The organism is Streptomyces sp. NRRL S-378, assembly GCF_000720645.1.
In the GTDB taxonomy this organism is placed as follows: Bacteria; Actinomycetota; Actinomycetes; order Streptomycetales; family Streptomycetaceae; genus Streptomyces.
Genome location: NZ_JOBX01000004.1, coordinates 57,672 through 114,488, shown reverse-complemented (window position 1 = coordinate 114,488; position 56,817 = coordinate 57,672). Strand labels below are relative to the sequence as shown.

The window sequence follows — 56,817 nt, the reverse complement described above, 5'->3', positions numbered from 1 at the left end:
GCGGGCCGCTCGGCGGTCGCTTCCCGGTGGCTGTCGACACGGGCCTCGAACCGGCCGAGCTGCCAGGACCCCATGAACAGGCAGAAGGGGACCGCGAGCGCGACGAAGACGTTGATCCCCCACCAGCGCGGGGTAAGGAGAAACCGGTGCACCCCACCACGGTACGGGGGGTGCACCGGCCACCGGTCCTCAGGGTCGGGCGGGCAGGTGCTTCAGCGCGAACTCCAGCTCCATCCGGACCTGCTTGATCCGCTCCTCCACGACCAGCGAGCCGTGCCCCGCGTCGTACCGGTACACCTCGTGCACCGCTCCGCGCGCCGCGAGCCGGTCCACGTAGTTGTCGATCTGCCGGATCGGGCAGCGGGGGTCGTTGACGCCCGCCGCGATGTGCACGGGGGCCTTCACCGCGTCCACGTACGTCAGCGGCGAGGAGGCCGCGAACCGGTCCGGGACCTCCTCCGGCGTCCCCCCGAAGAGGGTGCGGTCCAGCGCCTTCAGCGCCTCCATCTCGTCGTGGTAGGCCGTCACGTAGTCCGCGACCGGTACGGCGGCCAGGCCCACCGCCCACGCGTCGGGCCGGGTGCCCAGGCCCAGCAGCGTGAGGTACCCGCCCCAGGAGCCGCCGGACAGGACCAGGCGTGCCGGGTCGGCGAGGCCGGACGATACCGCCCACTCCCGGACCGCCTCGATGTCCTCCAGCTCGATCAGGCCGACCCGGTGCTTGAGGGCGTCCGTCCACTCCCGGCCGTAGCCCGTCGAGCCCCGGTAGTTGACCCGGACCACCGCGAAGCCGTGGTCCAGCCAGGCCGCCGGGGCCGCGGCGAACGAGTCGCTGTCGTGCCAGGTGGGCCCGCCGTGGACCTCGAAGACCGTCGGGAAGGGGCCGTCGCCGTACCCCGCCGGACGCTGCACGAGCGCGTGGATGCGGCCGCCCGGACCCTCCACCCAGGCGTCCTCCACCGGTAGCGAGCCCGGCGGCCGGAAGCCCGGCGGGTCCAGGACGACACCGCCCGCGGTGGACCGCACCGACGAGGGCTCGGCGGCCGAGGACCACAGGTACTCCACCGTCCCGTCGGGCCGGGCGGTGGCCCCGGACACCGATCCCGGCGGCGTGTCCACGCGTACGAGCTCCCCGGCGGCCAGGTCGTAGCGCCACAGCTCGCTGCGCGCCTCGAAGCTGTGCGCGACCAGCAGCGCGGAACCGTCCGGATACCACTCGGCGCTGACGTCGCCCGGAAGGTCGATCGCGAGTTCCTGCTCGGCGCCGGTGGCCACGTCCCACACCAGCGGCTCCCAGCGGCCGCGCCGCTGGTGGCCGATGAGCAGCCGGGTGTCGCCCGCGACCGGGGCGAAGCCGAGCACCTCCAGGCCGAGCTCCACCGTCCCGCCGCGGGAGTCGTCCAGCTCGGCGACGGTGGCCCCGTCGAGGGTGAGGACGCGCAGCGCCGAGTGCATCGCGTCGCCGTGCTCGGTGTGCTCGACGGCCAGCAGGGTCCCGTCGTACGACAGGTCGCCGACGCCCGCGGACTCCCGGTGCCGGTAGATCACCGTGGGCTCGGAGCCGTCCGGGCGGACCACGTGGATGGTCGAGCCGTCCTCGTCCGTGGAGCGCCCGACGACCGTGGTGCCGTCCCGCCCGATGGCCAGGCCCGCGGGGTACGAGGGCTCCAGGCCGGGGGTGGCCGGTTCGTCGGGGCCGCCCGCGAAGGGCTGGCGCACCCATGTGCCGAACTCGTCGCCGTCGGTGTCGGAGAACCACCAGATCCACTCGCCGTCGGGGGAGAGGGTGCCGTCGGTGGTGCCGTTGGGGCGGTCGGTGGCCTGCCGCTGCCGGCCGGTGGCGCGGTCCCAGGCGTAGATCTCGAAGGTGCCGGTCGCGTTGGAGACGAAGAGCGAACGGTCCGGGGCGTCCTCGGCCCACTCGGGCAGCCCGATGCGCGGCGCACGGAACCGCTTCTCCCAGTCGGGCATCTCGGGGGTGATCTCGCTGTCGCTGGTCATGCGCCCATTGTGGCCGCAGCGGCTCCCGGGATGCCGACTGCTCCGAACGGGCGCACAGTGGACCCGTACGCCAAGGAGGAACGATCATGGCCAAGAAGGCCCGCACCGGCCACCACCTGCACCAGGACTCCGAACGCGCGCTGGCGAAGAACACCGCCGCCGAGGCCCGTGCGAAGGCCGCGTTCAAGGACGCCCACTCCACCGCCGCGAAGACGCGCGGCATGCAGCAGAAGGCCCAGGCCAAGCGCGGCTGAGGGCCGTCGTCCGTACGCTGGCGCCATGCGGATGATCGTCCGGGGTGCCCGGCTGCTCCACACATCAGGCCTGTCCGACACATCAGGCCGGTCCGACTCATCAGGCCTGTCCGACTCATCGGGCCTGTCCGACGTCGAGGTCGGGGAGGACGGCCGCATCGCGCGGGTGGTCCCGTACGACGACCAGAAGGAACCGCCGGCCACCGGCACCCTCATCGAGGCGCACGGCGCCCTGCTCACCGCGCCCTTCGTCGAACCGCACATCCACCTCGACACGGCGCTGACCGCCGGCGAGCCGCGCCCCAACACCTCCGGCACCCTGTGGGAGGGCATCGCCTGCTGGAGCGAGCGCAAACGGACCCTGACCCGCGAGGACGTGATCGCGCGGGCCACCGAGGTGCTGCGCTGGCAGGCCGCCCACGGCGTGCTCCACGTCCGTACCCACTGCGACGTCACCGACGCGTCCCTCACCGCCCTCGACGCGCTGCTGGAGGTGCGCGACCGGGTGCGGGACGTCATGGACCTGCAGATCGTCGCCTTCCCGCAGGAGGGCATCGTCTCCTTCCCGGACGGCGAGGCGCTGCTGCGCGAGGCCGTCGCCCGCGGGGTGGACGTCGTCGGCGCGATCCCGCACTTCGAGGACACCCGCGAGGACGGCGTCGCCTCGCTGCGGACCGCCTTCGCGCTGGCCGAGGCACACGGCCTGCGCGTGGACGCCCACTGCGACGAGATCGACGACGAACAGTCCCGCTTCGTCGAGGTGCTGGCCACCCTCGCCCTGCGCTCGGGCCTGCGCGAACGCGCCACCGCCTCGCACACCACGGCCATGGGCTCCTACAACGGCGCCTACAGCTTCAAACTCCAGCGGCTCCTGTCCCGTTCGGGCATCAACCTGGTCGCCAACCCCTTCGCCAACCTCAACCTCCAGGGCCGCTTCGACGCCTACCCCAAGCGGCGCGGCCTCACCCAGGTCCGGGAGATGCTGGCCGCCGGGGTCAACGTGGCCTTCGGCCACGACGACGTCATGGACCCGTGGAACGCCCTCGGCACCGCCAACCCGCTCCAGACCGCCCTGGTCGGCCTGTACGCCGCCCAGCTCACCGGGGCCGACGACATCCCGGTCGCCTTCTCGATGGTGACGGACCGTGCGGCGCGCGTCCTCGGCCTCGGCGCCGACGAGTACGGCATCACCGCGGGCGCCCCGGCCTCCTTCGTCCTCCTGCCCGCGCCCTCGCCCGAGGAGGCGATCCGCCGCCAGGTGCGCCCCCGTTACGTGGTCTCCCGCGGCTCCGTCCTCGCCGAGACGCCGCCCGCCCCGACCCGGCTCAGCTGGCCGGGTGAGCCCCCGTCGGACGTCGACTTCACCCGCCGCCTACGCTGACGTGCCATGACGTGGACGCTCGACACCAACTCAGCCCGGGCCGCCCTGGAGATCGCGTCGGAGTACGCCGACGCGGCGCTCCTGAACCACTCCGTGCGCTCCTATGCCTTCGGCGCGCGCTACGCGGCCGACCACGGCCTGGAGTACGACCGGGAGCTCTTCTACGTGGCGGCCCTCCTGCACGACCTGGGCCTGACCGCGCCGTTCGACAGCCACACCCTGCCCTTCGAGGAGGCCGGCGGCCACGTGGCGCGCGTCCTGACGGCGGGGCTGGGCTGGCCGGCGGACCGGCGGGCCCGCGCCGAGGAGATCATCGTCCTGCACATGCGGGACGACGTGAGCGCGGCCGAGGACGTGGAGAGCCACCTCCTCCAGGTGGGCACCAGCGCCGACGTCTCCGGCCTGCGCCTCGCCGAGTTCGACCCGTCCTTCACCGCCGGCCTCCTCGCCGCCCACCCGCGGGCCGGCTTCGGCCCCGTCTTCACCGCTCTGGTCGAGGACCAGGCGAGGCGCAAGCCCGCCTGCGCGGCCGCCGCCTACGTCGCTTCCGGCGCGGCCGCCCGTATCGCGGCCAACCCCCTGGACGCGTGACGGGGACGCCCGCGGCGCAGGTCACGAGGATCGGGCACCCGGTCGGATAGCGTGCGCGCATGTCGTGGGACGAGGACGGAACACCGCACCCGCTCGCACAGCGCCGCACCGGCCGCAGCGAACTGGAGGCGGACCGGCTGCCCGAGGTGCGGGAGCTGGAGGCGCTCGGCTGGGAGCCGGCCCCCGAGGACCTGCGCTGGGTCTTCCTCCCGTACGTCTGGCCTGCGGCGGCCCGCACCTGGATCCCCGACCGCTCCACCCACTGGGCCGTCGACACCGCCCTCGACGGCCACGGCCACATCACCGGCGTGGAGTGCGCCCCGCTCCCCGAGCCGGACCTGCAGGGCCTCGACCGCGAGGCGGACGAGGCCCTCGCCGCCCTCGGCCTCCCGCCCCGCCCCCGGGGCCGCCTCTGGCTGCTCCGCCCGGTGGGCCCCTTTCCCACCGTCGCGGAGGTCCTCGCCCACCTCGACGCCCTGACCGAGGCGGCCCCCACCGCCGACCTCCCCACCCTGGCCCGCACGGAACTGGCCGCGCTCCACGGGAGCTCCTAGGCGGTCTTGGCTACCCTGGACGTGGGGGCAGCGGCGGGAGGCGGTCTCATGCGACGGCGGCATCACTTCCACATCGAGCACGCGGGCCACTCGGTCAGTGCCACGGTCCAGACCGGCCGCACCGCGGTCGTCGAGGTCCTGGTCGACGGCAAGGAGACGGGCCACGCGACGACGCACCACGACCACCCCGTGACCGTCCGCATCGAGCTTCCTACGGACCCCCCGACGAGGGTCTCCGTCCGCGCCACCCCCGGCCCGGGCATCCCCCGCTGCGTCTTCGAGGCCCCGGCCACAGAGCCCCACATCATGTCGCCCCGCCCCTACTGACGCCCCGGCAACCGCAGGAAGGGCCTGATCCGCTCTCGCGAACCAGGCCCTGTCGTCGATCACGGCGTAGGGGCTTTTCGCGCTGATGCTTACCGTGCCGGGGAAGGCGGCGTGCTCCACATGTTCGTATGGGGGTCCGGCGGGGGCCGTATATGTCCTGACCTGCGGCGGAGCGTTCGTGGTGGCCCCCTCCGGACATCGCTGGACGGGGCCGAATGAGACCAGAACTGAGACCGGGCGGGGCGCTGCTGAACGGAGCCCAGGCCCTCTCACCCGGGATGGGATGCCTTCCCCGGACCGCTCACCCGGGAGGCCTCTGCTGCTCAGCCCTCCACTGGCTGACAAGCTGCTTCCGCCACCCCTTCGGCGGGGGCCAAGGGATGCCCCAAGCGGAGAGCTGGTCCCTGGTCCAGCCACCTGCAGGTGTGCGCATGGCTTCGATCTCGTCCGGAGAAGGGATGGCAATGCTTGCAGCGGATGTGGCGGCGACATCTGGAAGGGAATCCAGCAGAACGCTCCGAGAGCCAGGCCCGTCCGGCTCCAGAGGAGCATGAGGGGCGGCAGGCTCGCGCATCCGAAGGCGATACGGGCGGATGGACCACGACCAGCTTCGCTTCAAGATCAGGGCAGACATGGTCAGAGAGTCCACCTCCAGGTCGCCCAGTGCTGCGCGCACCTGGGGCCATGTCAGCTCGCCGTGTGTCTCCAGTGCTGCCGTGAGCGCGGTGTCTACGCGTGGGTCGACGGATCGGTTCTCAAGGAGGCTGAGTGTGCGGTTCCCGTCGGTGGCGATGAGTCCCCAGCCCCGGTTGCGGCAGAACGCTTCGACCGCACGGTACTTGGCGACGTTGACGGCCATCGCCATCTCGTAGACGGGCTTTACCTCGATGAGGATGCACTGGCCGTCGACCGTGGCCATGAGTAGGTCGGGGTAATAGGTGCGCTGCCGCCCGGCGAACCAGTAGCTGATCGCAAGAGGTTGTTCTTGGTAGTACGCGACCTGAGGGGCGAAGCTGAGCAGCTGAATCACCCGGAGTTCCGTGTCTGACTCGTACGCCACCTCCCGGCCTAGCTTCGGACAGTGCCACATCCCGAAGACGCCTCTGCCGCCCTTCTCCCTGAGCACGTCCAGCTCTTCCCGCGCCGGCGCCGGCTCAGCCTTCCCGAACCAGTTCACGTCCGCGGACAGCGCCTCCCAGCGCCGGGCAGCACGGTCGACGCGCACCTGCCGTGCTGTTTCGCGGCGAGCGGCATCGTGGCGCAGCATGCGCACCGTGGCGGCCTCGGCGGCAAGGTTCTCCGCCCGCACCCTGTCCGCGCCGGCCAGACGGGCCAGCAGCGGCACCGCTTGTCGCGGCGCCATTGAGGGAAGCAGCGCGTCGGCCAGGTCGAGCAGACGTTCCGCCGTCGGCGGCTCTGCGCCCGGTGGCACACGGTCCACGCAGCTCAGCTCAGCCAGCACTGCGTGGACCTTTCGGGACGCCGGGCCGCCGGTGGTGCGGCGCATGCTGCGGATGGCTCGTGTCTGCAGCTGCCTGACTCGCTCCCGGGATATTCCGAAGGCTTCGGCGATCTTCTCCAGCGTGTGAGCCGACTGGTCGTACAGACCGAGGCGCCGGGAAAGGACCTCCCGGTCCCGTTCCTTGACGATCTCTCCCACGGCGGCTGCGAGCAGCTCACGCAAGACCAGCAGAGTGTCTGGATCCCGCTCGGCAATGCGGTTCCAGGCGGGCGTCAACCCCACGGCACCTGGGCACACGCACTCCAGCAGCCAATCGTCCAGCAGCAGTCGTGTGCCGGCCTGCCACAGCCGCCGGGCAGCCGCTCGCCGCACCTCGGAGGTCACAGCTGCCAGATCGTGGACCACGGTGCGAGCGAGGAAGACTTCGCGGCGTTCGGGACGAAGAACGTGGCCGGTCGCCTGCTCCCAATCAGCCAGAACCTCGTCAGCTTCCGCCGTCCTCCGCTGTTGGGCAGGGGTGGGGTCGCGGTCGTTACGTTCTTGACGCTCGCGCCGCTCGTGGAGTCGACGCGCGTCCAACATGCTCTGCCACGAGTACGCCGGGTCGGCGGCCAGTCGAGCCCTTAACCACCCCAGCGGCTCATCGGCGGCCGGTTCGGGAACCATCCGAGCCAAGCGTGCACGGATGGCTCCTGCCGTACGGCCGTGCCGCTCGGCCAGCCCTTGTAGAGAGACTCCCTCCCGCACGCTGTCGACAAGCCGGGCGTCCTCTGCCTCATTCCATGCTTGACCGCGCCTTGATTCGGCTGCCTGTTCCTGCACAGCTCCCCCCGATTCTGCGACTGTGGCCAGTATGCCCATCCGCACCAACGACCCGAATGGGGAACAGGGAAGCGTGGCTGATCATGGTGTGCCGAGCTTCACGCTGAGGCAGTCGCCGGAGTCCATCGCCATCCCGGTGGGGCTGTAGGCGATGACACCGTGTCGGGCCCGGCCAGGGCCCTCATAGCGGTGCAGTGTTGCCCGGCGTCGCCGCTGGTGAACTCGATCACGACTGAGTCCCTGCGGTCTTCCATTGGTGCCTGCATGCCCGGGACGCTCGCCGGCCCTATCCATAAGACGCGGGTCGGGCGCTGGCCCGTCTCGCTGCTCTCCGACAAGGGGATCCCGCCCGAAGAGACTCCCGGCTCGTCGGGCACTCCGGTACGGCTGTGACCGAGGCCGTCTACCGGAAGCAGATCCGGCCCGTGATCCAGACCGGAGCGACGGCCATGGACGAGATCTTCAAGGACGCTCGGAAGCCGTAGTCACTCAGTTAGTCACCCAGACGCAGAGAGAGCCGGTGCAGATTGCTCTGCACCGGCTCTCACCTGGTGTTTCTCTGTCGGGGTGGCGGGATTTGAACCCACGACCTCTTCGTCCCGAATGAGGTCCACCCAAGATCCCCACCTGGGCAAACGATGTTTCCCCTGGTCAGAGCCTTGGTCTCGAACGGTCTGGGGCAGTCTCAAGGGGCCCCGGGGAGCACATCGGCTCCCAGCTGGCTCCCAGCCGCCGACGCCGTCTGCCCGTGCTCACTCGTGATCCACCCGGATGACACGGACGTAGGCGAAGAGTCGGTAGCTTCCCGCCCTCCTCCCTTCAGGGGAAGCGAGCGTAATCTCCATCGCGGGCCGGGGCAGAGACAGTAGAACTACACCGGGATGCCCGCTGAACGAGCGGACAGCGCTGGGCCGTCGAGCTTGCTGGCTGACGCTTCTGCACTGTCGTCCCCAAGCGCGCCGAGCCTGGCTATGATGATCTTGCCGGCTTCGACGACGGGCAAGCCGAGCGCCCGGGTCGACGCCTGGCGGATCCGGATAGGCGTGGCAATGCTCTCGCAAGCCCGCTGGGCGGGCCTCCGGCACGCACGGGTGGTCCCCAGAGATTTCGCCACGGTGGCCGTGCCCTTCGGTCAGGCCCGCAGAGTCCAGGGCCTCAGCGGATCGGCCGGGACGAGGTCCCACCCGTCGAAGCGGTGGCGAACGCTGCCCCGATCGGTAGAGAACGAGCACGTTGAGACCGCTTGTGCACGCCTCCCCAACGGTCAACTCGATCGCGTCACCGCCTGCGCTCCACAAGGGCAAGTCCGCCCCAGCCGGCAGTTCAGTCGCATGCACCAGCGAGAGCGGAGTCCACGGCCCCCGCGCCCCGAACCGTCGCGTTCGCACCCATCACAGAATCCCCCTGCAAGCGAACCTTATCTGGAGAGCCACCCTCGATGCTGCTGGCTAAGGAAGTCAGCGCCGTTACGCTCAGCGGGAGTTCGCTGCTCTCAGTCCCATCGTGACTACGCAGTGAGGCGAAGCGCTTGACGTGCAGGCTCTTAGGCAAGCAACCTAAATCGCTGATGAGGCGTGGACATACCCCTCGCCACCGTCCCAGCACGGCCGCCAGCCGCCGACAGGAGCACAGTGACCGCCCTGCACGCCCAGCAGCTCGAACACGCCCTCGATGAGCAATTCACTGGGATCGTCGCCATTGACGATCTGTCTCGGTTTGAGCAGAGAATCCAGCGCAGCTCTTTTCTCTCCCGATCCCTGGCTGCCCTGGCGGTACGCGAGTTCACTGGCTATGCGCTGCAGCGCTGCGCCGACTTCGTCATCGACTCGTTCAGCGACCAGGGCATCGACGCTGTGGCCGTGGATCTCGCCTCGGAGGAGCCCCAGGTCTGGGTGGTGCAGGCGAAGTGGAGTAGCGACGGCACAGCTACCTTCTCCAAGAGTGCTGCCCTCGACCTGAAGAACGGTCTGGAACTTCTGATCGCACGGGATTACCAGTGCTTCAACGCTAAGTTGACGCCACACGTCCCCGATCTGGAACGGGCACTCAGCAATCCACGGGTACAGATCACCCTGCTGCCGGCCTGGGCGGGGACCCAGCCGATGGGGGCCGAAGCCAAGGAGGTGCTCGACCGGTTTTGCACGGAGTACGAAGACTCCGTGCGCCTGCGCGCCCTTCGGCTGCCGGACTTCATCCGCATCCTGCGCTCCGGAATCGCCGAACCTCAGATCAAGCTGAAGGCCTCAGCCTCGGCCGTCGATGTCAGTCCGATCAAGGAGCCCATCCTGGCATACCACGGCACGATCGGAGGCGCGGAGGTAGCCCGCTGGTACGAGGACAACCACCACCGGCTCTTTCAGCGAAACATCCGCAATCCTCTCGGCGTCACCGCGGTCAATCGCACCCTTGTGGAAACCCTTCGTAGAAAGCCTGAGCACTTCTGGTACTTCAACAACGGGATCACGGTTCTGTGCGACAAAGTGATCATGGGCCCTCGAGGAGACCTAGAAATGGAGGGAGCGAGCATTGTCAACGGTGCCCAGACGGTCGCCTCCGTCCATGAGGCGCACCAACAAACCCCGGATGTCGTCACACGCGCACGGATCGGCGTCCGCATCATCTCCTTGACGGACTGCCCGGAGGGCTTCGACCACGACGTCACCAGAACGACCAACACCCAGAACAGGGTGGAGCCCCAGGACTTCATCGCCTTGGAAAAGGTGCAGCAGCAGCTCCGCGATGACTTCCTACTTCGTCTGCGGAAGACCTACGTCCTACGCCGTGGCGAGGAGCCACCACAGTCCAAGGACGACGGTTGCACCCTCAGGGAGGCCGCAACCGCGCTCGCCTGCGCTCACGCCTCTCCGGAACTGTCCTTCCAAGCCAACGTGGACGTCGACCTTCTTTGGGATCCGAAGCAGCACCACCGGCTATTCCCGCTGCACCGTACCAACGCGGTGAAGACCTGGCGCACCATCCTCGTGCTTCGTGAGGTCGAGCGGCAGATCGATGAACAACGCCCGCAGTGGGAGGGGCGCGCCGGCACACTCGCCGATCTTGGGCGACTACTCATCGCTCACGTGGCCTTCCAGCGCCTGCCTCAAGGCTGGCAGGAGATTCCGGAGTCCGATTGGCCAACCGTACCGGCGTGCGTCGCCCCACTTGTTGACGCCTCCGTAGCCACCTTGATCCACTGGATCGACACGGGATACGGCTCCAAGAGCCAGGTGAGCAGCATCTTCCGCAATGCGGAGCGATATTCCAACGTTGCCGGTTCAGCGCTGGCGACCCTACAGGGCGATAACCAGCCTCCGCCCCTCTCAGCGGAGTACCGCGCGTCCGAGCGTGAAGGGCACGCACGGAAAGCCAAGGCAGTCACCGTGATCTTCGAGAACAACGCGTTGGAGGAAGGGACGCCCCTGGAGTTCCGCCCAGTCCCCGGCCGTGAACAGCAACAGCTCACTCCCTGGCTCACGGCGGATCCACGCCGGGCGCGTGCAACCTGGACCCGGAACCGCCGTGACTGCCTGGTGTGGGCAGTGGACGGTATTGCCTACTCACCGACCGGCCTGGCCCAGAAGATGCTCGTGGAGGCCGGTTACCAGAGCAAACCGCTTCAGGGCACGCGGCGCTGGTTCGTTCCGCAGCGCGGCTCCCTAGTGGACATCGCCGACCGGTTGCGCCAGGAAGCAGACGAAGAAGAAGAATGATCTCGTTGTCTAACCTCGCAGGACACGACGCCAGCTGAGCGCGTCTGATCTGTCAGCCGAGACCACGAAGACCCGGGCCGCTCAGGGCGGCCCGGGCCTGCCCGTATTCGTCAATCAACGAGGTAGTGGGCCTCGATATAGGCGACGGTGGCGTCGTACGGTTCTCCCACCGGCTTCAGTGCGTAACGGCGGAAGACCGCGGCGGTGGCGCGGCGGGCGCCTCGGTTGCGGGCGTCGGCGTTGTCCCATGCCCGAGCAAGGGTGCGGGTGACTACCTGGTCGATTTCCTCGGCCAGGTACCTCTCCGTGATCGTGAGGCCGGCAGGTGCGTGGTCGTGGATTATCCGCGACAGGACTCCGATGTGGTCGTCGTCCAGCACTACGACGGCTTCGTCGGGGTGCTTCTCGGCGTTGACGATGGCCCGGGCCACCCGAAGCGCTTCGGAGAGGAAGTCCAGTGCGTCCTGGGCATTCTGGATGATCCGGTCTCGCAGCTGCTTGATCCGCTCCGCGAGGGCGGTGTACTTCGCGGACCCGGGCTCAATGCCCTTGTCGAGGGCAGCCTTGATGTGGTCCAGAATCTCCGACGCTGACGGCGGAGACGGGTCCTTTCCGCCATCTTTGTCGGCCTTGGGACGGACGAGCGCCAGCAGCTCCTTGAGGATGGTGATGCCCTGGGCGTCCAGGACGAGGGCTTCCTCCTGAGAGGCGACCACGGAGAAGGAGTGGACGTGGGCATTGATGATCTCCAGGACCATCGGCCCCAGTTCGGTCAGCCGTTCCTTCCTCTCGTCGTCAGAGGACTTCTTGAACAGGGTCGTGTACACGGACCCGAACAGTCCGAAGCCGTCGCTGTACTTGGCGACCCGCTTGTCAGTGTTGATGAACGGGTACAGGCGGGCCAGGAGCCGGTAGTCCTTACTGAACACCTCGGCGGCGTCGGGGTTGGCGTCCAGGAAGATGTTGATAGCTCGGACGGACTGGTATCCGTGGACCGTCAGGTCGACGCCGTCCACGTCCGCGAGGAGGTCTTCGATGCGGGCGAAGGTGGTGCGGAATTCGGCGACCAGTTCGGACAAATCGGTGACGAACCCGCCTCCCTTGCTGGGCCCAGCTGCGGTGGGGTCGACGACGGCCCGCTGGACTTCTTCGGCCAGGCCGATGTAGTCCACGACCACGCCGGAGGTCTTCACGAACCCGGTCGGTGACACCCAGGTGCGGTTCGGGCGAGTGATCGTCTGGAACAGATTGTGGGCCTTCAGTGGCTTGTCCAGGTAGAGGACTCCCTCGTTGGGAGCGTCGAACCCGGTCATCAGCTTCGCGGTCACCACCAGGAAGCACAGAGGGTCGTCCGGGCTGAGGAACCGCCGCTTTTGCTCCTCTTCCTCGGTCTCCGAGAGCTGGTACGCCTTCATGTCGACGTCTTCGGTCTTGGAGTCCGAGACGGAGATGTTCACCTCTGCAGTGATCCGCTGATGCTTCCCGACGTCGCCGAGCACCTGGGATGCCTCGAAGCCAGCCAGCAGCTCGTTGATCTTGTCCGTGTACGCCACAGCCAGCTCACGGTTGTAAGCGACGACCTGCGCCTTGAGGCCGTTGCGGTAGGCGCCGGCCAGGTAGTGGTCCACGATGTGCTGGCAGACCGTGTGGATGCGGTCGGGGTTGGCAAACACCGAAGTCAGGCGTCCGAACTTTCGGGACAGGGCCTCACGGTCGGGGTCGTCAAGGTCGAAGTCGTCAGCGAACTCGTCGAACTCGGCCTGCAACGCCTGGTCGTTCATGTCGAAGGACACCGGGTGCGGATGCAGGACGACCGGGACGGTCGCCTCGTCCAACAGAGAGCGGGATACCGAATACCGGTGCATCACCCTCCCCGGGTCGCCTTCCTCCCCGAAAAGGTCGAAGGTGTCGGTGGCGAGGTTCCTGATAGGGGTACCCGTCATGCCGAAGAACCTTGCGTTGGGCAACGCTGCGCGCATCTGCCCGGCCAGGGACTCCTCGTCGGAGGACTGCGTGCGGTGCGCCTCGTCAACGAGCACGATGATGTTGCTCCGGACCGACAGGTTCTTGCCGGCCTCCGCGAACTTGTGGACAGTCGTGGAGATGACGCCACGTACGTCGTCGGCCAGCAGGGTACGCAGCTTCTGGCTGTTCGAAGGCTTGTGGAAGTACGCGTCGCCCATCGCCGAGGTGAACACCCCGGAGGTCTGCCGGACGAGGTGAGTCCGGTCCGAGAGCAGGATGATCGTGGGCGACTCGGTGCGAGTATCGGCCAGTAGCAGCGCGGCGGCGAAAACCATCAGCAGGGTCTTCCCGGACCCCTGGTGGTGCCAGACCAGCCCCTTCGAGCCGCCTTGCAAGACGCGCTCGTGGATCAGGTGCGCAGCTTCCATCTGCGGGTAGCGGGGGAGGTACTTCTTGTCGGCCCCTCCCCCGGCGGTGTCGAAAAGGACGAAGTTGGCGAGCATGTCCAGCACCGTGGTCGGGTTCATCAACAACTCGACGGAGCGCTTCACGTCGGCGTGGCCGGACAGGTTCTCGTCATCGTCGGTGGATCGGAAAGGCTGCCACAGGTTCGTGGGCGCGCCTGCGGGACCGAACCGCAGCTTCAGTCCGTCCGTGGCGACGGCGAAGACGTTGGGTGTGAAGAACCACGGGTACTCAGTGGCGTACACGTCGTTGATATCGCGTGCGGCGTCCGCCCAGGCGGACTTCGCGGTCGGGGACTTCACCTCGACCACGACCAGGGGAAGGCCGTTGACCCAGTAGACGAGGTCGAACCGGCGGGAGGTCTTGCCCGGCACGCTGATGGTTACCTCGTCCGAGACGACCATTGTGTTGGCGGTCAGCGTTTCGAAGTCGACCAACTTCAGCGTGTGCCACACGCCGTCGATATCCCGAAACTCCTTCCGTCCTCGCAACAGACGCAGCACCTGCTCGTTGGCGCGGACTAGTCCGCCCTCGACGGCGGTGACCGTGGCCACGATTTCATCGACCACCACGTCCAGGTTGAACCCCTCGATCACCCCAGGGTTCAACCTGACGATGGCCTCCCGCAAGTGGGAAATGACTACCGTCTGTATGGTCTCCCGTGGCAGCGCCCGCCCTGCGCTGTACTCCCAGCCCATCGGCAAGGACCACTGGATCATTTGGTTCTGGAACTCGCGCTCCCGAATGCCCTTCGCCACGCCTCAGACCCCCCTGGTCGGACTAAACGTCAACGGTGATGCTCTGATCCAGCAGCCCCGACACCAGGCTTGCGCGGACTCCGCGCAGGCGGTGAACCTCAGCGCGAGTTGCCGCGACGACCTCGCTCATTGTGTCCAGTTCTGCTGCGATGCGTTCCTGGTCGGTGACGGACGGGAGACGTACTCCCATGCGAGCCGCCCGCTTGGATCCGATGTGCTTGATGTTGGTTCCGCCGGCGATCTCACGGAATTGCCCGGACTCGTATGCCCACAGACACCAATGCTTGACGAACGGCGGAATGCTGACACTCTCGACGGCGCGATACCGAAGCAGCGTGTTCTGGAAGCAGACAGGAGCAGGAATCTCATCCCGCCACATGGCTGGCATTCCCACTGCCTTCTCGCTGGCGCTTCCCTCGGAAACTAGAACGTCCCCGTACCGCAGTCCGAAATTCTCGCGCTCGGTCGGGTTGAAATCCATCTCGAGTACGTCCGAGAGGTTGAGGGTTCCGTAGCCGACGTTGGCAGACCGGAGGTAGGGAGTCATGTGGGGACCGGTGGCGCGTTTCGGCGAGCGCTGACGCCCCATCGTGATGCTGAACGCCTCGTCGGCGCGCACTTCGGCGGCGGAACCGTCCGTCATGGAGTCGCTGCGAAGTCGACGAAGAACGTTTCGCATGGCCTCGGCCTCAGCATCGAGGGCGCTGATCTGGTCATCAACGGCGCAGATGACCTCGACGATCCGCTTCTGCACCGGCAGTGGCGGAATCTCCATGCTGATGTTGAGGAAGTCGGCTGGCTTCACCCGCTCCCGCCGACCACCCATTCCCTTCGACGCCCCCTGCAGGGCGTCCCACATACGCTGCGTTGTGGTGAGAATTCGAAAGAACTCCGGGTCTGCGGCTGGCGCGAAGGAGAAGGTCGGAAATTCCTGCGACGCGAATGATTCCGGTAGATCGTTAGGGGTGACGGTAATCGCGCCCTCGAACGCCTTGAGTCGACTATAGACGAGTACGCCGGGGCCGATCCGGTTGAGCTTTTTGTAGGACGTCGAGCTTCCCGCGATGGGATCTCGATAGAGCAGCCCCCGCCCTCTGTTCAGCACGCCCACGGTGGGGTACTTCTCTTCTGAGTCCACGTCCACGGTTTCTGCATTGGGCGTGAGGAATCGGGCCAGTGGTGCCCGGACCCAGCCTTCTTGGACCTGGCCGACAGAATCCTTGCTGGTTGGGTCACTCATCGAAGCCCTCGATCCCGGCGGCGGCGAGGACCTCAAGCATGCGGGCTTCGGCCTTCTGTCGCTCGGCACGAGCCATGTTGTACACGTCGATGAGAGTCCCGAGGTCTTCGCTCTCGACTGCGGCCTGCTTGACGTACTTACCGATGTTCAGGTCGTACTCGTTCGCCACGATCTCCGTAAGGGGAACGAAGCGTGACGCCAGGCTGCCGCCGTCACCGCCTACGGGTTCGTGCTCCGTATCGGAGTCCGAGTGGTAGGCCGCCACCGTGTCAGCGATGTCGGCCTTGGTGAGGACATTGCGCTTTTTGACCTTGGTGAACCGCTTGGAGGCGTCGATGAACAGCACCTGGCCCTTACGCTCCGGGGCCTTTGTGCCAGGCGCTCGGAACACCAGGATCGCCGTGGGGATGGCAGTCGAGTAGAAGAGGTTCGCCGGCAACCCGATCACAGCTTCGAGGAGATCCTCGTCGAGGACTCGCTGCCGGATGGCTGCTTCCTGGCCGCCACGGAACAGGACGCCGTGGGGGAGGACGACGCCGGCGCGGCCCTTCAGGGGGTCCATGCTGGCGATCATGTGCTGCACGAATGCCCAGTCCGCCGTTGGCTGCGGCGCTACACCACCGATGGCGCGGGGGTCGTTGGTCCAGGGCTTCCACTTCAAGCCGTAGGGCGGGTTGGCGACGATCACGTCGAACTGCGCGACTGAGCCGTCTGGCTTCTTGAACCGGGGGTCCTTCAGCGTGTCGCCTACCTCAACCTGGAACTTGTCCAGGTTGTGCATGAAGAGGTTCATGCGTGCCACACCCGCAGTGTCCGGAACGGCCTCCTGCCCGAACAGCTTGAGCGTGTAGCCGCGCTTGCTGTGGGCCTTGAGGAGGTTCGCGGAGGCGATGAGCATGCCGCCCGAACCGCACGTGGGGTCGTACACCGACTCGTAGCCCCTGGGGTCAAGGATCTCGACGATCAGCTCGACAACCTCGCGCGGGGTGAAGAACTGGCCGGCGCGGGTCCCGGAGCCGTCAGAGAACCGCTTCAGGAGGTACTCGTACGCCCCGCCAAGCACGTCGTGGGACATGTTGCCCTCGTGCATCTTCGGGGTGCGGTCCATCGCCTGCATGACGGCCGCCAACACTTCGCCAGACAGAACCTCCTCGTTCGCCCAGGTCATAGACCCGAACAAGCGAGAGAACTTGGCGGGGTTGGCATTTTCGATGGCTTGCAGGGCGGTACGCACCCGCTGACCAAGGCCGGGATGGGCGATGGTGCTGAGGATGGACGACCACGAGGCGCGGCGCTGTTGGACGGTGCCTGGGTAGATGAGCGGGATCTCGAACGACTGATAGTCGCGGTACTCGATCTCGTGGGCTTCCTCTGCGGTGAGGTCGTCCAGGTCGTTCTCATCCAGGAACTCTTGGTGGTGGTGCTCCCAGGTGTCTGACAAATACTTCCAGAACATCAGCGGGAAGACGACCGAGGAGTACTGCGCCTCGGCCATCGCCACGCGCAGCTCGTCAGCGGCGTCCCACAGCCGACTCTCGATCTCCTGCTGGGTCACTGCCATCAGTCGGGGGTGTCCTTGCTCGTCAAAGGGCGGCGACCCGAAGGCCGTGGTGTTCCTGCTGATTACTTCCGGGACGCCGGGCCTGTACACGTCGGGCGTGTGCAGTCGGCAAACATGCGCGGGGCGTCGTGTCCCCTGTGCGGGCGACGCCCCAAAGATATCCCGCCCCCGGAGCATGAAATACGGCAAACAGCCCGAGCGAACGACGCGCGACCGGCAGTCGACGACCCACTTTTCGATCCTCTTGCCGTCCGGCAGACTGCCCGCCTGATCCAAGCCCCGCCCGGAACCAGACACCGTGCTCGCCCGCCGCGCTGAGCGGGCGGCCTACTAAAGCCGGTCCTTCCAGTTGCGAATGGCCTGGTCGAGCTTCGAGCGGAGTCGGTCGGCTGCCGTCGTGCCAGGGAGCAGCTGCGGGTACGCCTCGCTGTCCTTCTTGGCGATCAAGGCCCCAAGCGTGGTGGAGCTCTGTGACGGGAAGACCAGCGAGCACTTCTTCCCGCCCAGCTCCTGGGCCAGCCCCAGGAAACCGCGGCCGACGCCGAGGCCGGGTGAGGCGGCGTAGTGCTTAGCCTCGATCGCGGCGACGAGCCCCCTGCTTCGAGGGTGGACCATGGCCCGGCGGCTCCGCTCGGCCTCCTGGTGATCCAGGATGGCGACATCGCACTCATGTGCCACCTTCGACGTGGTGGCCGCCACGAACACGCCCAGGTGGATCTCCAGCCTCTTCTGCGTGCCGGGAAAGCTCGCCAAGACGTGGGTGAAGTCGCCCGACCACAGGTTTCCGGGTGCCCTGCGGAAGCGCAGGGCAGAAGCCGGATTCCTGCCGTCCTGAGTCAGCAGCGCCGTGCCGCCCGCCGCTCGTGCGGCGTCCAGACATACGACGAGCAGGGACGCCTCGTACAGGTCGGATTCGTCGGCGTTGCCGCGGTACACAGGCTGCAGAGCGCCGATCGCCTGCTCAATGGCCAGCACCAGATCGGCCTTGTTCACTGGATGCTCCCCACGGGCACGTCGGCGTCCTCGGACAGCAGCTCTCGCACGGTCGTCAGGGCGACGCGAGCAAGCTCCGTCTCCGTTTTGAGGCTGAGGTAGGAGAGCGGTTCCAGTTCCGGATCGCCGAACTCGATCGTCAGCTCCATCTCTCGCTTCGAGGCGATGTCCAGCGCTGCCTTGCGTGACGCGTACATGGTCTCGGCAAGGGTGAGCAGCGCTGAGCGTACGAGCTCCATGCGCTCGTCGTCGGTGTAGGGGAGAACGGCGATGTCAGCCTTGCCAAGGGGCGGGAGCTCGGCCTCCGCCAGCCGGCTGGCGCGCGCTTCGTACTCCCCCTCCTGCCTGAGTCGCTGCTCGGAAGCTACTCGGCCCTGACGGACCTCCTGCTTCAGTTGGTCGGCGAGATCGGGCAACTCTTCTCCGAGCTGCTCCATGATCTGCGCGAAGTGATCACTGCTGCCGACAGACACGCTGCCCTCCCTCATCTCCGGTTCAGGACTGTAACCACTTGGTCTGACAGTCGTGCCGTTGATCGACATCTGGTGATCTACCCAACACCCCTGGGGAGTTCACCGAAGCGGGGATGTCGCCGCCCAGTAGCCGCCAGTCAACGGCCCGGAATACGCCATCTGTTGCTCCGTCGGCGGTCGCTCCTATCGTGAACGGATGGCCAATGGCGTGTGGCACACCGGATATGGCATAGAGATCAATCTGTCCCTGCCCGACCTCGGTTACCCGGGGCGGCCCGATCTGCTGCGGGAGATCACCGCGAGCGTCGCCGACCGTGACCCGCAGCTCCTCGAATGCCTCGCGCATCATGAAGAGCGGGAGTGTCTGTCGGAGTCGGGCGGGAAGTCTCCGTGGATGTTCATCCGCCGAGGCCGAGTCGGTGGCCGCCGGCCGCTCGTCGCTTCGCACCTGCCGATCACGCACAAAGCGACACCGGCGGAGAGCGAGCAGCACAAGGCCACGAAGGAGCGGATCGTCGAGACCGCCTCGCGCTACGGCCTGGATGCCGAGGCCGAGGTCCCCATGGCGAACCGCCGGAGCATTTCCGACCCCCTCGTCACCGGCCCTGAGGGCATCCGCATCGGCTGGGAGATCCAGTACCACCATCTCGGCCCCAGCAGCGTTCACCGACGCTCGGTCAACGCCATGCAGCACGACATCACGCCCCTGTGGGTCGCGAAGGACCGTACGGCTTCCCTGATCGACCGGGCCCCGTGGGCGCGCGTGGACGCCATGCCCTGGAAGGCATCGCCGGCGGCAAGGAGATGGTGATCCGCGGTGGGTATCGGTATCTCCAGGTCTGGAAGTGTGTGCCCAGCAGTGACCGGCACTGTCCGCTGACCGACGGGGCGGGCCATTGCGGCGCGTACCACTCGGAGGGGTTCCTGCCCGCGCTGTGCCTGCCGGAGAAGAAGGCCGTCCGTTTCGAAGACCTTGTGCTGTCGAGCGCGATGGGCGAGAGCGTGCCGGTCTACGTACCCAATCGCGGGAGCGGCCGGGCCGGACGGCAGATGTGGGTGCCCGCGGCCGACTGTGAGCGATGGCGGGAGATCGTCGGCGAGAAGACTCCCCTCCCCGAGGTGCCGGAGCAGGAGGGCGACGATGAGATCACCTTCGCCGAGCAGGAGATTGATCGGAGGTGCCGGGCCGGCGAGGAAGGCTGGTTCGTCAGCGATCCACGGCCCATTCGAGACCTGGGTCAGCCGAGCGGTGGCTTCACCCTGCCCAGGATGCCGCCGCAGAGTTCCCGGAACCCCCTGCTGATCACGCCCGTCGAGCGGGCTGCCGCCTCTGCCGCCTCTGCCGCCTCTGCCGCCTCTGCCGCCTCTGCCGCCCTGGGCTGCCCACCGTGGGAGCTGGGGCCGTGCTCCGAGTATGGCCAGCTGATGCGCCGCTACGGGCGTGACGCGGCCATGTTCTGTGGCGTGTGTCGCGCCTTGCTGAACGGTAGGTAGCCGGAGCCAGGGCTCCGGAGGCAACTGAGACCAGAACTGAGACCACTGAACGCGAAGAGCCCCGCTGCAAGCAGCGGGGCTCTTCGACATCGTGCCCGGTGAGGCACTGGCGGAGGATACGAGATTCGAACTCGTGAGGGGTTGCCCCCAACACGCTTTCCAAATGTTCGTACGCCCGTACGCCGAGGGCCGTACCTGTCCTGACCTGTGGCGGAGCGCTCAGGGTGGCCCGGTCCGGATGGGGCTGAACGAGGGCGAATGGGACCAGGAATGAGACCAGGATGGGCAGCCTGGCGGAGCCAATGATGCCGGTACAGGCCAAGAGGTACGAGTGCCTGCTGGCGCCCTCGTATCGCCGAACGCGAGGATCAGCCACAGTGGCAGGATCCTCAAGTTTCCTGCCGACTGAGGAGCCTCCTGGGTACCCTCGATCGGACTGAAGTGATCAAGTGTCCTCGGGAAACGGACCCGCCAGAGTGACAGAGGCCAACCCCTTCGCGCCGCCACCAGGCCACGTGAACACCCCGGCGTGGTCATCCCTGGACGACCATCTGTGGCACTCGTGCGAGATCGTCGCGGACCTCCTTACAGGTGGTCTGGCTCGCCGTCCGTTGATCGCCACGACAGCGAGACTGGAGCGTGATGACCGTGCCCTTGCTGTCGGCTCTGGTAAGCGGTCGACCTGGCGAGCCCCGGGCAACGGGCGGTACCAGCACAACAGTGTGGTCGCCGTCGGGAATCCCGCATTCGTCATCGGGAGTCTTCTGGGTTCCGCAGTCGGCAATTCAGCCAGGCGGCGCCAGGCAGCACGTGACGCCCAACCACGATGGATGGTCGACGGCCCGGGAGAGGTGACGATCACCCGTCAGAAGCTGCACTTTGCGAGCAGCACAATCGGCCTTGACCTTGACTGGAAGGCCCTTAGCACGATCGACCTCGTCAGCGTGGCTACGTTCCAGACGAGCTTCGTCAATACTCGCGGCCAGCAGGTGACGACGATGGTGCACACACCATGGGCGTCCCTTGCCTTCGCTGTCGCCGCTATCACCGCGTTTCCCGCGCATCCTCGTCTGCTGAGCGGTGGATGGCTCCCCCCAGGGTTCGAGCAGAAATGTGCCCGCTTCGGTCGGCCGTGCCGCCCCGCCGCCACACTCGCGGCGCACCAGTGATCCACTGAGGTGGTACCGCCGGACGGGGCCGTCACCTTCAACGCGGAGTGGGGGATCGAGGCGTGTCCCGGATGATGCGGTCCCCGAGGCCACGCGTCCCCGGCGCGGCGCGGCCTTCCTGGCGCACCTTGAAGTCATCGGCCTGGACTGAGCCCACCGGGGGGCTGTGGATCGTGGAGCGCCGCTCACCGGTAGCAGGTACCCGCTACTGCCCGGCCGCTTGGCAGGCTTCGGCTTGTACCGGCGGCGAGCAGCAACCGGCGGCACAAGAGGGCGCTTTGGATCTGGCTCGCAATTGGCCGGGTCCGCGGTGCGACTGGCACATATGATCACCCCGCCATACCCACGGAGACGGGAGCACGACGCACCGTGATCGGCCATCGAGTCTTTGGGGCGCGTGCCGGATGTCTGGCGGCCGCGGCCTTCATCTGTGCACTGGCGACTGGCTGCACTGCCGAGGCTACTGGCGGTTCCTTCGGCAACGGGGACGGCGCTGGAGTGCCTGTCCCTGCCAAGAGCAGCCCTGCGGCTCTGGCCATGTATCCGAAGCTGTTGGAGGCCGCGCTCCCGAGGGGGATCAATATGCCTCGGGGGTTGGAGGAGCGCAGCACGCACAGCTGGGACATGTCGAATCCCGCCATCTGCCAGTCCAACGGCTGGCGAGACGAGATGTGCGCCGAGGCCATCGCGACGGCTGCGGGCGGTGCCACCGACTACCAGACGCAGAACGTCATCGTTCAGATGATCTCGTTCAACGATGTGGCCGCAGCCGAGGGCTTCTTCAAGGGGACGGGCACAGAGGACGAGCTCGGCGTCAACCCTCCGGGAGACGCCATCGACGGCTACGCGCTGCCGGCCGGAGACAACGGGTGGACGGGCCGCGGCATTACGGTGCGGCAGGGCTCGGTCATCGCGAAAGTCGAGTACGCCTGGACACCAGGCGAAGAGGTACCGAACCGGCTCATGGACATCACCAGGATGGTGGTGGACCGCCTGAAGCAGGCCCAGAGCGGCAAGAATCCGACAGCCTCGTTGCGCTGAGTAGCCGCTGTGCCCGCGGAGGGGCCGAGCGGTGATCACTCGCGGGGGCGGGATCGACTGTATGTCGCCGAAGAGGGCGCCCAGGATGGTGGGCCCTTCTCGTACGCTCCGCATGTCCGGTGCGCGGTAGCGTCCCCTGTTGGTACAGGACTCGGGTTCGGGTGCTGGCGTTGTCTACAGGCGGTGTGGCCGCAGGGCCACTCATCCTGCAGCCGCCTCTCCCAGTGCCTCGATGTGCTCTGCGAAGCTGGTCCGCAGGCTCTCGAGGACGGCTTTGCCCTTCACCTCGGTGCCAGAGGACGGATAGCCGACCACGCCGGACTCCGTGTACGCGCCCATTCCAAGCACTAGGAGGAAGGGGCGGGGGCCGCCGTCGTGGTCTGCCTCGGCGAATCCGTCTCGCACCAGCTCTGGGGCGGCGTGGAGGAGGATGGAGGTCTCGATCTCTCCAGCGTGCATGTCGGCATGGCGATCCGAATCCAGGCTGGCGTGGTCGCGGGCTCGGTCCCAGTCGGCGCTGAGCGGGAAGAGGGAGACGGCGGGGCCGTCGACGTTGGCTTCCTGCACGATGTTCGACAGGACGTAGTTGCCGCCGTGGCCGTTGATGATCACGAGCTTTCTGATGCCGGACCGGGCGAGGGATGCACGGATGTCGTCTATCACGGCGAACAGGGTCTTCGCGCTGATGCTGACCGTGCCGGGGAACGCGGCGTGCTCATGGCTGCACGACATCGTGATCGGCGGGAGCAGGTGGACCGGGTAGGCGTCAGCGACCTCCTGGCCGATGATGCAGGCGATTGCCGTGTCGGTGATCAGTGGGAGATAGCGGCCGTGCTGCTCGAAGGAGCCGACGGGGAGCACGGCGACGCGTGGCTGTCGGTCCTCGACGTCCGTGCTGGTGGCGGTCGGCAGCAGGTTCACGGCACTCCCTAAGGGTCGACTACGGGGCGGCTCTCTTCATCGTGTCGAGCTCCCTGTTCAGCTCTGAAACTTCCACCAGTTTGCGCCAGGGCGCAAGGTGGGGTTGAAGTCGGTACAGCTCGTTCAGGATGCGTGCCGAGCCCGTCCGTTGGGCGATCCCCAGTGCTTGCTCGGCGGCCTGGTGGGCCCCCTCCACGTCTTCGAGGAGGGCGTTGGCCGTTGCTAGACGTGCGAGACACAGGCCGCGGTCCCGCTCTTGTACGGCGGGCCAGTGCCTGAGGCTCTCCTGGTAGATCTCCGCCGCCTGGCCTGGGCGTTCCAGGCGGACGTTGCAGTTCGCGGCTTCCATTTCGATGTAGGCCACGGAGCAGTACCCGGCCATGGGGTCAGCGTCATCGCCTCTGGAGGCGGCAGCGAGAGCCTGGTCGATCGCGCGGGCGGTCTCGGCCGCGTCACCGAGCCCGGCCTTGCTGTTGGCAAGTTGGCGCAGTACGACGGCATGGACCCGTGGGGAGAGCTGTGCGGCGTAGCGGAGCGCGGCGCTGGCGAGGCCGGCGCCGTGCCCTGCGTGGCCTGCCTCGGTGGCGATGTTGCTACGTCGCTGGAATAGGTAGGCGATCAGCATGGGGTCGCCCAGCTCCTGGGCGTACTCCATGGCGAGACTGGTCCATCGCATGGCTTTGTCCGCGTGGCCCGTGTCCTGGTGCAGCCACCCAAGGAACTCGGTGTACCGAGCGCTGACGCGCAGGACGGCTTCGCGTAAGGGCCCGTAGGCGTCTTGGCACATCTGCTCGATGAGGGGCATCTGGCTCTGCACAGGTGCCACCAGGAACTGTGGACCGACAAGCGGCTCGGCTTGGGCGTGCTGGTCGAGGAGAGAGGTCAGGTACGTCAGCAGCTCCGGGCTGATCGGTACGGGGTTCTTCGTCCGGAGTGGGCCCGCCGGCGGATGAGGTGTCCGGTTCTCCAGCAGGATTCCGGGCTCCGGGAATCCGAGTTCCTCGTTCGTCGCTTGGTAGGCCTCGCGGAAGAGGGGCTGGTGGTCCGCGCTCACCGGTCGTCGACCGTTCTCGTACATGGAGACGAGCGTCTTCCAGCTGGCGGGGGAGGGTGATTCGACGCCGAGGCGCTCGGCACCGGCAACAAGAGCCTCGATGAGGTCCCCCTGCATCCATCCGCGGCTGAGCCGCGCTGTCTGAAGTCTGCTCTTGGACTTCATCTCTCCCCCGAAGCACATCGCGGCCGCCCCCTCTCACTATGCGGCCAAGGTGGCGTCTGACGTGGGGAGTTAACAGTTAACAGCCGGTCCTGTTAACCCCGTCCACTGCTCGATGGCGAGGACTCGGGCTTACTTGGCGCAAGCACGACGGCGGGGCCATCAACCCCGGCAAGGTCATTCACGTGAAAGCGGCAGGCTGGAGGTGAGATCGTGCTCGGCACTGAGATGACAGAGACGGACATCGAACACCACCTCGGCCCCTTCGGGCCAGAGAGCGTCAAGCCGCACTCCCGAACTCGGCGTGCGATGGACGGATCTGCACTGCTGAAGGTCTACGTGGAGATCGATCCGGAAGGCCGGCGACGGCGTGAGGCTGACACGGTTGGGCGGGCCGTCCTTCGAGGGGTCTCGGCCCCGGCTGTTCTGGCCACGGGAAAGGGTGAGGCTGGGTCCTGGACGGTCTTCCGCATGCTGCCTGGGATGCCCTGCTCGATCAGTGCGCATGAAGCGATCGAGGAGTACATAGGTCACGTTCTCGATGTGAGCGGCAGATTGCATCAACCTGCTGTTGACTTCACCCCCGGCTTCGGTTGGGAACGAAGGCAAGCCGGCCCCGTTTCCCAGCACCAGTTTCTGCTGGACCAGCTCACGTCACGCTGCCGGCGGCGGCCTTGGTGGGCGGTGCTGGAAGGGTTCCTCTATCCACTCGACTCGCAGCCCGTGGTTTACCTGCATGGCGACCTCAAGCCCGAGCATCTCCTCGTCGACGGCGGGCTCCTACACGTCGTGGACTGGGAGGCCAGTGCCTGCGGTCCCGCTGTCGTCGATTACACCGACGTCGTCTTTCACCTCGTACGCGACTTGCTGTATGCGGGCGTGCCACCCGAGCGGGTTCCGGTCGATCTCCTGACTGCGATGCCGTTCAGCGGGCCCGTCCTGGCCTGGCGACTCCTCCTCTGGCTTGATCGCCGGCGACCACACGACATCGACCTGCTCAGTACCCACGATGTTTCTCGACTCGCTGCCGAAGAGCAGCCAACAGCCGCTTACAGGGCACTGGCTCGGTCCGTTGCGGTTCTTCGGGCAGCTGGCGTCCCGCGCTGACCTCGCGCTTCAGCGCTCATCCGGGCGTGCTGACGCCCTGCGCACATTTCCTTATGTCCCCCTGAACGGGAGTTCGTGATGCCTCGTACAAGCACGACCATCGGAAATAGCCACCTCGTCATCGAGACCGGCAGGGCCACTCCGGACGCGACGACCATCGTGGAGCGCAAGGGCCTCGGCCACCCGGACACCCTGGCAGACCACCTCGCCGAGCGGCTGTCCCGCGCTTACAGCCACTACACCGTTCAGCACTTCGGTGCCGTCCTGCACCACAACTTCGACAAGCTCGCCCTCCTCGGTGGGGCCAGCGAGGTCCGCTACGGCGCCGGCGGGATGACGTCCCCCGTCCGCGTCCTGGTCAACGGGCGAGCCGCGCCCATGTGCGGCGGGGAACGGATCCCCGTCAAGGAGATCGTCGAGGCCGAGGTCGGGGCCTTCTTCGCCGAACGGCTCCCCGAGGTGTCGAACCACCTCGACATCACGTTCAACATCACCAGCAACTCCAGCCCGGGCGCCGTCCTCACCGGTGACGGAGTGCCGGACCGCACCCGCTGGTTCAACCCGCGCTCCATCGACGATCTCCGCGAGCGGCGGGTGCGGCTGTCCAATGACACGTCCCTCGGGACGGGCTGGGCGCCGGAGAACCCGTTCGAGTCGTTCGTCCGCGAGCTGGTGGATCACTTCTCCGGCGAGAGTGACTTCACGCTCGCCCACGCCTGGTGCGGCTCCGACGTCAAGCTCATGGGCTACTGGGACGGAGACCGGGCGGACGTCGTGCTGTGCGTCCCTCAGAAGTCGCGCCATGTCGCCAGCCGGGCGGAGTACGTCCGCAACTCGGAGAGCGTTCTGGCCGAGTGCCACCGGCTCGCCGCCCTCCGGATGTCCGGGGCGGAGACCCGCTTCCGTCTGAACGCCCGGGACGTGCCGGAGAAGGACGAGCTGTACCTGACGTACACCGGCAGCTCCATCGAGTCCGGTGACGAGGGCGTCGTCGGCCGAGGCAACCGTGTGAACGGTCTCATCACGCCGCTGCGGCCGATGAACCTGGAGGGGGCGAACGGCAAGAACCCCGTCTACCACGTCGGCAAGCTCTACAACATCGCCGCGCAGCGGCTGGCCTCCCGGCTTCACGAGGCGACCGCGGGCCACGCGGAGGTGCACCTCGTGAGCACCACCGGGCAGCGGCTCGATGAGCCCTGGCGCATCCTCGTCCGCCTCTCCGCTCCCGACGCCGAGGTCGACAAGGTGCAGGCCCTGGTCGCGGAGATCCTCACCGAGTTCCCGGCCCTCACGGACGAACTCGTCTCCGACGGGATCGTGCTGAGCTGATGCTGAAGCGGACGCTCGGAGAGATCCCCGCAGGCTGCCGGCGGCGCTTGCTCGCGCACTACGGCAACGGAGCCGAGGGCTGGCTCGATGCAGCCCCGGGCCTGCTAGCGGTGGCTGCGGAACGCTGGAAGCTCTCGTTCGGGGACTACTTCGACGCCGGACACGCCTCGGTGATCGCCACGGCGACCGACCTCGACGGGCGTCCGCTGCTCCTCAAAGCCTGGGTCGACCCCGACCGGTACCGCCACGAGGTGGACGCTCTGCGCCTGTGGGCCGGTGGACCCACGGCAGACGTCTTGGAGGCTGCGGACGATCTGGCTGTGGCCGCCCTCGAACTCGTAGGGGGGCAGCCCGGGGGAGCGGATCGGCCGACGCGTGAGACGCCGATGGTCGCCGCTGCCCTCCAGGGACTCCACACCCTCGGGCGGCGCAGAAACCGACCGAACGACTTCCCCCGGCTCGCCACCTACCTCAACGGGGAAGTCTTCCCCCGGATCCGGCGACGGGAGCACGCGCTCGACACCGGCGCCTGGCGCCCTCTCGTTGACGCCACTTTCCCGGCACTCACCGACCTTGAGGAAGACCCGAGCCGGGTGACGGTCCTGCACGCGGACCTGTACCGGGAGAACGTGCCCTTCGACTGGCTGGCGCACCCGCGCCTGATCGACCCGCTCCCCATGGTGGGTGACCCGGCGTTCGACTGGGCGTTCTGGACCGTCTACTACGACCTCGCCCGCGGGACCGGGGAGCGGCTGACCACTGCCTCACGCATCTCCCGGATCCCCATCCCCGTACTCGCGCCCTGGTGCCGCCTGCTCGCCCTCGACGGTCTCCTCTTCTGCCTGGAGACCGACGACCCGAGAGCACCGCAGATGGCGGAAGTGCTCTCCGACCTCTCGGCATCAACTCCACGGAGCGGAACGTGACCACCTACATCGTTCGCCACGGCCAGACGAACTACAGCAAGCGGTACCTCGTCAATGGCGACCCGACCAAGCACATCCACCTCAACGAGGAAGGCCGGCAGTCACTGAGCCGTGCCTGGACCATCCTCCCCTTACACTCCGTGTCCACGTGGCTGACCAGCGAATTCCCGCGAGCCAAGCAGACGACTTCTCTTCTGATGGGCGTTCCCGCGGCCACGCTGGTTGTCGATGGCCGGCTGAACGAACTCGACTACGGGGAATTCGAGGGCAGCCCGTTCCTCGAATACGCGGTCTGGCTCGACACTCACGGTGCGGGGCAGCGTCCACCCGGTTCCGCAGAATCCCAGTGCGAGGGCATCCGGAGGATGCTCTCCGGGGTCCTCGCCGCCCTGGAGCACCCCGGTCCCCGTGTGCTCGTCAGCCACGGTCTGCTCGTCTCCGTACTGCTCTGGCACCGGGACCGCTCGCCAGACGACCCCATGCCGCTGTTCTTCCCGGAGGCCCCGTACGTCGAGCCGGTCGCCATACCCGATGACGAGCTCCCCATCCTCATCACGGCACTGTTGGACGATCTTGATACGCGCGTTCACCACGAATCAGCCACCGATGCTGACTCGACGATATTGCGGATCAGTGAGGGGTCGACGGTTGCTACCGTCGATGCGGTATCCCCATCCCACTCGCTGGATAAAAAGGATCTTCCTCATGCATGACGCCCGCGCCCTGATTGAAATGGGTGCCGAAGCAGTTCGTCGGCTCGCTCGTCGCGGTTACTCCCTGGACCTGTCCCGGCTGGAAGACCTCCAGTCCCGGCGCAACCAGAGCATCCGCTCAGCCGACGAGCTGCGGGCGGAGGCCAAGCGGGTGGCGAGCGAGGTCCAGCAGACGGCCAAGCAGGGCGGCGACATCTCCAAGCTGAAGGAGCGTGCCCGCGAGCTGAAGGACCAGATCCGGGACATCGACGCCGAGCAGGAGCAGGTGCAGGAGAAGCTGACCGAGCTGCTCCTGACCATCCCGAACCTGCCGGACGACGCGGCCCCGGACGGCGACTCCGACGAGTTCGCGGTCGAGGTCCGCCGTGTCGGCACCCCGCCGGCCTTCTCCTTCGAGCCGAAGGACCACGTCGACCTCGGCGAGAGCACCGGCATGCTCGACTTCGCGCGGGCGACCAAGCTGTCGGGCCCCCGGTTCGTCGTCTCCCGCGGGGCGGGCGCGGCCCTGGAGCGCGCCCTGGCGACGCTCTTCCTCGACATCCACACCCGCCGGCACGGGTACGTCGAGCACGCGGTTCCGTACCTGGTCAGCCGCAAGACGATGACCGGCACCGGACAGCTGCCGAAGTTCGAGGAGGACCTGTTCAAGACCGGCGTAGCCGACCGTGAGCTGTTCCTCATTCCGACGGCCGAGGTACCGCTGACCAACCTCTATGCCGACGAGATCATCCCGCCGGCCGACCTGCCGCTGTCCCTGACCGCGCACACGCCGTGCTTCCGGTCCGAGGCGGGCTCGTACGGTCGTGACACCCGGGGCCTGATCCGCCAGCACCAGTTCGCCAAGGTCGAGATCGTCCAGATGGTCGACCCGGCGGACGCGGACGCCACGCTGGAGACGATGGTCGGCCACGCCGAGGCGTGCCTGAAGGAGCTCGGCCTCGCGTACCGCGTCGTCAAGCTGGCGGCAGGCGACACGGGCTTCTCCGCTCAGCTCACGTACGACATCGAGGTCTGGATCCCGAGCCAGAACACGTACCGCGAGATCTCCTCGATCTCGAACTTCGGCACTTTCCAGGCCCGTCGCGCGAACATCCGCACCCGAGGCGAGGACGGCAAGCCCCAGCTCGTCGCCACCCTCAACGGCTCCGGCCTGCCCATCGGCCGCACCGTGGCCGCGCTCCTCGAGCAGTGCCAGCAGCAGGACGGCTCCCTCGTCCTTCCCGAATCTCTCTTCCCGTACCTCGGCTTCCGCCGGATCTCGGCGGACGGAACACCGGAGGCATAACGTGCTCGTCGGCGTCTGCGACTTCCCTGGTAGCTACGCCTTTCCACCCGCCGGGTACGGCGGGATCGAACGATGGCTGTGGGCGGTCGCCGTAGGCGCCCGGGCCGCAGGCGCCGACGTACACCTCCTGGGGCCGGGCTGGCTCACGGACCTGGAGAACGACTGGGTCCGTAAGCCGGTCCGTCTGGAGGACGTCACCGCTGGATCGCTCGCCGAGCGCGAGCTCCGTGGCGCCCGATACGACCTCCTGGTCGTCGGGCACGAGTACCCCTCGCTGCCCGCCTGGACCCGCACCTGGAACCAGCTGGGCTGCGACGTCGCAACGTTCCAGCACTCGCCGGTCTTCCAGCACGCCGCCACCGCCTTCGACGGCGAGCGGTCACGGCTCTACTGCTACTCGCCCGAGATGATCGAGCGGTACGCGAACCACCAGCCGATCCCCGAGCTCGCCGTCCACCTCGGCCTCAACGAGGAGGAGCCGCCGGCGGTCGCCGGTACCGACCTCGTGTGGCTCGGCCGGATCGACGAGGAGAAGGCGCCGCACATCGCCGTACGCGCTGCCCAGATACTCGGCCGCCGGATCCGGATCGTCGGACCGGTCTTCGACGAGGGCTATGTACGACGCCACGACCGGCTCTTCAGTGCGGACCACGTCAAGTGGGTTGGCGAACTCGGTGGCCCCGCCAAGACCGCCGCCATCCGCGATGCGTCCGTCTTCGTTTATACCTACGCCCGCACCTACGTGGAGGCCGGCGCCGCTGTCTTCGGCGAATCCCTCCGCGCCGGCACCCCGATGGCCGCCCTCACATGGCGCACCGGAACCTGTGCCGAGGCCGCCCTCTGCGACCAGACCGGCGCGATCAGCGTGGCCGATCCCGATGAGGACGACGAGACAGCGGCCCGCCGACTGGCACGCGCCATCGAGCAGGCGGAGGACCTCGACCACGGTCAGGTCCAAGAGATCGGCCTGCGGCGCTTCGACCCTGCGCGGCACTTCTCGGCGATGGCAGTCCGATCGTGCTGACTGGGGCAAGCAGTGTGGCCGGAGACGCCCTGGCCTTGCGGATACCCGTTGTGCTCCGCGCGGCGTTAGGTCCCCACTGGGAGTTCACCGCCGACGGCTCCCGCATCCAGATCCAACACCCGCACCGAGGCACCCCCTACAGCCCGCCGCGTCGACCACCCTTGTGGCGCGAGCTGCTGGACGGTCTGCAGCACGGGTTCGCGGGCAACGGCGCCCCTCGTGACGCCTGCCTTCCCCTCCGATGGGGCCGCGAGACCGAACTGACCATCTCAGCGGTCCAGGCCCTCGACCCCCTCCTAAAGGAGGGCGAGCCCCGCACCTATCGGAGTGGATTCCTCCCCCAGCCAGTCGTCCGCTTCACAGGCCAACGCGACGCCAGGGGCTTCTTGGCCGAGGGATTCCTGACCTCCTTCGTCAATGTCTCCCGAGTCCAACCCATCAAGGACCTGGACGAGTACGGAGCCATCCTCGACGGCTGGCTGACCGTCCTCTCCCGACTCGGCTTCCACGCTCGGCACCTGAGCATCTACGGCACTCTCATCCCCTGGCGCCGAAACGGGGTCGAAGGACTAACCCTGCGCTTCCGCCATCTGGACCTCACCCTCGGCGACATCGTCCTCCTGTGGAACACCGACCACCCGGACCGCCTGGCCGTGGACCTCGGCACCGGGTTGGAACGCCTCGCCTGGGCACGTACCCGGAAACACTGGTACGACCTCGTCTACGGTCGCTTCGCCCAGTCGGCACCGCCGACGACGCTCGACGCTATCCGCACTGCCACACTCCTCCTCGGCCACGGAATCACTCCGGCAGCGCGCGGAGCGGGGGGAATCACTCGGCGGGTCATCGGCGCCATCGCCCCGAACGACGCGCGCATGGGCGTCAGCGCCATGGTGCGTGCTGCGTTCGACTACTGGAGTCTCTTCGGTGAGCTGCGTGTGCCTTGGCCGACAGTCACGTGCCTCATGGAGGACGAGGCCCGTCGGTAGACGGGTGGCACGGAAGTTGTTGGCTTCACGTCACGAGCGGCAGCGAGGCCGCGGCTGGAGGAGGACTCTGGCTGCGGTCCGCCCTCGGTCGCTGCCTCCCGGACCAGTGCCCCCCGGCGCTGGTCCGGGCCCGCCACCCCTGGGGCGGGCTCTGGCGAAGGCACCTTCCCCGACGGGGAAGAGTGTCTTGGCCGATAACTTGCTCCGCTGGTGCTCGTCTTCCGTGGGATGAGTGCCCTTGCGGCTTCTGGCGTAGTGGTGGTCTGGGTGTGAGGTGAGAGTCCGTGGTCCTGGCCGGGCGGTCTGGGCCGTCTGAGAGGGCTGTGGGTCGCCGTATGAGGCGTTCCGGTCGGCACGAGGGACCCGGACGGGGGTGTGTGGCCGGAAAGATTGGTCCCCACCTTGGTCCGGTCTGTGCGGGGCTGTGAGCTGCGGAGACTTTGGGTCACTTGGGGTCAGTCCGGGGTGCCTCGGCGGCGGTGTGGTCCTCGCGCAAGGCGTGCATCAGCTCGGTGAGGCGCAGCCCGCTGATGCCGAGGTCGGCGTCCCGGATGATCCCTCGGACCAGGTCACGGGTCGGCCTTCGGTGCTCCGCGACGATGGGGCGGACCAGATTCAGCAATTCGTCTAGTTCCGCATCGGGAGGGCGCCCGATGCGGGCCCGAGGCCGTGCCTGCTGCACGTGTTGCTCGGCTGGCGGGCTGGCCGGAGCAGGCGTTGCTGTCGGCGGATCCGGTTCCGCGCCCTGGGCGGTAGGTGGCTGGACGGTGTGGTCCGGCTGGCGCGTGATGAGGATGTGGAGGTGCACGGCGCCGGCGAGGGCGAGCGGGGCGAGGGTGGAGAGGATGCCGACGGTGGTGTCGCCCAGCCGTAGGCCGCCGCTGGGCAGGGTGAGTTGGTTGAGGCGGATCGCATGAAGGGCATTGGCCCAGATGCTGGCGGTCGTGGCGGTGCCGAAGAGAGTCCATGCGTACAAGCGGGCGCGGAAGGGCGCGGTGCGCAGGACGAGGAGGGCGCGGACGCCGTAGGCGATGAAGCCGTCGATCACCAGCGGGAAGAGGTACGTCAGGTGCCCGCGGACGTGGATGGCGACAGCCATCTGCTGGAGCGCGTCGTAGGAGAGTGCGCATCCGGCGGCGCCGAGGGTGAAGATCGCGGCCCGGTCCCACACCGTGGTGCGGGGGAGGGACGCGTACGCGTGTGAGGTCAAGCGCGGTCTCCAGAGAGCCCTCCACCGCGCCTTGGGCGCGGGCGCTGGAGGGCGGCGTGAAGGGGGCGGAGGTGCTGGGGTCGCCCGCGCCAGTCAGGAGGCGCGCGGGGCGGACCGGCGGCGGTCGGTGCCGCTGAGGATGACCCGGTCGGTCATCTCGGCCAGACGGGAGGCGACGCGGTGCCGACGGCGTCGCGCAGGGCCTGGGTGGGGAGGTTGGTGGTGATGAGCGTGGGGAGCATCTCGGTGTAGCGGCGGTTGATCAGCCGGTACGTCAGCTCCTCGGTCCACTCCGACTGTTTGGCCGCGCCGAGGTCATCCAGGATCAGCAGCGGGCACCGGCCCAGGTCCTGGATCTCCCGTTCGGCGTCGTGCCCAGGGCGGGGCCGGAGCTGGGCGTGCAGGTCGGCGGAGGTGACCGCCTGCCAGCGGAGCCGGACCCCGGCGATGAGCAGCGAGCGGACCGCGCCGTATGCCTGGTGGGTCTTGCCGGTGCCAGTAGGGCCGACGATCAGCAGCGAGGGCCCGCACGAGATCCCGCAGGTGCCGCCGGGGCCGGCCCGGCCCATGCGCGTGACCTCGGCGGTCCAGGCCTGCACGCCGGGGTCGGTGGCGGTGGCCTCGCGGTAGCGGGGCGGGATACGCCGGTCGGCCAGCTCCAGTGCGTTCACGGGCTCAGACGCGGGCTGTGCGGGGGCGGTGTCGGGGTCGATGCCCCGGGCGGCGAGGATCGCGTTCAGGCGGGCCGCCAGGATCCCGGCACGCTGTGGTTCGCGGGTCGTAGTGGTCACAGGGCGCCTCCGTACGCGGCTTCGGCGTCGGCCGGGTTGGCGTAGGTCTGGTGAGCGTGGCGACCGGGAACCTGCTTCTGCGCCGGGTTCATAGCCTCGTTGACCAGGCTGGGCAGCACGCTCGGGTGCAGGGCCTTCTCCCGCAGCCGGACCAGTCCGGTGCGGATGTGGGCGGAGGCGATGCCGTCATCGAGGAGCTTTGCGACAGATCGGGCGAGCTGGCCCAGCACCGCGCTGGGCGGGCGGTTGGGGCACGCGGCGGCGTACTCGGCGACCATCTGCTGGGTCGAGACAGCCTCGGGTGCGGGGGCGCTCGCGCCCCCCAACGGAGTTGATCCTAGATCCCTGATCCTAGGTCCTAGATCCGGAGAGTGAGGGCTCACGGACGACTCGCGGAGACCTCCCTGCACCCTCACAGAGGGCTCAGTGAATCCGCTCTGACCTGCGGGAATCCGATTCGGTGAGGAGTCGCGCCGCTCCGGCGAATCCTCACCGAGGGGTGCGTGAGCACGCATGGAGTCCTCACGGAGCCCTCCGTGAGCCAGCAGTGAGGGCGTGGGCATCGGGCCGCCGTCGTGGTGGTGGGGACAGGCCGGGTGGCGGACGCCGCTGGGGCGGTTGATCTTCTGGTGCCTGGCGAAGGTGACGATGTGCAGGTACCGCTTGCCGTCCTCGCCCTCGTACCGGCAGATCAGGTCGGCCATGGCGAGCTGGTTGAGGTCGTCTTCGACCTCGACGGGGCCGTGGTCGGGGCGCAGGGACCACAGCAAGCCGGCGATGACGGCCGTCTGGTCGCGGAAGCGCCCGTGATCGTCGGCCTGGGTGAGCAGACCGAAGAACGTCCGCTCTGCGGTGACGCTGACGGCGGCCAGCGATTCGGAGCTGAAGGCTTCCGGCTTGATGGTGCGGATGCGTGCCATGCCTATCGCCTCGCCTTCGCGCCGGGCGCGGACGAGGTGCGCAAGGTGGGCAGGGGTCTGTCGACGGCCGCCTGGGCCGTACTGTGGGGCATCTACGTTCCTCACCCGGCGGCGGCAGGGCCTGGCAGCCCGCCACCACCGACTCGATCGTTCAGGAGTGGGCGGTTCGGTAGGGGACTCATCGGCCCTCGGCGTTGGCACGCCGGGGGCCGTTTCGTATTCCCTCATCGGTCGTGGCCAACATAGCCACACCCGGCGCGCGCAAGTCCAGCGATTCCGGCTACGGAACAGCACCAGCCGAAATCGCCGTCGCGGTTTTCGTTGACGATAGGGCCCGATTCGGGAATGGCCAAAGAGTCGGCGGCGAATAGCGGCGTGAAGGGGAACGTTGCCTGAAACCCTTGACCGGGGCGCGGTCCTCGCATACGTTGCCGCCCCCGCAGGCGTCGGACAGCCGTGACCAGCAGGTCTGTGCGGATCATTGGGTGTGGCGGTTTGCTTGCGAATCCATCCTGGGTTCGGCCCGTCGATATTTCGTCGAGCGCGAAAGTCGGTCGCGAGGGCTATACATCCCAATCCGGGGTTTCCGAAGCCCGGGATCCAGAGCTACAACAGGTGCATGCCCCGACGTCCTACGGAAATCGGCCCTGCCGGAGAACGGACCGCCACCGCCATTGAGAACCTGCGCATTGTGCGAGGCTTCGCCCAGCGCGAGCTCGCCGACCGAGTGACCGCGCTCGGCCGCCCCATGACCAACACGATGCTCTCCCGCATCGAGCGCACGCGGCGCCGCTGTGACGTCGATGACCTCGTCGCCATCGCAGCCGCACTGGGGGTCTCCCCGCTCGCCCTGCTCCAGCAGGCCTCGTAGCAGCACTCCCCGGGCCGACGGCGTGCCAGCGCCTCCGCCCGGGCTCTCGTAGCGCAATCTCCCGCCCACTCCTGAACCGCCGCCACGGCGCCGGCTTGCCTGCCGCGCCAGACGAGGATCCGCCTTGCACCAATCGCCTGTTCCCCCGGCCCACCCCACCGCACCAGCCCTCCTCCGGCTCTACCGCCCGGAGGAGATAGCCGAAGCCCTCGGCTGCTCCGCCTGGTGGGTCAAGGACCGGGCCAGCCGCGCCCTCATCCCCTTCACCCGGGTCGGCCGCGCCTATCGCTTCACCTCTGAGCACGTCGCCGAGATCGTCCGGCTCTACGAGACACGGCCGCCCAGCGCCCCAAGCCTCGGCACACGAGCCGTACGCCCGCTGCCACCGCTGACGACGTCTGTCCGCCCGGCCGCCGGCCTCCGTGCCCGCCCGCCCCGCCGCACCTGCCAGGACGGCTTCAACGCCACCGCGTAGCCGGACCCAAAAACCAGAGGGGAGGGAACAGTGGGCTTCGCAGAGAAGCGCGGCAACTACTGGCGCGGCCGGTACAAGACGGCGCCCAGTAAGCACACCACGGTCGTCGACTCGACCGGAGCGACCGTCAAGTTCGCCACCAAGCGGGAGGCCAAGCGGGCCGCCGACGAGGCGGAGATCGGCTTCCGGCGCGGCGACGTACGTGACCCGTCACTGGGCCAGGAGACGTTCGGCGAATACGCGAGCCGCTGGTACGAGGCCCAGGACCTGGCCGCGTCCACCATGCAGAACTACCGACGCCACATCGAGGAGCACCTGCTCCCCGACTTCGAGGACAAGGCCTCGCCGGCATCCTCCGTACCGACGTCGCGCTGTGGGAGAAGAAGGAACGCGCCTCCTACGCCGCCTCCAGCGTCAAGACCTGGCGGGCCACGCTCCACCTCATCCTCGCCGACGCGGTGGACGAGGGACTCATCGACGCGAACCCCGCCGCCAAGCGCCGAGGGAGGGGCAAGCGGGCCGGTCGCTCCGCCGACCGCGGCCCGGAGAAGGTCGTCACGGACGCGCTCGGCGCACTCCTGATCGCCGAGCGGGCTGCCCTGCTGTCCGGCCGGGACGATGAGTTCGTCGCGGTGATCCTGAAGGCGTACACCGGCATGCGGTGGGGTGAAATCGTTGGCCTGGAGTCTGAGTTCGCCCGCCGAGGCTCGGTGCGTGTGGAGTGGCAGCTGTACGAGCTCGACTCGGGTGTGATGGTCCGCTGCCCGCCTAAGGACGACAGCTACCGCACCATCGACGCCCCCGGCTGGCTCTCGGCTCTCGTGGCTGACCACGTCGCCCGTACCAAGCCCAAGCCGTGCCCGTGCCATGGCAGGACGTACGTCTTCCAAGGCCAGGGCACCGCCCGCACTGGAGGCCACCAGGGCGCGAAGCTGGTCGACGTAGCCCGCCGCGCCGACGTCTCCACGGGCACGGTGTCCAACGTCCTGAACCACCCTGATCGCGTGCGCGAGGCCACCCGTACCCATGTCGAACTCGCCATCACCGAGCTGGGCTTCGTGCGCGGTGGTGCGCCCTCAGAACATGCCGCCCACTGGCGCCGCAACGGCTTCGCGACCTGGCTCTTCCACCCGGCGACCACGGGCTGGTACCCGAAGAAGGCGCCGCAGGAGCCCCGTCCCGTTCCGCTCCTCGGCGACCCCTTCCCGGGCATACCGGTCCGGGGCCGCAACGCCCAGGGGCGCGCCGACGCCTGCTGGACGGCCATCGCCAGGGGCCTCACCCCGCACGGCCTGCGCCATTTCCACCGCACGCTCATGGAGGACCTCGGCACGGAGAAGGTCCTCATGGACGAGCGCATGGGCCACATCGACGGATCGGTCTCCGCCCGCTATGCCCACGTCACCCCGGGCATGCGCCAGCGCCTGCTCGCGGGCCTCACCCAGCAGTGGGAGGCAGCGCTCGATACCCGCCTGTCGATGAGCCCGAGGTCCCCGGTGCGTGCGCTGGACACGCTTCTGCGAGCTCGATCGGCCGCACGGTAGCCGGACGGGGCGCGTGCCGCGCCCGGCAGCACGTCAGTTGCGCAGGAGACGCCGGAGGTCGTCCAGCGGCAGGCGTGTTTCCCGAGAGGCGGCGCCCGCCTCGAAGTGGATGCCCTCGGTGCCCAGGACATCTGCGGGAGTTTCTGTGCGCGCCGGGTCGGGCCACTGGAAGCCGGAGCTGACGCCTCCCGACGTGGTGAGCACCCGCCAGGCGTTGGGGCACTTGCCGCAGGTGGCCAGGTGAGTGCCGACGGGGACGGCATGGCTCTCGATCACAGTCGCTACGTCCCCGTAGGTCGTCCATCGCCCGGACGGGATGGCTTCCAGGAGAGCGTGCAGACTCGACCAGTCCTTGCGGGTACCGCTGAGCTGCTTGGCCAGGGCCGCGAGACTGGTGCCCGCCAGCGCTGACCACCACTCGTCGGGCTCGACGGTGTCCGGGACATGGTCGGTATCGACGTCCCACCAGGTCGTGCCCTGTATCCCGTCGGCCTTGCGGCCGGTCACGCTGATGAAGATGTGGTTGGCCAGCCCGGTCGGCGTGTACGACTTGCCGTCGGCTTCCCAGGTCAATGGCTCGGCGGTGTTGTTGCTCCACGTGACGCTCGCGCGCCTGCCGTCCTCATCCACCCAGGCTCGGATGTCCGCGCGGATGGCTTCCGGTACGCCGTGCCTCGGTACCAGCCGAAGCCGAGCCCCTTCCGGCAGCAGGCCGGCGTCGACGAGAACGTGCACGGCGTTGCGGGCGCGTGAGCGTTCCTCCAGTTTCTGGGCCGCGGCCTTGGCCTCGATACGGGCCGGAGCGAGCGTGAACTCCTCGACCTCCGGGGTGGGATAGACCTTTGTGAACCCGGCGACGAGCTGCCCCTGGACCTTCCAGAGGCCGACCTCGATGAGGTCGATGTCGAGGTTCATCTCCGACAGCCACACGACAGTGTGGGTGACCTGCTTGGGGAAGCCAGCCGCAATGATCACTTGGCGGGGGCGCTGGAGTAGCTCTGGACTCCAGTCCCCGTCCACGTGGTCTAGGAGGCGCTGCCGGCACTCGTCGAGTTCGAGGCTCTGGCCCCTGCCCTTCAGGAAGTCGCGGTGCGCCTGGGCCAGGGTGCCGAGGTCGAAGCGGGACACCAGGGCGGCGTAGGTGATCGCCTGGAGGTGTACGTCCCGGTCGGCCGTTCCCCGCTTCAACTCGACCACCACGAGGCGCCCGGTGGCATCCAGACCCAGGACGTCCAGTCGGTCCCGCGCCGGCACCCCGTCCGTGTCGGCCCACCGGTCGAACTCGGCGGTGATGACCAGCACCGACTCACCGAGGACCTGCGGGTGCGCGATCACCCACTCCTGGAGGTGCTGTCGTTCGAGGAGCCCCTCCGCTGCGAGCGCGGTCGGTGCGATGGGTTCGGCCAAGGCCCCTTCGACGGTGAAGAGATGATCCACGCTGTCCCCCTGCCCCAGTCCGTCAGCCAGGCGCTCCCGCACCGACCGCCCCGAGCCTACGTGCGGGCCGCGCCCCAGGGCAGTTGCTTCCGGTAGATCACGGACTGGGTGGGGCTGACTCCGAAGTCAGCTCGCCGTCGAGATCTTGTTGATGGGCATCCGGCGACGCTGTCGACCTGGCTCAATGGAGGCATGGAGATCGGGGAGTGCTGGGCCTATCGGGCCAAGCCGAAGGAACTGGGCGGCGCCCTGCGCCAGGTGGAGATCGTCCGAGTGGGCGCCTCCGGCAGGTCAGGAATCCACGTGCGGTTCCTCGACGGTGATGAGGCCGGACTACAGGAGTGGGTCAGCGCCGGCAGTCTGCTCGTGCTCTGGGCTGATGCCGACGCCTTCCGTGCGGATGACACGGCGGAGCTCGCCCTGGCCGAGGCGTCGAGGGAGGTACGGGGGAGCGCCGAGTTCGAGGCGGCCCGGATGATCCTGGGCCTCGTCCGCCCCAAGGGGCGGCTGCGGCTACGCAAGGCGGTGGCGGACGCGGGCGTGCTGGAGCTCGGCCACCTCGACGAGACGGCGCCACTGGTCGGGATGGACCCCGCCGACCTTCGCGGCGACGGCATGGTCCACGAGGACCGCAACGGCCTCTGCCTGGTCGGCTGGCCGGTCGCCGAGCGGATCGCGCGGCAGGTGGCCAAGCGGCTGGCCGAGGAGGTCCTGCCGGAGGTGGACCGCCGTCAGCAGGCCGTGGACGAGGAACGCGCTCGGCCCTCCTGGCACTCGTACCACCGCCGGGACGACCGCAAGCTGGACGCGGAAGCGGCCGCCTTGCGTACGGTCCGGGAGTGGTGTGGGGAGGAGAAGGCCGAGCGCTACGACGAGCTCGTCGCCCTACGCGCCGAGGTGCTGCGACTCGGCGATTTGGTCGAGCAGGCGGTGAAGGCGCTCCGGGACCGTGGGCACGGCGTCATCGCCTCCACCATTGAGCGCGGCCTTGGGGTCCATATCTCCAGCCTTGGTCCTGACGTGCGTCGTTGAAACCGTCACGCCACCGCTCGGGCTCCGGCTTGGGCGGTGCGGGCTCCGCCGGTGGCTTCACCTTCTCTGGGCGGTTCGGGTGCCAGCCGTCGAGGAACGGTCGCAAGTCGTCCCCCGTCGGCTCCGCGTGGAAGTTCCGGGCACCGAGCCCCTTCCCGTTCAAGGTGGGGTCCAGGCGGTCGGCCTCCGTCCTGCCCTACGCCGACCACTGCCGGAGCCGCTCGGCCTCGATGGGGTCCTCCGTCTGGGCGGCGGCGTCATCCAGCGCGGTGCAGAAGGTCCGGATCTCTCCTGCTGCTCGCCACTGTTCCAGCGCCGTGCCGAAGTGCTCGGCTCGAGCGGCGTCCACCGCCTTGATCGAAGCCACGCCGACCGCGGCCTCCCACTCCCGTTGGGCGCGCTCTTGCCTCTCGGCTTCCAGTCGGCGGTTCTCGACTTGCTGCCGTTCCCGCTCGTCCTGGAGCCGACGCTGTTCGGCCTCCCGCTCCAGCCGGGCCCGTTCCTGCTCATCGGCCCGGGTCCTGAGCGCCCGGAGTACCGAACCGATCTGGTCCTCAAGCGGCTTCTTCTCGGTGTCCGCCCACTCCTTCTTCCAGCCGTACTGGTAACCCTGTTGCTGGGCGAGGACCATCTCCAGTTCCCCGGACGGCTCGAACCGTTGCGCCGGGACGACTCGCTGCCAGTCGTACGTGCGGCGGCCCGTCGGCTTGGGCACGTACCGGACCTGTTTCTGTCGTTCCTTGAAGGTGATCTCGTACGTCCGGCCATGGATCGTGAGCAGTGGCCTTGGCTGCCTGCGCTTCTTGGACACCGCGATCTCCCCGTGGAGAGGGAGGGCCTGCTCGGCGATGAGGCGGAGCAGGGACAGCACGCGAGGAAGGACTCCCTCGGAGATCTCGAAGGCGCTATGGTCCGCGGTCACCGCAGCGAGGGCGTCGTCCACGTCGGTGATCACACGGCTGCGTGCCAGACGGATCCGGTTCCACTCCGTGTCGTCCTCGCCAGTCACCCGGAGCAGCCCCAGGAAGAAGTCCCCCTTGGTCCGCCCGCTGTACTTCAGGTGGTACCCGGCCGGCGCACACTGGCGAGCCGCGTCGAATGCCCTTCGGTAGCGGGCTCGCTCCGCCTCGTCCGGGTTGGGGACTCGGAGGAAGCGGCCGGCCTGCTGCACCTCGGTGATCAGAGCCCGTCCGATATCGGTAGGAGAGGGCCGTGGTGCTCTGGCGACGTGCTGTACCGGGAGCTTCTTCTCCACAGCGGCCTTCTCCTCGACGCGGTCGGACTCAGCCTTCTTGGGTCCGGGCGTCGTCACCGGGCGGGTCTTCCGTGGTGCCGGCTCAGGCCGGTCGGGGTGATGGCCGTGCTGGAGGTAGAAGCGCCCGACCTCCGTGATCTCTGCCCGCCACCTCCCGCCCTCCTTGGGCATGGCGATGTGCCCCCGCTCCTTCAGGGCTCGGGCGGTGAGGGCGTTCGGGGGTTTCCGACGAGACGGGTTCGACGCCCTCACTGATCCGAGTCAGGAGGGCGAGCTGGCGATCGTTGAGCGGTGACCAACGGTGCATGGTCTCGGTGGTACCGGCCGCGCCAGCCCCGCACAAGCGGAATCGTGATTCGGCTGGAAATCATCGCATTAGCTGACACGGCGTCGGGGAGAGATGAGCGAGTCATCACCGACAGTGAAGAGGGGGTTGCATGCGGCGGAGGGCCGAGACGGACAAGGCACTCAGTCAACTCGACGTCATACGGCGCACACTTGAGGATCCTGCTACGGGCCTGAGTGCGCTCTACGTGACGGTGGACCAGACACGCCAGAAGGTCCTCGAAGCAGTGGCGCAAGGCACGATGGGCCTGCGTGAGGAGAACCGCGAGCTCCGGCGGCGGCAGGAACGGATGCTCACCGACCTGGCGGAGGCGCGGAGCGGTCTGGAGGCCCTGAGCCGACGGCTGGAAGAGGGCGTCCAGGCGGTGCCGCTGCTGCCGCCCCAGGTGGCGAGCCCCTTGGTTGCCGGCGCCCCGGCCACCACCGAGTCCGTTGTGCAGCCGCCCGCTGGGCCGGACCCAGCCGAGCCCGAGGTACTCGGAGAGCCGGCCGAGCTGACCGAACGATCCGACGGGAAGGAACCCCGCGTGCTGGAAGAAGTCCGCAATGCCCATGGTCATGGGAACACGGCAGGAAAGCCGGAAACCGGGCCGCACCTGACGCCCGTCGCGGAGCCGGCCCAGGACCCCGCTCAGGCCGACCAGGATGACCAGCGCGCCCACCTGCAGTGCCTCCTGTCGGCTGCTGCGATCGCCTCCGCGACGCTGATCTGTCACCGGGAGACGTGGGACTTCATCGCAGAGCACACCAGCGGGCACACCCACTTCCGGCTCCCCGAGCGGATTGACGACGCAGATGGCGGCCGGGTCGAGGCATCCCTCTCGGGAAGGTCCCTGCTCGCCGTGCTCACCACGATGTGGAAGGTGACCCGGGAACACGAGGGCGGCGCAACGTCGCCCGGTGATGGCGGCCAGGACCTGGCCACGTGGGCGCTCGCCGCAGCCGTCTACCGCAGGACGGCTCTCGCGGTCGACCGCGTGACGCATCTGGCCGAGAAGGAGAACGGCCCCGCGTTGATCGTCCTCGACGACAGGAGTGCGCGCACGACTGCCCCGGAAGGCGGCGCCGCTGCCTGACCGGCTCCCCGTGGGAGCCGGATCCGGAGGCCGGCTCCCCGTTGGCTCCCAAGACAGGGGCAAACGCCAAACAGGGGCCTGATCCGCGATGCGGATCAGGCCCCTGACCTGGTCTTACTCTGTCGGGGTGGCGGGATTTGAACCCACGACCTCTTCGTCCCGAACGAAGCGCGCTGCCAAGCTGCGCTACACCCCGATCGTCGCCCTGAAGTGTTGCTGTCCTGGCGACATCGATTACTTTAGCGGACCTCTCGCCGGAGACGAAATCCGGTTTTCGCGGAGCGGGCGCGGGGGCCCTACGCCTTCGGGGTGAGGGTCAGCAGGGTGGCCTCCGGCGGGCAGGCGAAGCGGACCGGGGTGAAGCGGTTCGTGCCGCAGCCGGCCGAGACGTGCAGGTAGGAGCGGTGGCCCGCCGCCTCGTGCGTGGACAGGCCCTTTACCCGCTTGGTGTCCAGGTCGCAGTTGGTGACCAGGGCGCCGTAGAAGGGGATGCACAGCTGTCCGCCGTGGGTGTGGCCCGCGAGGATCAGCGGGTACCGGTCGGCGGTGAAGGATTCGAGGACGCGCAGGTACGGGGCGTGCACCACGGCCAGCGAGAAGTCCGCGTCCGCCTCCGGTCCTCCGGCGACGCTCTCGTAGCGGTCCCGCTTGATGTGCGGGTCGTCGAGGCCGGTGAAGGCCAGCTCCAGCCCGTCCAGCTTCATCCGGGCCCGGGTGTTGGTGAGGTTCAGCCAGCCTGCCGCGTCGAAGGCGTCCCGCATCTCCTCCCACGGGTTGTGCACGGCGCCGACGACCGGCTTGTTGCCGTTCAGCCCGTGCCGGCCCTGGACCTTCTCGACCAGGTAGCGCCCGGGGTTGCGCAGCCGCGGCCCGTAGTAGTCGTTCGACCCGAAGACGTACGCGCCGGGGAAGGACATCAGCGGGCCCAGGGCGTCGAGGACCTCGGGGACGCCCTCGGTGTCGGACAGGTTGTCGCCGGTGTTCACCACGAAGTCGGGGCGCAGCCCGGCCAGCGACTGCAGCCAGGCGCGCTTCTTGCGCTGCCCGCCGACCATGTGGATGTCCGAGACCTGGAGTACGCGCAGGGGGCGCATCCCCGGGGGGAGCACCGGCACCGTGACCCGGCGCAGCCGGAAGGACCGTGCCTCGAAACCGGCGGCATAGGCCACACCCGCGGCCCCCACCGCAGCGATTCCGGCAGCCGCTTTCAGTGGTACTCCGTAACGCGCACGCATGGACCCATCGTCGCAGACCGGAAAACGGGTGGGCGCCACCGTCCCCGCACCTGGCACACTCACCTGCATGACCACGCTCAAGGCCAAGCTCCAGGAAGACCTCACCACTGCGATCAAGGCGCGCGACGAACTGCACTCGTCCACGCTGCGTCTGACCCTTGCCGCCATCACCAAGGAGGAGGTCGCGGGCAAGGAGGCCCGTGTGCTCTCCGACGAGGAAGTCCTCAAGGTGATCGCCAAGGAGGCGAAGAAGCGCCGTGAGGCCGCGGACGCCTTCGCGCAGGGCGGTCGTCCCGAGCAGGCCGCGCGCGAGAGCGCCGAGGGCGAGTTCCTGGACACCTACCTGCCCAAGCAGCTCTCCGACGAGGAGCTCGCCGGGATCGTGGCGGAGGCCGTCGAGGAGGCCCGGTCGGCGGGCGCCGAGGGGCCGCGGGCCATGGGCGCCGTCATGAAGATCGTGACCCCGAAGGTCGCCGGACTGGCGGAGGGCGGGCGTGTCGCCGCCGCCGTGAAGAAGGCGCTCTCGTAGGACTCGCACGACCCACGCGCACGACCCATGCGCACGACCAATGCGCACGACGAACGCGTACGACCAAACGCGCACGACGAACGCGCACGACGAAAGGGGAGGGCCCCGGCCTGTTCGGCCGGGGCCCTCCCCTTTCTGTCGTCGTCGCGTACCGCCCGCTACCGGGGGCCGCGGCCGCCGATCACGTTGCCCGGGTCGATCGTGATCCCGGGGAAGGGGATGTCCGGTTCCCCGCCGCCGCCCGTGGCGCCGCCCGTCTGGCCCGCGGTCTGGCCGCCGGGCCGCCCGCCGGGCTTGCCGTCGCCGCCGGGCTTGCCGGGCCGGTTCGGGCTGGTGGACGGCTTGTTGCCGCGGGGGCCGCCGGAGGGCACGTTCGGTTCGGCGATGTGGACCGTGGTGAAGCGCAGGGCCTCGCGGCCGGACAGCGCGCCCGTGATCGCGTCCTTCCAGATCGGGCCGGGCAGGCCACCGCCGAAGACCTTGTCGTAGGAGCGTCCGCCGATCACGATGTTCTCCATCGTGATCTTCTTCGCGCCGCCCGAGCCGACCCACACCGCGCCGGAGACGTTCGGGGTGTAGCCCACGAACCAGGCGTTGTAGCGGGAGTCGGTCGTACCGGTCTTGCCCGCGCTGTCGCGGTCGGTCAGGCCGGCCCGTTCACCGGTGCCGGAGTCGACCACGCCGCTCAGCAGGGTGTTGATGGTGTCGGCGGTGTTCTGCGACATCGCCCGCTCGCACTTGCTCTTGGGCACCGCGAGCGCCTTGCCGTGTGCGTCGGTGATCGACTCGATGGCGACCGGGGTGCAGTAGACGCCGCGGTTGGCGAAGGCCGCGTACGCGTTGGCCATCGTCAGCGGGGACATCTCCTCCGAGCCGAGCGCGATGGCGGGGCCGTCGGCCAGCTTCGCGCCGCTCGCCGGCACCACGCCGAGCTTGGCCGCCATCTCCGACACCGGGCACAGGCCGATCTCGGAGATCATCTCGACGAAGTAGGTGTTGATCGACTTCTCCATCGCCGTACGCAGCGCGTACGGGCCGATCTCGTCCTCGGTCTCGTTCTCCGCGGACTCCTTCTGGGTGTTGATGTACTGCGAGCCGTCGCAGCGGGAGATCGGGCTCGGGTAGTCGAGCTTGTTCGGGGCCTGGTAGACCTTCGTCGGCGGCATCCCCCGCTCCAGGGCGGCGGCGGCGATGAAGGGCTTGAAGGTCGAACCGACCTGGAAGCCGAAGTTCGAGCCGCCCATCCGCTTGTCCACGGAGTAGTTGATCTGCGTCTCGTTCTTGCCGAAGCCGTACGGCTTGGACTGGCCCATCGCCAGCACCCGTCCGGTGCCCGGCTGGACCATGGTCACAGCCGTCGCGATCGAGTCCTCCTGGTAGACGTGGTCCTTGATCGACTCGTTGGCCGCGTCCTGCGACTGCGGGTCCAGGGTCGTGCGGACGGTCAGGCCGCCCTTGTTCCAGAGCTTCGCCCGCTCCTCGCGCGTCTTGCCGAAGACCGGGTCGGTCAGGAAGGAGTTGCGCACGTAGTCGCAGAAGAAGCCCGCGCCCTTGACCGCCGTGATGCAGCCGTTCCTGGGTTTGGTGACCTTCAGCGTGACCGGCTTGGCCTTGGCCGCGTCGGCCTCCGCCTGCGAGACGTCCTTGGTGTCGGCCATCCGCTGGAGGACGATGTTGCGGCGCTTCATCGCCTCCTGGGCGTCGTTCACCGGGTCGTAGCGGCTCGGCGACTGCACGACGCCCGCCAGCAGCGCGGACTCCTCCAGGGTCAGGTCCTTGGCCGGCTTGCTGAAGTACCGCTGGGCGGCGGACTCGATCCCGTAGGCCTGCTGGCCGAAGTAGGTGATGTTGAGGTAGTTCTCGAGGATCTTCTTCTTCCCGAGCTCCTCCTCGACCTGGATCGAGTACTTCAGCTCGCGGATCTTGCGGCCGAGGCTCTTCTCCTGGGCCTCGCGCACCTTGGTCTCGTCGTCGCCGGCCTCCTCGACGAAGACGTTCTTCACGTACTGCTGGGTGAGCGTGGACGCGCCCTGGGCCGCGCCGCCCTCCTGCGCGTTGCGGTTGACCGCGCGCAGGATGCCCTTGAGGTCGACCGCGCCGTGCTCGTAGAAGCGCGAGTCCTCGATGGCGACGATGGCCTTCTGCATGTACGGGGAGATCGACGTGAGCGGGACCACCTGCCGGTCGCGCGAATAGACGGTGGCGATCAAGCCACCCTCGGCGTCCAGGATCGTGGTCCGCTGGCTCAGTGGTGGCGTCTTGAGATTGGCCGGGATCTCGTCGAATCCCTCGACCGTGCCCTTGGCGGCCAGTCCCAGGGCGCCTGCAGCCGGAATCGCCATGCCCGCCAGCACGACTCCGGAGAGAACGGACACCCCGAGGAACTTGGCGGCCTGCTGACTACCGGTGAGCCCGCCGCCCGAGCGCTTCTTTCCCATGGAGGGCAGCCTACGTTCTGATTCGCCGGACACACGCGAATGCCTTGGCCTAAGCTGACCCCAACTGTCACAGCAGTCCGGTGCGACATCAACCCCTCGGCTTGATTTTCACCCTTCCCGAATGGGGTGGACTGATGTCCGAATCTCGCTGCCCCGGTGAACTTGATCCGCCGATTACACCCGAATCGCCGGAATGGTCGGGCATGTCGCCGGATCACTCCGTCGGGTGATCTGCCGCTTACCCATAGTCCGTTCGGACCATTCAAGATTGGGCCCGTCGGGGGTGTTGCACTGTGCCTGCCTTCCGTAACGTCCTCAACTGGCAGCGGTGAATATGCCGCTACCGCCGTGGGGGAGCCTCGATTCGGGAGAGGACGGCGCCGGGATGGGCTGGGTTACCGACTGGAGTGCGCAGGCAGCCTGCCGCACTACCGATCCGGATGAACTGTTCGTTCAAGGAGCGGCACAGAACAGGGCCAAGGCGGTGTGCACCGGGTGTCCGGTGCGGACCGAATGCCTGGCCGACGCGCTCGACAATCGCGTCGAGTTCGGCGTGTGGGGCGGAATGACCGAGCGGGAACGACGTGCGCTGCTGCGCCGGCGTCCCACCGTCACCTCGTGGCGACGGCTGCTCGAAACCGCACGCACGGAGTACGAGCGCAGCACGGGCATCCTGACCATGGATGCAGACGCGGAGATCGACGTTCCGTACGAGACGTACGCGGCAGCCGGGTAGAACACACGGCCGCCACCTTCGTACGAACGCCTTACGCTCCGGCCGGCACCCCGGCCGCGAGTCGTTCTCCGATGGCCCGCAGTCCGGCGAGGTCGTGCACATCGCCGGGCAGGGCGGCCACTTCGGCCACCGCCACCTCGGGGTGAAGCGAGGTGAAGCGATCACGCGTGCGCTGCTCACGCGCGATCACCTGCATCCGTTCGGCGTGCAGGCGCAGCAGTCCTGCCGTGATCCGGTCGACGGCCGTGGTGTCGTCATCGGCGCCGGGGGGTTCGGCGGCCGTGTCACGAAGTCCAGCTTTCCCGGACTCCTGATCGACAATGCCGCCTTCTTCAAGATTCTCTGCGGCGGCCAACGCCCGTTCGGCGGACAGCTGGTCGGCCCCGCTGCCGTGCACACGGTTGAGCACCAGACCGGCCAGCGGCATGCGCTCCGCGGCCAGCCGCTCCACGAAGTACGCCGCCTCGCGCAGTGCGTCCGGCTCGGGCGCCGCGACCACGAGGAAGGCCGTACCGGGCGCCTGGAGCAGCCGGAAGGTCGCGTCGGCGCGCGTGCGGAAGCCGCCGAACATCGTGTCCATCGCCGCCACGAAGGTCTGGACGTCCTTCAGCAGCGAAGCCCCCATCAGCTTGCTGAGGGTGCCGGTCATCATCGACATGCCGACGTTCAGGAACTTCATCCCGGCCCGGCCGCCCACCTTCGCCGGCGCCATCAGCACCCGGATGAACTTCCCGTCCAGGAAGGACCCGAGACGCTTCGGCGCGTCCAGGAAGTCCAGCGCGGACCGGCTCGGCGGGGTGTCCACGATGATCAGGTCCCAGTCGTCCCGGGCCCGAAGCTGCCCGAGCTTCTCCATCGCCATGTACTCCTGCGTGCCCGCGAAACCGGCCGACAGCGACTGGTAGAAGGGGTTGGCGAGGATGGCCCGGGCGCGCTCGGCGTCCGCGTGCGCTTCGACGATCTCGTCGAAGGTGCGCTTCATGTCCAGCATCATGGCGTGCAGTTCGCCGCCGTCCTCACCGGCGTCCGCGACCCTGCGGGGCGTGTTGTCCAGCGAGTCGATGCCCATCGACTGCGCGAGCCGCCGCGCCGGATCGATGGTCAGCACGACCGCCTTCCGCCCGCGCGCCGCCGCCCGTACGCCCAGGGCCGCGGCCGTGGTCGTCTTCCCGACGCCGCCCGCCCCGCAGCACACGATGATGCGGGTCTGCCGGTCGTCCAGCAGCCGGTCGACCGCCAGCCGCGGCGGAGAGTCCAGGCCCACCGTGTCCACCCCCTCGCTCATTCGGCCACCGACTGCTTCCGCAGTTCCTTGGCCAGCTCGTAGAGCCCCGCCAGGTCCATCCCCGCCCCGAGGAGGGGCAGTTCGTACGTCGGCAGGTCCAGGCCAGTCAGTACGGCGCGCTGCTCGCGCTCCAGCTCCACCCGGCCCGCGTGCTCGGCTGCCTGCGCGAGCAGCGGTTCGACCAGCCGCTCGGCCAGTCCGCCGCGCCGCGCGCCGCCCAGCCCCGCCCGGGACAGGGCGCGGGCCACCCCGGCGCGGTGGTCGCCGGCCGCGGTGCGCAGGGTGTCCTCGTCCAGATGGTGCGGGCGGACCATGTTGACGACGACACGGCCGACGGGCAGCCCCGCCTCGCGCAGTTCCTCGATGCCGTCCGCGGTCTCCTGGACGGGCATCTCCTCGAGGAGGGTGACCAGGTGCACCGCCGTCTCGGGGGACTTGAGCACCTTCATGACGGCCTGCGCCTGGTTGTGGATCGGCCCGAACCGGGCCAGGCCCGCGACCTCGTCGTTGACGTTGAGGAAGCGGGTGATCCGCCCGGTCGGCGGCGCGTCCATGATCACGTGGTCGTAGACGTACTGCCCGGCCTTGTCCTTGCGGCGCACCGCCTCGCAGGCCTTGCCGGTCAGCAGCACGTCGCGCAGGCCGGGGGCGATCGTCGTCGCGAAATCGATGGCGCCGAGCTTCTTGAGGGCGCGCCCGGCCGAGCCGAGCTTGTAGAACATCTGGAGGTAGTCCAGCAGCGCCCGCTCGGCGTCGATGGCGAGCGCGAAGACCTCGCCCCCGCCGGGCGCCACCGCGATCTTCCGCTCCTCGTAGGGGAGCGCCTCGGCGCCGAAGAGCTGCGCGAGCCCCTGCCTCCCCTCGACCTCCACCAGTAGAGTCCGTCCGCCCTCGCGCGCGAGGGCAAGCGCGAGTGCCGCGGCGACCGTGGTCTTGCCGGTGCCGCCCTTGCCGCTGACCACCTGGAGCCTGCTCACATCGCCCGAGCCTAACCACTCGGCTCCCGGGGCGCGCATGAGCCCCGCATCACAGGCACTACCCTCGCTCCCATGACCAAGAAGTTCGAATACGCGACGGTCCCGCTGCTTGTCCACGCCACCAAGCAGATCCTGGACACCTGGGGCGAGGACGGCTGGGAGCTCGTCCAGGTCGTGCCCGGCCCGAACAACCCCGAGCAGCTCGTGGCCTACCTCAAGCGGGAGAAGGCATGAGCGGCGTCGTCGACGCGAAGCTGGCCGAGCTCGGCCTGACCCTCCCCGAGGTCGTCCCGCCGCTGGCCACCTACCAGCCGGCGGTGCGGTCGGGCGCCTACGTCTACACCGCGGGCCAGCTCCCGATGGTCAAGGGCAGCATGCCGGTCACCGGCAAGGTCGGCGCCGAGGTCTCGCCGGAGCAGGCCAAGGAACTGGCCGCCACCTGCGCGCTGAACGCCCTGGCCGCCGTCAAGTCGGTCGTCGGTGACCTCGACAAGATCGCGCGTGTCGTGAAGGTCGTCGGCTTCGTCGCCTCGGCCCCCGACTTCACCGGTCAGCCGGGCGTGCTGAACGGCGCGAGCGAGCTCCTGGGCGCCGTCCTCGGCGAGAAGGGCGTCCACGCCCGCAGCGCCGTCGGTGTGGCGGTCCTGCCGCTCGACGCGCCCGTCGAGGTCGAGATCCAGGTTGAGCTGGTTCCCGGAGCCTGACCCCCGCGGGAAGCCGTACGGACCGGGGCGCTGCGCCGTTTCACGGCGCCGGCGTCCCGAGCCGGCCCGCTCCCGGGTCCGTCCCGGCGCGGGCCGGCGGGCGTAGCCTTTCCGGCCGCCGCGCGTCGGCCGTCGGAAGGACGACCCTCGAACATCGGGCCGGATGGCCGTAGCATCCGGCCATGCCGAATGGTCAGCAGCAGCCCCCCGCCGGGGGCCAGTGGTACCCGCCCGAATGGCCCGACCGCATCCGCGCGCTCGCGGACGGCTCGCTCACCCCGGTGGAACCGCGGCTCGCCGCCACCGTGATGCTCCTGCGCGACACCCCGGACGGGCCCGTCGTCCACATGCTGCGCAGACGGGCCTCCATGGCCTTCGCCGGCGGTGCCTACGCCTATCCGGGCGGCGGGGTCGACCCCCGCGACGAGGAGCACCACGTCGGCTGGGCGGGCCCCTCGCAGGCGGACTGGGCGGCCCGGCTCGGGACCGACGCCCGTACCGCGCAGGCCATCGTGTGCGGCGCCGTACGGGAGACCTTCGAGGAGGCGGGCGTCCTGCTCGCCGGCCCGACCGCGGACACGGTCGTCGGGGACACCACCGGCGACGACTGGGAGGCGGACCGGCAGGCCCTCGTGGCGCGGGAGCTGTCCTTCGCGGACTTCCTCGAACGCCGTGGCCTGTGGCTGCGCTCGGACCTGCTCGGTGCCTGGGCGCGCTGGATCACGCCCGAGTTCGAGCCGCGCCGCTACGACACCTGGTTCTTCGTGGCCGCCCTCCCCGAGGGCCAGCGCACCCGCAACGCCTCCACCGAGGCCGACCGGACCGTCTGGATCCGCCCGGCCGACGCGGCCGACGGGTACGACAAGGGCGAGCTGCTGATGATGCCGCCGACCATCTCCACGCTGCGGTCCCTGGAGGCGTACGGGAGCGCCGCGGACGCGCTCACCGCGGCGGGGGCCCAGGAGCTCGCCCCGGTGCTGGCGCAGGCCGCACTGGAGGACGGCGAGGTGGTGCTCAGCTGGCCGGGCCACGACGAGTTCACCAAGCGCGTCCGCCTCGGGCGCCCCGCCGACCCCGGAGGTCCCGCATGAGCGACGCTGCCGCACTGCCCGGACAGCCCCGCGGACTCGTCACCTCGGGTCCGGCCACCGCCCGCGCGGTGAACGTACTGGCCCCCAATCCCTCCGCGATGACCCTGGACGGCACCAACACCTGGCTGGTGTCCGAGCCCGACTCGGACCTCGCCGTCGTCATCGACCCCGGCCCGCTGGACGAGGCCCACCTGCGGGCGGTCGTCGCCACGGCCGAGCGGGCGGGCAAGCGGGTCGCGCTCACCCTGCTCACCCACGGCCACCCCGACCACGCGGAGGGCGCGGGCCGCCTCGCCGAGCTCACCGGTACCAAGGTCCGCGCGCTGGACCCGGCCCTGCGCCTGGGCGACGAGGGGCTGGCCGCCGGGGACGTGATCCGGACCGGCGGGCTGGAGCTGCGGGTGGTGCCGACGCCCGGTCACACCAGCGACTCGCTCTGCTTCCACCTGCCCGCCGACCGGGCGGTGCTGACCGGCGACACCATCCTCGGCCGCGGCACCACGGTGGTCGCGCACCCCGACGGACGCCTCGGCGACTATCTGGACTCCCTGCGCCGCCTGCGCTCGCTCACCGTGGACGACGGGGTGCACACCGTCCTGCCGGGGCACGGGCCGGTCCTGGAGGACGCCCAGGGCGCCGTCGAGTACTACCTGGCCCACCGGGCGCACCGGCTGGCACAGGTCGAGACGGCCGTCGAGAACGGCTTCACCACCCCCGAGGCGGTCGTCGCCCAGGTGTACGCGGACGTCGACCGCTCCCTGTGGCCGGCGGCGCAGTGGTCCGTACAGGCACAGCTCGAGTACCTTCAAGATCACGGACTGATCCCCGGAGGACCCGAATGAACACCATGTTCCTGCTCGTCATGCTCATAGGCACCGCCGGATGGATCACCTCGACGGTGTCGCTGCGCGTGAAGAGCCTCCAGGTGCAGGCGGACCGGACGGAGCGCCGCCTGGCGCTGCTGCTGGACCACCTGGGCATCGAGGAGCCGGAGCCGGCGGGCCTGGACGAGGTGCGCGCACTGATCCGGGACGACCGGCAGATCTCGGCGATCAAGGCCTACCGCCGCATCACCGGCGCGGGCCTGGCGGAGGCCAAGCTGGCCGTCGAGGCCCTCGCCGTCACCGAGCAGAAGAAGTAGGCCCCGGTCCCCGCGGGCGGCGGCGCGTCTTCGTGCCGTGGCGTGCCGTGTACTCGTCCGCGAGCCACGGTCCGAGGTCCTCGACGTAGCCGCGCGGCACGGCCGGGTCCTCGACCGGAGCCAGGGCCACCGCGGCCGCGGCCCGCATCTGGGCGGCGCGCTCGGGGTAGTAGGTGCCGAATACCTCCGCGGACTCCGTCAGGTCGCTCGTCCAGCCGCCCCACCGGGGCATGACCAGCGTGAATCCCGTGCGCACCAGGTGCCGTGCGAAGAGCCGGCTCAGCCGCCGGTACTCCGCCGGGGTCGACGCCTCCCGCAGGCTCGTCCGCCACGTGGGCAGCAGCGCGGCGAGGTCGCCGTTGGTCTCCCGGGCGAGCAGGCTGTCCGGCCGGTAGCGCGGCAGGTGCTCGGCCAGGTCCGCGCCGAGCAGCGGGGTGCACAGGCAGGCGAGGAACCAGCCGAGGTCGAATCGTTCCTCCTCGCTCAGCACGGTGTCCTTGTCGTGCAGCAGGACGCCGACGCCGTCGATCTGCTCGAAGTCGGCGTCGACGGCGCGCGCGAGGACCTCGGCGGTGTCGCGGTCGTCGTGCGAGGGCGCGTGGTGCAGGACGAGCAGCAGGTCGAGGCCGGAGCGCCCGGGCAGGGCCGTCCCGCGCGGCACGGACCCGTACAGGTACGCGCTGTGCAGCCGGCGCCCGTAGGCCTCGGCCGTCCGCTCGCGCGCGGCGGCCACGACCCCGCGGAACTCGCTCTGCACCTGCCCGAGCGAGCCCTCCCGTTCGAAGTACCCGTAGGCGTCCAGACCGCGGTGCTCCATGCTTCCACTGTGCACGGACCGGCTCCCCGGGCGTTCGAGGCGCGGGGGCCGGGGGAGGCCGGAGGCCGACCCCGTGGAGGGAGCCTTCGCCGGGCACGCAGAAGGGTCCTGCCCGGCCGGGCAGGACCCTTCTGCGTACGACCGGCGGTGCGGCCGGCAGCCGTCAGCGGGAGCGCTTCGCGAGGCGCTCCACGTCCAGCAGGATCACCGCGCGGGCCTCCAGGCGGAGCCAGCCGCGGCCCGCGAAGTCGGCCAGGGCCTTGTTCACGGTCTCGCGCGAGGCGCCGACGAGCTGTGCGAGCTCTTCCTGGGTGAGGTCGTGCACCACGTGGATGCCCTCCTCCGACTGCACGCCGAAGCGGCGCGACAGGTCGAGGAGCGCCCGGGCCACGCGGCCGGGAACGTCGGAGAAGACCAGGTCGGACATCTGGTCGTTGGTCTTGCGCAGGCGCCGGGCGACGGCGCGCAGCAGCGCGGTCGCGACCTCGGGCCGGGCGTTGAGCCAGGGCTGGAGGTCGCCGTGGCCGAGGCCGAGCAGCTTGACCTCGGTCAGCGCGGTGGCGGTGGCGGTACGCGGGCCCGGGTCGAAGAGCGACAGCTCACCGATCAGCTCGCCGGGGCCGAGGACGGCCAGCATGTTCTCGCGGCCGTCGGGGGAGGTGCGGTGCAGCTTCACCTTGCCCTCGGTCACGACATACAGCCGGTCGCCGGGGTCGCCCTCGTGGAACAGGGCGTCACCGCGTGCGAGGGTCACCTCGCCCATGGAGGCGCGGAGCTCCGCGGCCTGCTCGTCATCGAGCGCCGCGAAGAGCGGGGCGCGCCGCAGAACGTCGTCCACGAGTCTCTCTCCTATGTCGACCAGCTCAGGGGACCGTGCTCCCCATTTTGCCGGACGGCTCAAACAGTGCGATCAATCACAAGGATGCCGGACGGACGGGCGTGCTGTGCGGCGAGAGCCCAATCGGGGTGGTGTTACCTGAGGTCCGGACGGGTGTCAGCGCCCGGCCTTAGGCTGGCCGGGTGTCCAATAAGCCGGTGAGAGCACAGGCCAAGGGGTCCGCAGGAGTGACGGACGCCCAAAATTCAGCTGTGGGCGAACAGGGTCCTTCGAAGGTGCCCCCGAAGGCCGTGACTGCCCCTCAGGGCAAAGTTTCGGCCAAGAAACCGAAGGCGGCGAAGCCGGAATCCCGCCTGGCCATGGTGCGCCGGGCGCGTCGCATCAACCGCGAGCTGGCCGAGACCTACCCGTACGCCCATCCGGAGCTCGACTTCCGCAATCCCTTCGAACTGCTCGTCGCGACGGTGCTGTCCGCGCAGACCACCGACCTGCGGGTGAACCAGACGACCCCGGCGCTCTTCGCGGCCTATCCGACCCCCGAGGACATGGCCGCGGCCGTCCCCGAGGATCTGGAGGAGCTCATCCGCCCGACCGGGTTCTTCCGGATGAAGGCCAAGTCGCTGCTGGGCCTGTCGCAGGCGCTGCGGGACGACCACGGCGGGGAGGTGCCGGGCCGCCTGGAGGACCTGGTGAAGCTGCCGGGCGTCGGCCGCAAGACCGCCAACGTGGTCCTCGGCAATGCGTTCGGTGTCCCCGGGATCACCGTGGACACCCACTTCGGACGGCTGGTGCGCCGCTGGAAGTGGACCGAGCAGGAGGACCCGGAGAAGGTCGAGGCGGAGATCTGCGCGATCTTCCCCAAGAGCGAGTGGACGATGCTCTCGCACCGCGTCGTCTTCCACGGCCGCCGCATCTGCCACGCCCGCAGGCCCGCCTGCGGGGCCTGCCCGATCGCTCCGCTGTGCCCGGCGTACGGGGAGGGCGAGACGGACCCGGAGAAGGCGAAGAAGCTGCTCAAGTACGAGAAGGGCGGCCAGCCGGGCCAGCGGCTGAGCCCGCCCCCGGACTACCCGGGCCTGCCGGCGCCGCCGCTCGGCGCGGTCGCCGCGCAGGAGCCGTAGGAGCAGCAGGAACGAAGCCGTAGGAACGAATCGGTACCCGGACCGCGTTTGCGGTGTGGGAGACGCTGTTGACAGAGGAACGCGGACAGGAGCGCCTATGACGCGCGGTACACGGGACGAGGCCGGGGTCACTGCGGGAGTGCGCGAGGGGGGCGGCCCGGCCGTCACCACCGCCGGCCTGCCCGACTGGCTCGATCCCGTCGTCAAGGCCGCCCGGACCGTGGAACCGCGGCAGCTGAGCCGGTTCCTGCCGCCCGAGGACGGCCGGGGGCGGCAGTCGGCCGTCCTCATCCTGTTCGGCGAGGGCCCCCGCGGGCCGGAGCTGCTCCTGATGGAGCGCGCCGGCACGCTGCGCTCGCATGCGGGCCAGCCGTCCTTCCCGGGCGGCGCGCTGGACCCGGAGGACGGGGATCCGCACACCACCGGCCCGCTGTCGGCGGCCCTGCGCGAGGCCGAGGAGGAGACCGGACTCGATCCTTCCGGTGTTCAGCTCTTCGGGGTGCTGCCCCGGCTCTACATCCCGGTCAGCGAGTTCGTCGTGACCCCGGTCCTGGGCTGGTGGCACACCCCGAGTCCGGTCGGCGTCGTGGACCCGGCCGAGACGGCCCGGGTGTTCACGGTTCCCGTGGCCGACCTCACGGATCCCGAGCACCGGGTCACGACGGTCCACCCGCGGGGGCACCTTGGCCCCGGTTTCACCGTCGAGTCGGCCCTCGTCTGGGGTTTCACGGCCGGAGTGATCGACCGGATCCTGCACTTCGCCGGCTGGGAACGCCCGTGGGACCGATCACGTCAGGTCCCGCTCGACTGGCACGCATGAGACGGTGGCCCACGTGAACGTGCTGGACATCCTGTTGTTGCTCGCCGCCGTGTGGTTCGCGATCGTCGGCTACCGCCAGGGGTTCGTCGTCGGCGTCCTGTCGGTGATCGGCTTCCTGGGCGGTGGCCTGGTCGCCGTTGCCCTGCTCCCGCTGATCTGGGACCGGGTGACCGACAACGGCACCCAGGTGTCCACCACGGTCGTGGTCATCGCCGTCGTCGCGATCATCATCTGTGCCTCGGTCGGCCAGGCGCTGACCACCCATCTCGGCGGCAAACTCCGCCGCCAGATCACCGGCACGCCCGCGCGCGTGCTCGACGCCACGGGCGGCGCCCTGGTCAACGTGGTCGCGATGCTG

Annotated in this window: 51 protein-coding genes, 1 tRNA gene and 3 pseudogenes (2 of these 55 running past the window's edge); 33 read left to right on the top strand and 22 right to left on the bottom strand. The window is 68.8% G+C overall.

Annotated elements, in window-relative coordinates; genetic code table 11:
- On the bottom strand, positions 1-152 hold the start of the coding sequence (locus IH80_RS0104490) for an SURF1 family protein (protein WP_037878854.1). 682 nt of this gene lie to the left of the window's left edge; the window shows 152 of its 834 coding nt (coding positions 1-152); the start codon lies at positions 150-152; the stop codon falls past the left edge of the window.
- A 37-nt stretch (positions 153-189) separates the two neighbouring features.
- Positions 190-2,001, bottom strand: a complete 1,812-nt coding sequence (locus IH80_RS0104485; protein ID WP_030957856.1) for a S9 family peptidase — start codon at positions 1,999-2,001, stop codon at positions 190-192.
- A gap of 86 nt (positions 2,002-2,087) precedes the next feature.
- Here IH80_RS0104485 and IH80_RS44535 point away from each other — a divergent pair, with 86 nt between their 5' ends.
- The 5 genes from IH80_RS44535 to IH80_RS0104460 are packed head-to-tail and all read left to right on the top strand — an operon-like array spanning position 2,088 to position 5,108.
- Positions 2,088-2,255 carry a hypothetical protein gene (locus tag IH80_RS44535; RefSeq protein WP_158943282.1) on the top strand — a complete coding sequence of 56 codons (168 nt, stop codon included), beginning with the start codon at positions 2,088-2,090 and terminating at the stop codon, positions 2,253-2,255.
- 25 nt (positions 2,256-2,280) lie between these two features.
- Positions 2,281-3,636, top strand: a complete 1,356-nt coding sequence (codA, locus tag IH80_RS0104475) for a cytosine deaminase (RefSeq protein WP_234432124.1) — start codon at positions 2,281-2,283, stop codon at positions 3,634-3,636.
- Between the two features lie 6 nt (positions 3,637-3,642).
- Positions 3,643-4,227, top strand: a complete 585-nt coding sequence (locus IH80_RS0104470) for an HD domain-containing protein (protein ID WP_030957854.1) — start codon at positions 3,643-3,645, stop codon at positions 4,225-4,227.
- A gap of 59 nt (positions 4,228-4,286) precedes the next feature.
- Positions 4,287-4,781 carry a DUF5956 family protein gene (locus tag IH80_RS0104465; protein ID WP_051808784.1) on the top strand — a complete coding sequence of 165 codons (495 nt, stop codon included), beginning with the start codon at positions 4,287-4,289 and terminating at the stop codon, positions 4,779-4,781.
- Between the two features lie 48 nt (positions 4,782-4,829).
- Positions 4,830-5,108 carry a hypothetical protein gene (locus IH80_RS0104460; RefSeq protein WP_030957850.1) on the top strand — a complete coding sequence of 93 codons (279 nt, stop codon included), beginning with the start codon at positions 4,830-4,832 and terminating at the stop codon, positions 5,106-5,108.
- Positions 5,109-5,409: 301 nt separating this feature from the next.
- Here IH80_RS0104460 and IH80_RS0104455 read toward each other — a convergent pair whose 3' ends face one another.
- Positions 5,410-7,236: a TnsA endonuclease N-terminal domain-containing protein gene (locus IH80_RS0104455; protein WP_030957847.1), complete on the bottom strand. Its 1,827-nt coding sequence runs from the start codon at positions 7,234-7,236 to the stop codon at positions 5,410-5,412.
- A 474-nt stretch (positions 7,237-7,710) separates the two neighbouring features.
- Between IH80_RS0104455 and IH80_RS41800 the strand changes: the two are divergent.
- Together IH80_RS41800 and IH80_RS0104445 are read left to right on the top strand one after the other, a co-directional pair.
- Positions 7,711-7,877: pseudogene (locus tag IH80_RS41800) on the top strand (site-specific integrase); the annotation flags it as partial.
- Between the two features lie 1,146 nt (positions 7,878-9,023).
- Positions 9,024-11,102, top strand: a complete 2,079-nt coding sequence (locus tag IH80_RS0104445) for an AIPR family protein (protein ID WP_030957846.1) — start codon at positions 9,024-9,026, stop codon at positions 11,100-11,102.
- Positions 11,103-11,212: 110 nt separating this feature from the next.
- Here IH80_RS0104445 and IH80_RS0104440 read toward each other — a convergent pair whose 3' ends face one another.
- From IH80_RS0104440 to IH80_RS0104420, 5 genes are all read right to left on the bottom strand, one after another.
- The gene (locus IH80_RS0104440) at positions 11,213-14,290 is read right to left on the bottom strand and encodes a type I restriction endonuclease subunit R (protein WP_030957845.1); all 3,078 of its coding nucleotides are present in this window, start codon (positions 14,288-14,290) and stop codon (positions 11,213-11,215) included.
- Positions 14,291-14,312: 22 nt separating this feature from the next.
- Positions 14,313-15,530: a hypothetical protein gene (locus tag IH80_RS0104435; protein WP_199819211.1), complete on the bottom strand. Its 1,218-nt coding sequence runs from the start codon at positions 15,528-15,530 to the stop codon at positions 14,313-14,315.
- Positions 15,523-17,091 carry a type I restriction-modification system subunit M gene (locus IH80_RS0104430; RefSeq protein WP_030957842.1) on the bottom strand — a complete coding sequence of 523 codons (1,569 nt, stop codon included), beginning with the start codon at positions 17,089-17,091 and terminating at the stop codon, positions 15,523-15,525. Before IH80_RS0104430 ends, IH80_RS0104435 begins: the two co-directional genes overlap by 8 nt.
- Positions 17,092-17,421: 330 nt before the next feature.
- Complete coding sequence (locus IH80_RS0104425) at positions 17,422-18,084, bottom strand: hypothetical protein (RefSeq protein WP_030957840.1); 663 nt, start codon at positions 18,082-18,084, stop codon at positions 17,422-17,424.
- Positions 18,081-18,557 carry a hypothetical protein gene (locus tag IH80_RS0104420; protein WP_158943280.1) on the bottom strand — a complete coding sequence of 159 codons (477 nt, stop codon included), beginning with the start codon at positions 18,555-18,557 and terminating at the stop codon, positions 18,081-18,083. Before IH80_RS0104420 ends, IH80_RS0104425 begins: the two co-directional genes overlap by 4 nt.
- A 196-nt stretch (positions 18,558-18,753) precedes the next feature.
- Here IH80_RS0104420 and IH80_RS45675 point away from each other — a divergent pair, with 196 nt between their 5' ends.
- The 4 genes from IH80_RS45675 (at position 18,754) to IH80_RS0104405 (ending at position 22,261) form a co-directional block, all read left to right on the top strand.
- On the top strand, positions 18,754-19,368 hold the full coding sequence (locus IH80_RS45675; protein WP_234432123.1) for a hypothetical protein: 615 nt from the start codon (positions 18,754-18,756) through the stop codon (positions 19,366-19,368).
- Positions 19,311-20,051 (top strand): hypothetical protein, encoded by a 741-nt coding sequence (locus IH80_RS45670; RefSeq protein WP_234432122.1) that lies wholly within the window; start codon positions 19,311-19,313, stop codon positions 20,049-20,051. The genes IH80_RS45675 and IH80_RS45670 overlap by 58 nt, the downstream gene beginning before the upstream one ends.
- A gap of 851 nt (positions 20,052-20,902) precedes the next feature.
- Positions 20,903-21,220 carry a hypothetical protein gene (locus tag IH80_RS0104410; protein WP_030957838.1) on the top strand — a complete coding sequence of 106 codons (318 nt, stop codon included), beginning with the start codon at positions 20,903-20,905 and terminating at the stop codon, positions 21,218-21,220.
- A 594-nt stretch (positions 21,221-21,814) separates the two neighbouring features.
- Entirely contained in the window at positions 21,815-22,261 is a 447-nt protein-coding gene (locus IH80_RS0104405; protein ID WP_158943278.1) for a hypothetical protein, read from the top strand.
- Positions 22,262-22,462: 201 nt separating this feature from the next.
- Here IH80_RS0104405 and IH80_RS0104400 read toward each other — a convergent pair whose 3' ends face one another.
- Together IH80_RS0104400 and IH80_RS0104395 are read right to left on the bottom strand one after the other, a co-directional pair.
- On the bottom strand, positions 22,463-23,182 hold the full coding sequence (locus tag IH80_RS0104400) for a creatininase family protein (RefSeq protein WP_030957836.1): 720 nt from the start codon (positions 23,180-23,182) through the stop codon (positions 22,463-22,465).
- A 19-nt stretch (positions 23,183-23,201) separates the two neighbouring features.
- On the bottom strand, positions 23,202-24,401 hold the full coding sequence (locus IH80_RS0104395) for a helix-turn-helix domain-containing protein (protein ID WP_158943276.1): 1,200 nt from the start codon (positions 24,399-24,401) through the stop codon (positions 23,202-23,204).
- Between the two features lie 210 nt (positions 24,402-24,611).
- On the opposite strand from IH80_RS0104395, the gene IH80_RS0104390 reads away from it, so the two are divergent.
- The 7 genes from IH80_RS0104390 to IH80_RS45665 all read left to right on the top strand — a co-directional run bounded on the left by IH80_RS0104390 (position 24,612) and on the right by IH80_RS45665 (position 31,771).
- A complete protein-coding gene (locus IH80_RS0104390; protein WP_234432121.1) occupies positions 24,612-25,505 on the top strand; it encodes an aminoglycoside phosphotransferase family protein in 894 nt (297 codons plus the stop codon).
- 78 nt (positions 25,506-25,583) lie between these two features.
- Positions 25,584-26,834 carry a methionine adenosyltransferase gene (locus IH80_RS0104385; protein ID WP_030957831.1) on the top strand — a complete coding sequence of 417 codons (1,251 nt, stop codon included), beginning with the start codon at positions 25,584-25,586 and terminating at the stop codon, positions 26,832-26,834.
- Positions 26,834-27,760 (top strand): aminoglycoside phosphotransferase family protein, encoded by a 927-nt coding sequence (locus IH80_RS0104380; RefSeq protein ID WP_030957830.1) that lies wholly within the window; start codon positions 26,834-26,836, stop codon positions 27,758-27,760. Before IH80_RS0104385 ends, IH80_RS0104380 begins: the two co-directional genes overlap by 1 nt.
- Positions 27,757-28,473, top strand: coding sequence for a histidine phosphatase family protein (locus IH80_RS0104375; protein ID WP_030957829.1), 717 nt, complete (start codon positions 27,757-27,759; stop codon positions 28,471-28,473). Before IH80_RS0104380 ends, IH80_RS0104375 begins: the two co-directional genes overlap by 4 nt.
- Positions 28,466-29,758, top strand: coding sequence for a serine--tRNA ligase (gene serS, locus IH80_RS0104370; RefSeq protein WP_030957827.1), 1,293 nt, complete (start codon positions 28,466-28,468; stop codon positions 29,756-29,758). Before IH80_RS0104375 ends, serS begins: the two co-directional genes overlap by 8 nt.
- 1 nt (position 29,759) lies before the next feature.
- On the top strand, positions 29,760-30,782 hold the full coding sequence (locus IH80_RS0104365; RefSeq protein ID WP_030957825.1) for a glycosyltransferase: 1,023 nt from the start codon (positions 29,760-29,762) through the stop codon (positions 30,780-30,782).
- A gap of 386 nt (positions 30,783-31,168) precedes the next feature.
- Positions 31,169-31,771, top strand: a complete 603-nt coding sequence (locus IH80_RS45665; protein ID WP_234432120.1) for a hypothetical protein — start codon at positions 31,169-31,171, stop codon at positions 31,769-31,771.
- 445 nt (positions 31,772-32,216) lie between these two features.
- On the opposite strand, the gene IH80_RS0104355 is transcribed toward IH80_RS45665, so the two are convergent.
- The 3 genes and pseudogenes from IH80_RS0104355 to IH80_RS0104345 form a co-directional block, all read right to left on the bottom strand.
- On the bottom strand, positions 32,217-32,981 hold the full coding sequence (locus IH80_RS0104355) for a DUF2637 domain-containing protein (RefSeq protein WP_030957821.1): 765 nt from the start codon (positions 32,979-32,981) through the stop codon (positions 32,217-32,219).
- Positions 32,982-33,074: 93 nt separating this feature from the next.
- Positions 33,075-33,772, bottom strand: a pseudogene (locus IH80_RS38830) (ATP-binding protein).
- Positions 33,769-34,692: a hypothetical protein gene (locus IH80_RS0104345; protein WP_030957820.1), complete on the bottom strand. Its 924-nt coding sequence runs from the start codon at positions 34,690-34,692 to the stop codon at positions 33,769-33,771. The pseudogene IH80_RS38830 and the gene IH80_RS0104345 overlap by 4 nt, the downstream one beginning before the upstream one ends.
- 619 nt (positions 34,693-35,311) lie before the next feature.
- On the opposite strand from IH80_RS0104345, the gene IH80_RS0104340 reads away from it, so the two are divergent.
- From IH80_RS0104340 to IH80_RS38825, 3 genes and pseudogenes are all read left to right on the top strand, one after another.
- Positions 35,312-35,563 (top strand): helix-turn-helix domain-containing protein, encoded by a 252-nt coding sequence (locus IH80_RS0104340; protein WP_030957819.1) that lies wholly within the window; start codon positions 35,312-35,314, stop codon positions 35,561-35,563.
- 124 nt (positions 35,564-35,687) lie between these two features.
- Positions 35,688-36,038, top strand: a complete 351-nt coding sequence (locus IH80_RS0104335; RefSeq protein WP_037878849.1) for a helix-turn-helix domain-containing protein — start codon at positions 35,688-35,690, stop codon at positions 36,036-36,038.
- Positions 36,039-36,068: 30 nt separating this feature from the next.
- Positions 36,069-37,582, top strand: a pseudogene (locus IH80_RS38825) (LacI family DNA-binding transcriptional regulator).
- Positions 37,583-37,615: 33 nt separating this feature from the next.
- On the opposite strand, the gene IH80_RS0104325 reads toward IH80_RS38825, so the two are convergent.
- Positions 37,616-39,019, bottom strand: coding sequence for an MGMT family protein (locus IH80_RS0104325; RefSeq protein WP_030957817.1), 1,404 nt, complete (start codon positions 39,017-39,019; stop codon positions 37,616-37,618).
- 192 nt (positions 39,020-39,211) lie between these two features.
- On the opposite strand from IH80_RS0104325, the gene IH80_RS0104320 reads away from it, so the two are divergent.
- Complete coding sequence (locus IH80_RS0104320; RefSeq protein WP_030957816.1) at positions 39,212-40,051, top strand: hypothetical protein; 840 nt, start codon at positions 39,212-39,214, stop codon at positions 40,049-40,051.
- Positions 40,052-40,247: 196 nt separating this feature from the next.
- Here IH80_RS0104320 and IH80_RS38820 read toward each other — a convergent pair whose 3' ends face one another.
- A complete protein-coding gene (locus tag IH80_RS38820) occupies positions 40,248-41,363 on the bottom strand; it encodes a hypothetical protein (RefSeq protein WP_234432119.1) in 1,116 nt (371 codons plus the stop codon).
- A gap of 380 nt (positions 41,364-41,743) precedes the next feature.
- Between IH80_RS38820 and IH80_RS0104310 the strand changes: the two genes are divergently transcribed.
- Entirely contained in the window at positions 41,744-42,727 is a 984-nt protein-coding gene (locus tag IH80_RS0104310; protein WP_030957815.1) for a hypothetical protein, read from the top strand.
- A 122-nt stretch (positions 42,728-42,849) separates the two neighbouring features.
- On the opposite strand, the gene IH80_RS0104305 is transcribed toward IH80_RS0104310, so the two are convergent.
- Both IH80_RS0104305 and IH80_RS0104300 read right to left on the bottom strand, forming a co-directional pair.
- Positions 42,850-42,923: transfer RNA gene (locus IH80_RS0104305), tRNA-Pro, on the bottom strand.
- A gap of 100 nt (positions 42,924-43,023) precedes the next feature.
- Positions 43,024-43,962, bottom strand: a complete 939-nt coding sequence (locus IH80_RS0104300) for a metallophosphoesterase (protein ID WP_030957813.1) — start codon at positions 43,960-43,962, stop codon at positions 43,024-43,026.
- Positions 43,963-44,029: 67 nt separating this feature from the next.
- On the opposite strand from IH80_RS0104300, the gene IH80_RS0104295 reads away from it, so the two are divergent.
- Positions 44,030-44,491, top strand: coding sequence for a GatB/YqeY domain-containing protein (locus IH80_RS0104295; RefSeq protein ID WP_030957812.1), 462 nt, complete (start codon positions 44,030-44,032; stop codon positions 44,489-44,491).
- A 158-nt stretch (positions 44,492-44,649) separates the two neighbouring features.
- On the opposite strand, the gene IH80_RS0104290 is transcribed toward IH80_RS0104295, so the two are convergent.
- Complete coding sequence (locus IH80_RS0104290) at positions 44,650-46,929, bottom strand: transglycosylase domain-containing protein (RefSeq protein ID WP_051808782.1); 2,280 nt, start codon at positions 46,927-46,929, stop codon at positions 44,650-44,652.
- Positions 46,930-47,314: 385 nt separating this feature from the next.
- Here IH80_RS0104290 and IH80_RS0104285 point away from each other — a divergent pair, with 385 nt between their 5' ends.
- On the top strand, positions 47,315-47,665 hold the full coding sequence (locus IH80_RS0104285; protein WP_030648100.1) for a WhiB family transcriptional regulator: 351 nt from the start codon (positions 47,315-47,317) through the stop codon (positions 47,663-47,665).
- 31 nt (positions 47,666-47,696) lie between these two features.
- Here IH80_RS0104285 and IH80_RS0104280 read toward each other — a convergent pair whose 3' ends face one another.
- Both IH80_RS0104280 and IH80_RS0104275 read right to left on the bottom strand, forming a co-directional pair.
- Entirely contained in the window at positions 47,697-48,950 is a 1,254-nt protein-coding gene (locus IH80_RS0104280) for an ArsA family ATPase (RefSeq protein ID WP_030957809.1), read from the bottom strand.
- Positions 48,947-49,927: an ArsA family ATPase gene (locus IH80_RS0104275; protein ID WP_030957807.1), complete on the bottom strand. Its 981-nt coding sequence runs from the start codon at positions 49,925-49,927 to the stop codon at positions 48,947-48,949. The genes IH80_RS0104280 and IH80_RS0104275 overlap by 4 nt, the downstream gene beginning before the upstream one ends.
- A gap of 72 nt (positions 49,928-49,999) precedes the next feature.
- Between IH80_RS0104275 and IH80_RS43515 the strand changes: the two genes are divergently transcribed.
- The 5 genes from IH80_RS43515 to IH80_RS0104250 all read left to right on the top strand — a co-directional run bounded on the left by IH80_RS43515 (position 50,000) and on the right by IH80_RS0104250 (position 52,863).
- Complete coding sequence (locus IH80_RS43515) at positions 50,000-50,161, top strand: DUF4177 domain-containing protein (RefSeq protein ID WP_007264966.1); 162 nt, start codon at positions 50,000-50,002, stop codon at positions 50,159-50,161.
- Entirely contained in the window at positions 50,158-50,631 is a 474-nt protein-coding gene (locus tag IH80_RS0104265; protein ID WP_030648108.1) for a RidA family protein, read from the top strand. The genes IH80_RS43515 and IH80_RS0104265 overlap by 4 nt, the downstream gene beginning before the upstream one ends.
- A 182-nt stretch (positions 50,632-50,813) precedes the next feature.
- Positions 50,814-51,722 (top strand): NUDIX hydrolase, encoded by a 909-nt coding sequence (locus tag IH80_RS0104260; RefSeq protein WP_030957805.1) that lies wholly within the window; start codon positions 50,814-50,816, stop codon positions 51,720-51,722.
- Positions 51,719-52,564 carry an MBL fold metallo-hydrolase gene (locus IH80_RS0104255; RefSeq protein ID WP_030957804.1) on the top strand — a complete coding sequence of 282 codons (846 nt, stop codon included), beginning with the start codon at positions 51,719-51,721 and terminating at the stop codon, positions 52,562-52,564. Before IH80_RS0104260 ends, IH80_RS0104255 begins: the two co-directional genes overlap by 4 nt.
- The gene (locus IH80_RS0104250) at positions 52,561-52,863 is read left to right on the top strand and encodes a hypothetical protein (RefSeq protein WP_030957803.1); all 303 of its coding nucleotides are present in this window, start codon (positions 52,561-52,563) and stop codon (positions 52,861-52,863) included. Before IH80_RS0104255 ends, IH80_RS0104250 begins: the two co-directional genes overlap by 4 nt.
- On the opposite strand, the gene IH80_RS0104245 is transcribed toward IH80_RS0104250, so the two are convergent.
- Together IH80_RS0104245 and IH80_RS0104240 are read right to left on the bottom strand one after the other, a co-directional pair.
- Positions 52,844-53,680, bottom strand: a complete 837-nt coding sequence (locus IH80_RS0104245; RefSeq protein WP_037878845.1) for a nucleotidyltransferase — start codon at positions 53,678-53,680, stop codon at positions 52,844-52,846. The genes IH80_RS0104250 and IH80_RS0104245 overlap by 20 nt on opposite strands.
- Before the next feature lie 163 nt (positions 53,681-53,843).
- Entirely contained in the window at positions 53,844-54,518 is a 675-nt protein-coding gene (locus tag IH80_RS0104240; protein WP_003981529.1) for a Crp/Fnr family transcriptional regulator, read from the bottom strand.
- Positions 54,519-54,808: 290 nt separating this feature from the next.
- On the opposite strand from IH80_RS0104240, the gene nth reads away from it, so the two are divergent.
- The 3 genes from nth to IH80_RS0104225 all read left to right on the top strand — a co-directional run.
- Positions 54,809-55,639: an endonuclease III gene (nth, locus tag IH80_RS0104235; RefSeq protein WP_234432118.1), complete on the top strand. Its 831-nt coding sequence runs from the start codon at positions 54,809-54,811 to the stop codon at positions 55,637-55,639.
- Positions 55,640-55,736: 97 nt separating this feature from the next.
- Positions 55,737-56,459 carry an NUDIX hydrolase gene (locus IH80_RS0104230; protein WP_199819209.1) on the top strand — a complete coding sequence of 241 codons (723 nt, stop codon included), beginning with the start codon at positions 55,737-55,739 and terminating at the stop codon, positions 56,457-56,459.
- A gap of 13 nt (positions 56,460-56,472) precedes the next feature.
- Positions 56,473-56,817, top strand: the beginning of a protein-coding gene (locus IH80_RS0104225) for a MarP family serine protease (protein ID WP_030957796.1). The gene runs 858 nt beyond the window's last position; the window shows 345 of its 1,203 coding nt (coding positions 1-345); it begins with the start codon at positions 56,473-56,475; the stop codon falls past the right edge of the window.

Bases quoted from the DNA above. Each gene is read 5' to 3' on its own strand.
- IH80_RS0104485 (WP_030957856.1), bottom strand. From the start codon at position 2,001: ATGACCAGCGACAGCGAGATCACCCCCGAGATGCCCGACTGGGAGAAG.
- IH80_RS44535 (WP_158943282.1), top strand. From the start codon at position 2,088: ATGGCCAAGAAGGCCCGCACCGGCCACCACCTGCACCAGGACTCCGAA.
- codA (WP_234432124.1), top strand. From the start codon at position 2,281: ATGCGGATGATCGTCCGGGGTGCCCGGCTGCTCCACACATCAGGCCTG.
- IH80_RS0104470 (WP_030957854.1), top strand. From the start codon at position 3,643: ATGACGTGGACGCTCGACACCAACTCAGCCCGGGCCGCCCTGGAGATC.
- IH80_RS0104465 (WP_051808784.1), top strand. From the start codon at position 4,287: ATGTCGTGGGACGAGGACGGAACACCGCACCCGCTCGCACAGCGCCGC.
- IH80_RS0104460 (WP_030957850.1), top strand. From the start codon at position 4,830: ATGCGACGGCGGCATCACTTCCACATCGAGCACGCGGGCCACTCGGTC.
- IH80_RS0104455 (WP_030957847.1), bottom strand. From the start codon at position 7,236: ATGGTTCCCGAACCGGCCGCCGATGAGCCGCTGGGGTGGTTAAGGGCT.
- IH80_RS0104435 (WP_199819211.1), bottom strand. From the start codon at position 15,530: ATGAGTGACCCAACCAGCAAGGATTCTGTCGGCCAGGTCCAAGAAGGC.
- IH80_RS0104430 (WP_030957842.1), bottom strand. From the start codon at position 17,091: ATGGCAGTGACCCAGCAGGAGATCGAGAGTCGGCTGTGGGACGCCGCT.
- IH80_RS45675 (WP_234432123.1), top strand. From the start codon at position 18,754: ATGGCCAATGGCGTGTGGCACACCGGATATGGCATAGAGATCAATCTG.
- IH80_RS0104395 (WP_158943276.1), bottom strand. From the start codon at position 24,401: ATGAAGTCCAAGAGCAGACTTCAGACAGCGCGGCTCAGCCGCGGATGG.
- IH80_RS0104385 (WP_030957831.1), top strand. From the start codon at position 25,584: ATGCCTCGTACAAGCACGACCATCGGAAATAGCCACCTCGTCATCGAG.
- IH80_RS0104380 (WP_030957830.1), top strand. From the start codon at position 26,834: ATGCTGAAGCGGACGCTCGGAGAGATCCCCGCAGGCTGCCGGCGGCGC.
- serS (WP_030957827.1), top strand. From the start codon at position 28,466: ATGCATGACGCCCGCGCCCTGATTGAAATGGGTGCCGAAGCAGTTCGT.
- IH80_RS0104345 (WP_030957820.1), bottom strand. From the start codon at position 34,692: ATGGCACGCATCCGCACCATCAAGCCGGAAGCCTTCAGCTCCGAATCG.
- IH80_RS0104340 (WP_030957819.1), top strand. From the start codon at position 35,312: ATGCCCCGACGTCCTACGGAAATCGGCCCTGCCGGAGAACGGACCGCC.
- IH80_RS0104320 (WP_030957816.1), top strand. From the start codon at position 39,212: ATGGAGATCGGGGAGTGCTGGGCCTATCGGGCCAAGCCGAAGGAACTG.
- IH80_RS0104310 (WP_030957815.1), top strand. From the start codon at position 41,744: ATGCGGCGGAGGGCCGAGACGGACAAGGCACTCAGTCAACTCGACGTC.
- IH80_RS0104300 (WP_030957813.1), bottom strand. From the start codon at position 43,962: ATGCGTGCGCGTTACGGAGTACCACTGAAAGCGGCTGCCGGAATCGCT.
- IH80_RS0104295 (WP_030957812.1), top strand. From the start codon at position 44,030: ATGACCACGCTCAAGGCCAAGCTCCAGGAAGACCTCACCACTGCGATC.
- IH80_RS0104290 (WP_051808782.1), bottom strand. From the start codon at position 46,929: ATGGGAAAGAAGCGCTCGGGCGGCGGGCTCACCGGTAGTCAGCAGGCC.
- IH80_RS0104285 (WP_030648100.1), top strand. From the start codon at position 47,315: ATGGGCTGGGTTACCGACTGGAGTGCGCAGGCAGCCTGCCGCACTACC.
- IH80_RS0104280 (WP_030957809.1), bottom strand. From the start codon at position 48,950: ATGAGCGAGGGGGTGGACACGGTGGGCCTGGACTCTCCGCCGCGGCTG.
- IH80_RS43515 (WP_007264966.1), top strand. From the start codon at position 50,000: ATGACCAAGAAGTTCGAATACGCGACGGTCCCGCTGCTTGTCCACGCC.
- IH80_RS0104265 (WP_030648108.1), top strand. From the start codon at position 50,158: ATGAGCGGCGTCGTCGACGCGAAGCTGGCCGAGCTCGGCCTGACCCTC.
- IH80_RS0104260 (WP_030957805.1), top strand. From the start codon at position 50,814: ATGCCGAATGGTCAGCAGCAGCCCCCCGCCGGGGGCCAGTGGTACCCG.
- IH80_RS0104255 (WP_030957804.1), top strand. From the start codon at position 51,719: ATGAGCGACGCTGCCGCACTGCCCGGACAGCCCCGCGGACTCGTCACC.
- IH80_RS0104250 (WP_030957803.1), top strand. From the start codon at position 52,561: ATGAACACCATGTTCCTGCTCGTCATGCTCATAGGCACCGCCGGATGG.
- IH80_RS0104245 (WP_037878845.1), bottom strand. From the start codon at position 53,680: ATGGAGCACCGCGGTCTGGACGCCTACGGGTACTTCGAACGGGAGGGC.
- IH80_RS0104230 (WP_199819209.1), top strand. From the start codon at position 55,737: ATGACGCGCGGTACACGGGACGAGGCCGGGGTCACTGCGGGAGTGCGC.